The organism is Aeromonas crassostreae (assembly GCF_054052445.1).
The window spans coordinates 57672-114485 of sequence record NZ_JBSTYM010000001.1 but is presented as its reverse complement, the minus strand read 5'-3'; the positions used below and the strand labels follow the sequence as shown (position 1 = coordinate 114485).

The following is a 56814-nucleotide window of genomic DNA, read 5'->3' as shown; positions in this document are numbered from 1 at the left end:
GGCCACCACCAGGTGGCAGTCGTCATAGTAGGGGCAGTCGCGCCCCAGACAATTCTCATTGGTGCTGGTGATCTGGGGGAGGATCTCGGCGTTCTCCTGCAGCCCCGGAATGTCCCCCACATCCCCGGTCTGGGTCGCGGTGGACCAGGACTTCACCTTGACCAGATCGCTTAAGATCTCGGGCTTTTGCAGGTGGGATTCGCTCAAGAGGCGGTTCATCCGTTCGATGCACAGATAGTTGCTGCGCCCTTTGAGCAGGGCCACCGGCGGCGTGTAAGAAAGTGCCGCCGTGATGGTGGGAAGATCCCGGTAGAAGAGCTGCTCCTGCAGGTTCTTGGAGCCAGTGCTGATCACCACCCGCTTGCCGGATTCCAGCGCCGGTACCAGATAGGCATAGGTCTTGCCCGTGCCGGTCCCCGCCTCCACCAGCAGTCGGCCATGCCCCGCTATGGTGCCCGCGACCGCTTCGGCCATCGCCAGCTGGGGCGCACGGGCCAGGAAGCCATCGATGTGACGGGCGAGGGGGCCGTCAGGGGAGAACAGGGTCTGGATGGTCAAGGAGGGAGTCCCGCAAGCAAAGGGGCGATTATAGCCAAAAGCGAGGGCCAGCATAAGGCTCAGACGAACAGATCTATCCGGTGATCCGAGTCAGGCTTGCGTTCCTGGGGGGCCTCCTCCTCATGCTCGGGCCGCTCTGGCGCCGAGCCCTTGGCTGGGGGGGAGTCCCGGGGCGTGCCCTGGCCCCCATCCCGCTCCGTGCCAATCTCATGGGTCTGATGCTTGTGATCGATGGGGGTCACCTCCCGGCGAACGACATCGCTACCGGGCGTGGCGGGCGCCCGTGGCAAGATGGGAAAGAGCAGATCCTGATTGGGCATGGTAGATCCTCCGTACCGTGACTGTTCAATTATCGGCCAACCCCGCCCTTTCCTGACTTTCTTAGTGATATTTTACATTCCCTTGTTGCAATTCTCGTCAAGGTCGGTAAGGTAAATCGGGCGTCAGTTACGACATCTTATTTTGTAAAGGATTGTTTACATGCTGTTTATCTCCCTAAAGACTCATCACCACCATCATCATCCCGAATAGTCTTTCAGGAGGTTGACTGCTGGAAGACACTTAACTGGTGACTTCCAAAAGGACCGCAAGATTCATAAACCCTCGGAAGCACACACTTCCGAGGGTTTTTTCGTTTTTGACTAGAAGGAAATCGAGCAAATGGAAACACAACGCCTGCGTATCGCCATGCAAAAGTCCGGTCGTCTGAGCCAGGACTCCCAAGCCCTGTTCAAGAGCTGCGGCCTCAAGATCAACCTGCGGGAACAGCGCCTCATCGCCCACGTCGAGAACATGCCCATCGATATCCTGCGGGTACGGGATGACGATATCCCGGGCCTAGTGATGGAAGGGGTGGTCGACCTTGGCATCATAGGCGAGAACGTGCTGGAAGAGGTGCAGCTCATTCGCCAGCCCCAGGGCTTGCCCTTCGAAGTCAAAACCTTGAAACAGCTCGATTTCGGCGGCTGCCGCCTCTCCCTGGCGGTGCCGGAAGACGTGGTTTACACCGGCCCCCAGTGCCTGGCCGGCAAGCGCATCGCCACCTCCTACCCGGGGCTGCTCAAGCGCTTCTTCGACGAGCAGGGTCTGGGCTTCAAGAGCGTGATGCTGGGGGGATCCGTGGAGGTGGCCCCCCGCGCGGGGCTAGCCGATGCCATCTGCGATCTGGTCTCCACCGGCGCCACCCTGGAGGCCAACGGCCTCAAAGAGGTGGAGGTGATCTACCGCTCCAAGGCGGTGCTGGTGCAGGCCCCCAATCCCCTGAGCGAGGCCAAGCAGAAGCTCATCGACAAGCTGCTGCCCCGCATCCAGGGGATGCAACAGGCGCGCGAGAGCAAGTACATCATGCTGCACGCCCCGAAAGAGAAGCTCAACGCCATCACGGATCTGCTGCCGGGCGCCGAGCGCCCCACCATCATGCAGCTGGCCGGTGACACCAATCAGGTCGCCCTGCACGTGGTTTCCAGCGAAACCCTGTTCTGGGAAACCATGGAGCAGCTCAAGGCCCTGGGTGCCAGCTCCATCCTGGTGCTGCCCATCGAAAAGATGATGGAATAAGGAAGGGACATCATGCAGACCCTGATCTGGAATCAGCTCTCCCCCGCCCGGCAGGCCGAGGCCCTGACCCGGCCCGCCCTGGACAACGAGGCCGATGTCGGCAGCGTGGTACAGGAGATCATCAAGGCGGTGCGCAGTCGTGGCGACGACGCCTTGCGGGAATTGAGCCAGCGCTTCGAGCGCGCGCCCCGCGAACGGCTTCGCGTCGGCGAGGACGAAATCGAGGCCGCCTGCGCCCGTCTGGATGACGACATCAAGGACGCCATTGAGGCGGCGATTGGCAACATCCGCACCTTCCACGCCGCCCAGGCACAGGCGCCACTGCGCATCGAGACCCAGCCCGGCGTGGTGTGCGAGCTGCGCACCCAGCCCATCAACCGGGTCGGTCTCTATGTGCCGGGGGGCAGCGCCCCCCTCCCCTCCACCGTGATGATGCTGGCCATTCCGGCACGCCTGGCCGGCTGCCGCGAGGTGGTGCTCTGCACCCCGTCGCCGGCCAGCGACGAGATCCTGTTCGCCGCCCGCGCCTGCGGCGTCGAGAAGGTGTTCGCCATCGGCGGCGCCCAGGCCATCGCCGCCATGGCCTATGGCACCCAGACGATCCCCAAGGTGGACAAGATCTTCGGCCCGGGCAACAGCTATGTGACCGAAGCCAAGGGACAGGTCTCCCGGGACTGGCGCGGCGCCGCCATCGACATGCCGGCCGGCCCCTCCGAGGTGCTGGTGATTGCCGACGAGAGCGCCAACGCCGCCTTCGTCGCCTCGGATCTGCTCTCCCAGGCCGAGCACGGCCCCGACAGCCAGGTGGTGCTGGTCACCACCAGCGCCGCCCTGGCCGAGGCGGTCAAGGGGGAGCTGGCCAGCCAGCTGGCCCTGCTCAGCCGCCGCGACATCGCAGCCCAGGCCCTGGCCGCCAGCCTGACCATACTGTGTGACAATCTCGATGAGGCCTGCGCCATCTCCAACGCCTATGCCCCCGAGCACCTCATCGTACAGACCAAAGCGCCCCGGGCGCTGCTGGACAAGCTGGAGAATGCCGGATCCATCTTCCTGGGGGCCTGGACACCGGAATCGGTCGGCGATTACGCCAGCGGTACCAACCACACCCTGCCTACCTACGGCTATGCCCGCACCTGCTCGAGCCTGGGGCTCGCCGATTACCAGCGCCGCTACACGGTGCAGGAGCTGAGCGAGGATGGCATTCGGGGGCTAGGCCCCATCGTCCAGCGCATCGCCCAGGCCGAGGGGCTCGATGCCCACAAGCATGCCGTCACCCTCAGGTTGAACGCTTTGGCCACCGATTCACAGCAAGCAGCACAGCAGAAGGATTTGTCATGAGCATTGCCAAGCTGGCCCGCCGCGTGGTGCGGGCCCTCACCCCCTATCAATCCGCCCGTCGCATCGGCGGCCAGGGTCACGTCTGGCTCAACGCCAACGAGGCGCCGCTGGCCTACCCCTTCACCATCGAGGGCAGCCGCCTCAACCGTTATCCCGAGTGCCAGCCGGCCGAGGTGGTCGATGGCTACGCCGCCTACGCCGGGGTCAACCCGAGCCAGGTGATGGTGAGCCGCGGCGCCGACGAGGCCATCGAGCTGTTGATCCGCACCTTCTGCGAGGCGGGCCAGGATCAGATCCTCATCTGCCCGCCCACCTACGGCATGTACGCCATCAGCGCCGAGACCTGCGGCGTGGGCGTCGTCGAGCAGCCGCTCACCGCCAGCCGCCAGCCGGACTGGCCCGCCATTCGGGATGCCCTCTCTGAGGTCAAGCTGGTGTTTCTCTGCTCCCCCAACAACCCCACCGGGGATCTGGTGGGACGCGAGGGGCTGACCGCCCTGCTGGAGGCGGCCCGGGATCGCGCCATCATCGTCGTGGACGAGGCCTACATCGAATTTTGCCCCGAGGCGTCCGTGGTGGACTTGCTGGCCCAATACCCCAATCTGGTGGTGACTCGTACCCTCTCCAAGGCCTTTGCCCTGGCGGGGATCCGCTGCGGCTTCACCCTGGGGGATCCCGAGGTGATCGCCATGCTGGCCAAGGTGATCGCCCCCTACCCCATCCCCGAGCCCATCGCCCAGATTGCGGCCCAGGCCCTCTCCCCCATGGGGCTTGAGCTGATGCAGGAGCGGGTGCTGGAGCTCAACCGGCAGAAGGCGCGCTTCAAGGCCGAACTGGCCAGCCTCCCGTGCGTGCAGGAGGTGTTCGAGGACAAGGGCAACTTCATGCTGGTGCGCTTCACCGATGGCGCCGCCGTGTTCGCCGCCATGAAGGCCGCCGGCATCATATTGCGGGACTTCTCCAGCAAGCCGGGCCTGGAACACTGCATTCGCGTCACCATCGGCTATCAGAACGAAATGGATGCCGTGCTGGCGGTCCTGCGTGACCAGCCAGTCAGCTTATAAGGATGTCATTTATGAAGACCCCGTTTTTGTTTATCGACCGTGACGGCACCCTGATAGAAGAGCCGGTCACCGACAAGCAGGTGGACAGCCTCGCCAAGCTGCGCTTCGAGCCCATGGTGATCCCGGTGCTGCGCGAGCTGCAGGCCGCAGGCTACGTGCTGGTGATGGTGACCAACCAGGATGGTCTGGGTACTGCCAGCCTGCCGCTGGAGAACTTCCAGCCGCCCCAGGACCTGATGATGCACCTCTTCGAATCCCAGGGTGTCACCTGGGAAAAGGTGCTGATCTGCCCCCACTTCCCCACCGACGGCTGCAGCTGCCGCAAGCCGAACCTTGGCCTGGTCAAGGAGTACCTGGCCTCCGGTCGCATCGACTTTGCCAACTCCTTCGTGATTGGCGACAGACAGACCGACCTGCAACTGGCCGAGAACATGGGCATCCGCAGCATCCGCTATGACCAAAAAGATCACGACTGGACCGCCATCCGTGATCAGCTGCTCGCCAAGGGGCGCACCGCAGAGGTGGAGCGTTACACCAAGGAGACCCGCATCCAGGTGGCGGTGGATCTCGACAAGAGCGGCGGCAACCAGATAGCCACCGGTATCGGCTTCTTCGATCACATGCTGGATCAAATCGCCACCCACGCGGGCTTTCGCCTCAAGCTGAAAGTCAGCGGCGATCTGCACATCGACGATCACCACACGGTGGAAGATGTGGGGCTGGCCCTGGGTCAGGCCCTGCGCCAGGCCCTTGGCAACAAGCGCGGCATCGGTCGCTTCGGCTTCGTGCTGGCGATGGACGAGGTGCAGGCGGTGATCGACGGGCGTCCCCGCCAGGATGCTGACAACACCTCCCTGACCGAGCTGGACGTGGCCACGGCGCTGGACTTGAGCGGTCGCCCCTACTTCGTGTTCGACTGCCCGAGCGGCTTTGGCCGCGACAGCGTGGGCGAGATGGCCACCGAAATGGTACCCCACTTCTTCCGCTCCCTCTCGGACGCCATGGCCATCACCCTGCAGATGAAGGTGGGCAGCGGCAACACCCACCACCAGGTGGAGGCCCTGTTCAAGGGCTTTGGCCGCGCCCTGCGCCAGGCCATCCGGGTGGAGGGGAGCGAGCTTCCCTCCAGCAAGGGGGTGCTGTGATGGGGAAACAGAAGCTGGTCATCATCGACACCGCATTGATGGCGCCAACCTCGCCAATCGATATGAGTAAGGGCACATGATGAACAATCAAAAACTGGTGATCATCGACACCGGCTGCGCGAACCTCGCCTCGGTGCGCATGGCGTTCGAGCGCCTCGGCGTGCAACCCAAGGTGAGCTGCAAGGCCGCCGACATCGAGCAGGCGGACAAACTGATCCTGCCCGGCGTCGGCACCGCCGTCGCCGCCATGAAGAACCTCAATGAGCGGGAGCTGGTGCCCCTCATTCGCGCCGCCAAACAGCCGCTGCTGGGCTTTTGCCTCGGCATGCAGATGCTGGCACAGGCCTCCGAGGAGACCATGAGCGCCGATGGCAGTGAAGGTGGGCTTATCGACTGCCTCGGCATAGTGCCCGGCCGGATCCGGCTGATGGAGGTGGGCAACCTGCGCCTGCCCCACATGGGCTGGAACCAGATAGATCACGACGAGACCCACCCCCTGCTCAAGGGGATCCCGAGCGGCAGCTACTTCTACTTCGTCCACTCCTACGCCCTGGAGGTGACAGAGGCGACCCTGGCCAGCTGCGACTATGGCCAGCCCTTCACCGCCATCGTCGGTCGGGACAACTTCTTCGGCGCCCAATTCCACCCGGAGCGCTCAGGCCACGCCGGCGCCCGTTTACTGCAAAACTTTCTGGAGCTGTAACAAGGATGATCATTCCCGCAATCGACCTCATCAATGGTCAGGTAGTCCGGCTCTATCAGGGGGACTACGGCCAGAAGACCGCCTACAGCGACAACCCCCAGGCCCGCTTCGACGACTATGTGAGCCAGGGGGCGGCGCAGCTGCACCTGGTGGATCTGGACGGCGCCAAGGATGCCAAGGCGCGCCAGCTGACCCTCATCGCCCAGCTGCTGGCGACCACGGAGGCCCCGGTCCAGGTGGGCGGCGGCGTGCGCAGCGAGCAGGACGTGGCAGACCTCTTGGCCGCCGGTGCCAGCCGGGTGGTGATAGGCTCCACCGCCGTCAAGTCCCCGGATCTGGTGGCGAGCTGGATGGAGAAATACGGCCCCGAGCGCATCGTGCTGGCCCTGGACGTCAACATCGATGAAGAGGGCAACCGCCAGATCGCGGTGGCGGGCTGGCAGGAGAACAGCGGCGTGAGCCTTGAGGCGCTGATCGAACGCTTCCTGCCCGTTGGCCTGCGTCACGTGCTCTGCACCGACATCAGCCGGGACGGGACCCTCTCTGGCAGCAACGTCGAGCTCTACCGGGATCTCTGCGCCCGCTACCCCAGCGTCGGCTTCCAGGCCTCCGGCGGTATCGGCGGCATCTCGGACATAGAGGCGCTCAAGGGCACAGGAGTCAAGGGGATCATCCTCGGCCGCGCCCTGCTGGAGGGCAAGTTCTCGGTCGCCGACGCCATCGCCTGCTGGGGCGCACCGGATCCGGAACAGGCAACCAATGAGCAAGGAGGCTGCTGATGTTGTCAAAGCGTATTATCCCCTGCCTCGACGTCAAAGATGGCGTCGTGGTCAAGGGCGTGCAGTTTCGCAACCACGAGGTGATGGGGGGCATTGTCGAGCTGGCCCGCCGCTACGCCGAAGAGGGGGCCGACGAGCTGGTGTTCTATGACATCACCGCCTCGAGCGACGCCCGTGTGGTGGACAAGAGCTGGGTCACCCGGGTGGCGGAAGTCATCGACATCCCCTTCTGCGTCGCCGGCGGCATCAAGAGCGTGGAGGATGCCCGCCAGATCCTGGAATTCGGTGCGGACAAGGTCTCCATCAACTCCCCGGCCCTGGCCGATCCCACCCTGATCACCCGCCTCGCCGAGCGCTTCGGCGTGCAGTGCGTGGTGGTGGGCATCGACTCCTACTTCGACGCCGAGACGGGTCAGTATCAGGTCAAGCAGTTTACCGGCGACGAGAGCCGCACCCGCACCACCCCCTGGACCACCCTGGAGTGGGTCAAGGAGGTGCAAAAGCGCGGCGCCGGCGAAATCGTGCTCAACGTGATGAACCAGGACGGCATGCGTCAGGGCTATGATCTCGAGCAGCTCAAGCTGGTACGGGCCCTGTGCAAGGTGCCGCTGATTGCCTCAGGCGGCGCCGGTGCCATGGCACATTTTCGCGATGCCTTTACCCTGGCCGACGTGGACGGTGCCCTGGCGGCGTCCGTGTTCCACAAGGGCCTCATCCCCATTCCCGAATTGAAACGCTGGCTGAAAACCGAAGGAGTCGCCATCCGTGAATAATCAAGCAGTAGACAATGCATTGCCCCTGGCCGAGCGCCTGGACTGGGCCAAGTGTGACGGCATGATCCCCGCCATCGTCCAGCATTCGCTAAGCGGCGAGGTGCTGATGCAGGGCTTCATGACCCGCGAGGCCCTGGAAAAGACTGAAGCTACCGGCCAGGTCACCTTCTTCAGCCGCAGCAAGCAGCGCCTGTGGACCAAGGGGGAGAGCTCGGGCCATGTGCTGAGACTCGTCGCCATCAGCACCGACTGCGATCAGGACTCCCTGCTCATCGCCGCAGACCCCGTGGGCCCCACCTGCCATCTGGGCAACCCCTCCTGCTTCGACGGCCACCCGCTGCCGCCGCTTGGCTTCTTGGCGGAGCTTGAGCAGATCCTGGCGTCGCGCAAGGGGGCCGACCCCACCACCAGCTACACCGCCAGCCTCTATGGCAAGGGCACCAAGCGCATCGCCCAGAAGGTGGGGGAAGAGGGGGTAGAAGTGGCTCTGGCCGCCATGGCGAAAGACAGGGAGGAGCTCATCAACGAATCCGCCGATCTGCTCTATCACCTGACCGTCTTGCTGCAAAACGAAGGCTTGGGTTTGAAGGATGTGGTTCAGCGGCTCGCCGATCGCCACAACAAGTAATGATTGAATTCAACAAAACGGGCCCTGATGGGCCCGTTTCATTTGATGGCCGCCGACTGGCAGCACGCCGCCATCAACCGATGCGGGTCCAGAAGCTCATGTTGACCGAGTGATGGTCAAGCAGGGTCAGGTACTCCCCCGCCACCTCGTTGTGCAGCCACTGCTGGCAATAGGCTTCGACCAGCGACTGGCTGGGGGCCATCACCACATCGGCATAGAGGCCGTCGGCGCCCCGCAGCAGGCAGTGCAGGATGAGCCCGGATTGCTGGACAAGAAACTCGGACTCGACCCGCCGTGACAGGGCGAGCAAATCTTCCTCCGTCACCCCTTCCCTGAGCCTGAAGGTGGCAAACTCGACGCCCCCTGCCCCTTGCATGTCGCCATTGATGATCATCTCGTCTTCTCCGTTATGAATGGTCTGGAGAAGCCAGCATAACGAAGGGCTACTGACAGCCTTGTGTCAGTGCCCGGCCCCTTTTTCCGGCTCCGCCTCGGCCCGTCGCTGCGCGAGATAGTGCGCCAGGGTCACGCCAGGTGGCGCCCCTTCCCCCTGACGGCACGGCGCCAGGCTCTCGATGCGATCCACCCTGAAATCCCGGTAGTCCCGGCGCAGCGCGCACCAGGCGCCGAGCGTCCAGCGCCCTCCCCAGTAGAAGAGTCCCAGGGGATAGAGGCGGCGCCGGGTCTGTCTGCCCGCGCCATCCTGATAGCTCATCTCGAGCCAACGCCCCGCCCTGATGGCCTCGTGCAAGCTGTCCCAGCGGGCGTATACCGGATGCGCCGTACGATAGTCGGGCACCCGCACCACGGGGGGCGGCCCGTCCCCGCCGCGAACCGGCAGGGCCGCCTCTATCTTGGCGAGCAGGGCCCGGGCCGGATCCGCCATCCCCTTGCCGGTCAGCACGGCCACCAGATTCACCCCTGTGATGAGGGCCTCCAGCTCGGCCGCGCTCAGCTGCAATGGGGCCATCTCGAACCCCTCACTCAGCCGATAGCCCAGTCCGGCCTCACCGTAAACCGGGATGCCGGCCAAGGAGAGATCGTCCATATAGCGGTAGATGGTGCGCTCGGAGACGCACAGGCGCGCCGCCAGCTCGCGGGCGGTCAGGGGCTGATGGGCCCGCAGCAGGTTGGTCAATTGAAACAGTCGATCCGATTTTCGCACTCTCCCCTCCCGGGATGCCAGGACATGGCCCATGGTAAACGGGACAGGGGTCGATGGCATGCGCAGTTTGATTGCCGCCCCCCTGAACAGGGAGTCGCGCTCCCGTGAGCCTGGGGCGACAATGGCGGCCGTCCCCAGCCACCGCAACCGAGATGCCATGAACAAGTATCAGGTTTTTGCCACCCTAGCGGCGCCCGACGCCTTCACCTTGCTGGACATGGCTGGCGCCGATTTTTTCACAGAAAAGCAGACCCTGCTGGCCCAGGGCCTGGAGGTGATGGGGGAGCCCATACTGGCTCCCGATGCCCGGACGGCGGCCCACACCTATCAAGACTACCTGATCAACCCCAGCCTCCCCTACGGAGCCCCCGCCGCCCGCGGTACCCTGGCGTATCTGCTGCTTCATGCCCCCCGGCTGTTTGGCAAGCGGTAGCCGCCTCGCAGCTGGATCTGCCTGCTCAAGAGGAGTCAACGCCCGCTTGCCTGAAGCCAGGCTGAACAATCGACTCCATTTGACGCCGCATATGGGGCCTATCCAGAGCCCAGACCGGCGCGGACAATGTCGTCGAGCCAACCAGAGCCAGAGGGCGTATGAGCAAATATCAGTTCTTCCGTCAGGGACAAGATCCCGTTACCGTCACCTTCCTGCCGATGTCTTCCCCCTCATTCCTGTCGGAAAAAGAGCAGCTGCTCGCCCAGGGCTTCGAGGTGGTGGGGGACTATATCGACGCAGCCAACGAGACAGAGGCGCTCGACAAGTTCAAGAGCGGCATGATAGAGCCGCTCTCTGAGTACACCAAGGCCAGTGAAGCGGGCGGACTTTACCACTTCATCGAAGGGGTCGGGGAAGCGATCGGCAAGCGGCTGAAGGGGTAAGCCTGGGCTGACAACCCTGGCCCCATGGCGCCCAGCTCCCCGGTGGGCCAGGCTCGTCTCGCGGCAAGGCGCACGGGCGCCTTCCTTGACATCAACCTTCCTTGACATAAACCTTCCTTGACATAAAAAGACGGGCTGCGGCCCGTCTTGGGATGACAACCCCTCAGCGTCACGCCAGCTGCTGGCGCAGCATGAATTTTTGCACCTTGCCGGTGGAGGTCTTGGGCAGAGGGGTGAAGATGATGCGCTTGGGGGCCTTGAAGTGGGCCATCTGCTCGCGGCAAAACGCGATGAGTTCGGCCTGGCTGAGCTCCCGTCCCTCCTTGAGCTTGACGAAGGCGCAGGGCACCTCCCCCCACTTCTCGTCCGCCATGGCGATCACCGCCGCCTCCTCCACGTCCGGGTGGCGATAGAGCACGTCCTCCACCTCCAGGCTGGAGATGTTCTCCCCGCCGGAGATGATGATGTCCTTGGATCTGTCCTTGATCTCCACATAGCCATCAGGGTGCCAGACCGCCAGATCCCCGCTTCGAAACCAGCCCTCCGCCATCGCCTCTTCGCTCGCCGCCGGGTTCTTGAGGTAGCCCTTCATGACGATGTTGCCGCGCAGGAAGATCTCCCCCAGGGTCTTGCCATCCATGGGGACCGGCTCGCCGCTGACGGGGTTGGCTACCCGCATTTCTCCCTGCAATGGAGAGGCCACACCCTGGCGCGCCTTGAGCCGGGACAGCGCAGTGGCATCCTGCCCCTGCCAGCTGCGCTGGGGCTCGCACACCACGCAGGGGCCATAGGTCTCGGTGAGGCCATAGACATGGGTCACGGCGATCCCCATGGCCTCCATGCCAGCGATCACGGTGGCGGGTGGCGCCGCCCCCGCCGTCATCGCCTTGACGGGGTGGTCGAGCCCCAGTTTCAGGGCCGGATCGGCGTTGTTCAGCATGTTGAGGACGATGGGGGCAGCGCAAAAATGGCTCACCTTGTGTTCGCGCAGCGCCCCGTAGATGGCCGCCGCCTGCACATGGCGCAGGCAGACGCTCACCCCGGCGGTGGCCGCCAGGGTCCAGGGGAAGCACCAGCCGTTGCAGTGAAACATCGGCAGGGTCCACAGATAGACGGGGTGCTTGGGCAGCTCCCAGGAGAGCACATTGTTGACCGCATTGAGGTGGGCACCGCGATGGTGGTAGACCACCCCCTTGGGGTTGCCCGTGGTGCCGGAGGTGTAGTTCAGGGAAATCGCCTGCCACTCGTCCGCTGGCAGCCAGCCCGGCTCGTCGCCATCCCCCGTGGCGATGAAGGCCTCGTAACTCAGCTCGCTGATGAGCTCCCCCTCCCCATAGAGGGGATCGTCGATGGCGATCACCAGGGGCTGGCAGTCAATGAGAGAGAGCGCCTTGCGCACCAGGGCGCCGAACTCCCTGTCCACCAGCACCACCCTGCTCTGGGCATGCTGGAAGATGAAGGCCATGGACTCTGCATCCAGCCGGGTGTTGAGCACGGCGCCGCTCATGGGCACCCCGAAGTGGGCCTCGAACATGGCCGGGACATTGGGGGCGACGATGGAGACGGTGTCCCCCTCGCCGATGCCGTGCCGGCGCAGGGCCGAGGCCAGCTGGCGGCAGCGCACCTCGGTCTGGGCCCAGCTCTGACGCAGGGGGCCGTGGATCAGCGCCGGATAGTCGGGATAGACCCGGGCCGCCCGGGCCAGGAAACGCAAGGGGGTAAGGGCCTCGAAATTGGCGGGGGTCTTGCCAAGTCCTGAGTCGTACATGTTCTGCTCTGTCATCGGATCCTTCCTCACAGGGACACAAAACGGGGGCATCTCGCGGATCGCGGCGCCCCGGGCATGTTGCAGGCGGCGATCCCCATCCCGGTTGAGGGTACCAAGGGGGCACACGCCCAGGTATTAGCGAAACGTCGTAAGGGGGCGGCCTCTGCCCCAGACTCTCGCGACGCCATCAATCATCTTTTGTCGCCAATCACAGACGCTCCCTTGCCGGGGCCGTTTTTGGCGCAGCCAGCCTCTGTCGCACCCGAAGGGCCATTGCCTTGAGCCTAGGGACAAAAATGCCAAGAATGAGCCCAGGCCCCAAGGGCAATCACTGTAAGGAGAGAAGAGATGAACACATCCATGTTGGCAGGTATCGGGATCGGTGTGGCCTCTGCACTGGCATTGTCGGCCGCCGCCAGCGGATCCCTGTTTTCATCAGAGCCCCAGTTTGCCGAGGTGCTGGCCAGCACCCCGGTGACCGAGACCATCAAGACGCCGCGCCAGGAGTGCCGCAACGTCACCGTCACCCACCGCAAGCCGGTGCAGGATGAACACAAGATCCTGGGCACAGTGGTCGGTGCGGCCCTCGGCGGCGTGGTCGGCCACCAGTTCGGCGGTGGCAGCGGCAAGAAGGTGGCGACCGCCGCCGGCGCCGTGGCGGGGGGTTACACCGGCAATCAGGTGCAGGGCAACATGCAGGCGGGGGATACCTACACCACCACCGAGCAGCGCTGCAAGACGGTGCAGGAGAGCAGCACCCGCACCCTGGGCTATGACGTCAGCTACCGCCTCGCCGGTCAGGAAGGGGTGATCCGCATGAAACAAGCCCCCGGCAAGACCATACCGGTCGAGGATGGCAAGCTGGTCGTTGACGACGCGCCGGGTTGATGCTCAGCTCGAAGCGCCCTGCCATGGAGGAGGCCCACCCGACGCGGTGGGCCTTTTTCATGGCGCAGCAGGAGGACCCGGGCTGCCGTCCATGGGAAGATCCATGTGGAAAACCCCCTATAATTCAATCAAATAGGCCTCATAAGATCCCCTTTCCCCCGGTTGAGCCGCCCTTTTCCCCCTATACTCAGCCTGCTTGCGTTTTCTCTTGACCACCACAGTGGGCTGACTAAGATGTTTCCGATTGCCAGCCTGGGCCATAACGGTTTGAATATGTCAAAGATATCAAGTACATCGCCTCCATTGCATGTCTGCTTTGGCGACTTCGAACTGGATGAACGCAATGCGCGGCTGCTGCACCATGGCCACGCCGTTCCCCTCTCCCCCATCCCGTTTTGCCTGCTGTGTACCCTGATCCGCGAGCCTGGCGTGCTGCTGACCAAGGATGAGCTGCTCGATCGGGTGTGGGGCCATCGTTTCGTGAGCGCCTCCGTCCTCAAGGGAGCCATCAGCGATATCCGCACCCTGCTGGGAGACGATCCCCGCCAGCCGAGCTTCATAGAGACCGTCTCCCGCCGCGGTTATCGCTTCATCTGCCCGCTGCGCCCTCAGGAGGCCGCTTGCACCCCCGTTACACCTGTCATCACTTCGCTTGCGATGCCGCAACAAACGCCCTCTTCGGGGATCTTCGTCGGGCGAGAGCAGGCGCTGGCGCGCTTGCAAGACGCCTGGCAGCGGGCGGGCCAAGGCCTGCGCGCCATCGTCTGGGTCGCGGGTGAACCCGGGATCGGCAAGTCGACCCTGATCGCGCGTTTTTGTGCCGGTTTCCCCGATACCCTCTGGATACGGGGGCAATGCGTGCAACTGCATGGGGCGGGTGAACCCTATCTGCCGGTGCTGGAGGCCATCGCCGAGCTGTGCCGTCGTGATGAAGAGGCGGTCTCCCTGCTGCGCAGTGTGGCCCCGACCTGGCTCCTGCAACTGCCCTGGCTCTGCTCGCCGGCGCAGCGCGAGACCCTGCTGCATGAGCTGGTCGGCGCCCATCCCCAGCGCATGTTGCGGGAGATGAGCGAGTTTCTGGACTGCTACACAGCACAGCGACCCCTGCTGCTGATCACCGAAGATCTGCACTGGGGCGATCCCTCGACCCTGCAGCTCATCGACTACCTCGCCCGCCGACGCAGCCCCAGCCGTCTGATGTGGCTGGGCAGTGTCCGGCCTGATGAGCCCATTGTCCCCGACCATCCACTCCATGGGCTCAGGCAGGCGCTGCGCGGGCAGGGCCTGGGTGAGGAGATAGGCCTGGCCCCCTTCAGCGAGCAGGAGGTGGCGACCTATGTGAGCGAGCGGATGCCGGCCATGAACGGCGCCCCCGGGCTTGCCCTCGCCCTCCATGAGCGAACCGGCGGCGTCCCGCTGTTCGTCGCCGCCCTCGCCAGCGAGGTGATGAGCCGGACGGCCCATGGGGACGACACCGAGCCCGCGCGTCTGGTTCGCCGGGCGCTGCCCGAGAGCCTCAGTGCCCTGATCGATCACCATGTGGCCAGACTCCCCGAGCCGCGGCGCCGGCTGCTCGCCGCCGCCGCCGTGCTGGGCATGAGGGTCCATGTCGACACCCTGGCGCGGGTGCTGGAGTGCAGCCTGATGGAGATGGCGCAGCAGTGCGAGGCGCTGATCCGGGAGCGACTCTGGTTGATGGTGCCAGCCCCGGAGGCATCGACCGAGGGACCCAACCGCTGCGTCCAGTTTCGCCATCAGCTGTTTCGCCAGCGCCTCTATGATGGCCTCTCATCCCCCCTGCGCGGGGCGCTGCACGGCAAGACAGGGAGCATCCTGGAGGTGCTGCGGGCCGCAGGCCAGGAGGTGACCGCCGCCGAGCTGGCCATGCATTTCGACCGAGGCCACGCCCCCATGAAGGCCCTTGGCTATTATGCCGAGGCCGCCGAGGCTGCCCTGCTTCATCTTTGCCCCGCCGAGTGCATGAGCCTGACCGCCCGGGGGTTGACCCTGATCGAGCAGCTCCCCGAGAGTCCGTCGCGCCACGGCCTGGAGATCACCCTGGCCACCCTGCGCGGCGCGGCCGCCTTCCACACCCAGGGTGCCGGGGAAGAGGCCCGCCATGCCTACCAAAGGGCCGCCGACCGGCTGGCCGAGGTGCCCGCTCACCCCATGGCCGGCCTGGCGCTCCATGGTCTGGGTTTCCTCCATGCCCTGCGCGCCGAATACCCGGAGGCCCTGGCCGTCGCCGCGCGCGCGCGGACCCTCGCCAGCGCCCAGGCGGATCCCCTGCTGATCCTGGCTGCCTGTACCGTGCAGGGCCAGGCGCTCATGATGCAGGGTCACCATGGCGCGGCCAGGGAGACCCTGGAGCAGGCCCTGCCGCTGCTCGAGCAGGCACAGGCGGGGGCCGAGCACAGCTTCATCGGCTTTATCGCCGATCCCCAGGTGACGGTACTGGCCTTGCTGAGCCTCCCCCTCGCCCAGCTTGGCCTGTTTGCCCAGGCCCGGGGGCGCCTGCAACAGGCCTATGCCCGCGCCCACCAGATCGCCCAGCCGATGGCGCTGATGATCACCCTCTGGTTCGATGCCCTGTGCGGGATCCGGTGCGGCGAGGTGGCGCGGGTGGCGACCCTGGCCGGCGAGATGCGTACCCTGGTCGATGAGTTTGCCCTCGCCCAGGGCCAGGCGCCCTGTCGCTGGTTCCAGGGATGGGCTGACACCCAGTGGGGCAGGCCCCACGAAGGGGCGCGCCAGATCCGGCAGGCCTACCTGGACAACAGGGCGCTGGGGATGATATCCGGAGGCAGCGAGACCCTGGGCTACCTCGCCGAGGCCCTGATGCGGCAACGAGAGTGGCACCAGGCACGGGAAGTACTGGATCAGGCCCTCGCCCTGGTGCAGCGCCATGGTGAGCGCATCGTGCTGCCGCAACTGCTGCTGATCCAGGGCGCCATAGCACAGGCCGCTGGCGATACCCTGGCCGCCGCCACCTCGGCCCGTCAGGCGTTCGAGGAGGCCCAGGCCCAGGGCACCCCCTGGCTGGCCTTGCTGGCGCTGACCACACTGTGCGCATACCAGACCCCGACCCAGGCCGAGTGGGATGCCCTCGCCGCCCTGACAACCCGGCTCGCCGAGGCGGGGGAGACTCCCCTCCTCGCCCAGGCAAACCACCTTCTCGCAAGCGGGCCAACCGCCAGATGATCCCGGGGGCCGCCCGTAACACGCCCCCCCAGCTCCACTTTGAGCCCCGGAGCCCGCCATGCTCCATCATCTTACTGCCGGGGTTGCGAGCCACGTTCACCGACCGGCACCGGGGCAAGAGGCGCCATCAAGCCCTGGGAAGCCCCGGGCACGCCCTCTTCCAGCCAACCTCATAGCGCCTTGTCACTCCCCCCGCCCTGAGGGGCCTTCCCCCGGCGGCCTCCCCCGTGTCATGAGCCAGCGTTGGCCCCTCTGCCCACGAAAAGGGGCCCGACCCATTTCCGACCAAAGTCTGACCGTTTCCCGACCCCAGGCCGGGCGAGCCTTGTTACGCTGAGCATCCTGTTTCGCACCATGGACGACGCGAGTGTGACCCTGTCTCCAGCCCCTCCTCTCCCGGCGTCATGCCCGACGAGAAGGCGGTGCGCCGCATCCTTGCTCCGGCCTGGCGGCGTGCGAGCCCGTGTCCACCTGCCTCCCGGCGAAATGCCCCATCTCTGCCAACCAACGAGGAATTGTCGTGAAACGCTTCGTCACCGCGGCCAGCGCCGCCACGCTCATCACCCTGCTCTGCGCATGCTCAGAGCCGGCCCCCTCCACGAGTGCCTTGAGGCCGGTGAACACCATGGCGCTGCACTACGACAGCCTGCGCAACAGCCAGCGCTATTTCGCCTCGGTCGCCTCCCGCTACGAGGTCGAGCAGGCCTTTCGCATTGGCGGCAAGGTGCTGGAGCGCAAGGTCGATGTCGGCCAGGTGGTGAAAGAGGGCGATGTGCTCGCCATCCTGGATGATGCGGATTATCTGCTCGCCGAGGAGGCCGCCCGCCAGCGTCTGACGGCGGCCAAGGCCGCCGCCTGGCAGGCCGAAGCCGACTGGCTGCGCCTCAAGGCGCTCAAGAAGAACGGCTCCGTCAGCGCCTCCCACGAGGAGCAGGCCCACAGCACCCTGCGCACCGCCAGGGCGGCGGCGCAGGCCGAGGCTCGCCAATTCGAGCTGGCCCGCAACCAGGTCAATTACACCCTGCTGCGTGCCCCCATCAGTGGCGTGGTGACGGCGCTGCGCATGGAGACAGGCCAGGTGGTGGCGGCGGGTCAAGCCGTCATCACCATCGCCAACGAGGGCAAACCCGAGGTCGTGGCCGACATTCCGGAGAATCGGTTGGCCGAGTTCAAGGCGGCGCGCTACAAGGCGTCGCTGGCCACCGAACCTGACCGTTACTTTGACGTCGAATTGCGCGAGCTGTCGGCCCAGGCCTCGGCCCAGACCCGTACCTACCGCGCCCGTCTCAAGCCGGTCGAGCCGAGGCAGTTGCCCCTGGGGGCGACCGCCACCCTGATCGCCGAGCACACCGATGAGGGCACCCGGGTCGCCACCCTCCCCGCCACTGCCCTCACCCAGGAGCAGGGGACACCGGCGGTATGGACGGTGCAGCAAGATGGCAAGGGGAGGACAGGCACCGTCAACTTGGTCAAGGTGGCCATCCAGGGCTATCGCAGCGACGAGGTGCTGATCTCAGGCCCCGCCGAGGGAGCCCTCATCGTCACCGCCGGGGTGCAGAAGATGGCCCCGGGCCTGCAAGTCGCCCTGCCCGCCTCTGAGTCCCGCATTGACAGTGAGGAAGTGACCCGATGAACGCCTTCAACCTCACCCAATGGGCGCTGAACCACCGCGCCGTGGTGCTGTTCCTGCTCATCCTCATCACGGTGGCGGGCACCCTGGGCTTTGGCAAGCTGGGCCAGCTGGAGGATCCCAACTTCTCGGTGCCGTCCATGACCGCCATGGTGGCCTGGCCCGGCGCCACGGCGCAGCAGCTCCAGGATGAAGTGCTCAACCGCATGGAGAAGAAGTTCGAGCAGCTCGATCACTTCGAAAAGGTGGTGACCTTCTCCCGTCAGGGGTTCGGCGGCATGACGATCAGCGTGAAGGGGGGCACCCCCAAGGCCGATCAGCAGGAGGCCTGGTACCAGGCGCGCAAGAAGCTCGCCGATCTCGAGCTCGAACTGCCTGACGGCGTCGTGGGGCCCATCTTCAACGACGAGTTCGGTGACGTCTACGGCCTGATATACGCCGTCAAGGGGGACGGGGTCAGCCTCGCCGATCTCGCCGATCAGGCCGAGATCATCAAGCGCAACCTGCTCAAGGTGCCCATGGTCAACAAGATCGATCTGCTCGGCAAGCAGGCGGAAAAAATTTACATCGAGTTCTCCCACGAACGCCTGGCGGCGCTGGGCATCCAGCCGGCGCAGATCATGGCGGCCCTGAAGAGCCAGAACGCCATCCTGCCGGCAGGCTCCCTCGATACCGCCTCCGACCGTATCTATGTGCGGGTCAGCGGCCAGTTCCGTCACCTCGACGACATTCGCAACCTGCCCATTGCCGCAGGCGGGCGCGTCATCAAGCTCGGCGACTTCACCACAGTCCATCAGGGCTATGAGGATCCCCAGTCCTACAGCATCCGCCACAACGGCCAGCAGGTGCTGATGCTGGGGGTGGTGATGACCGACGATGGCAACATAGTCCAGCTGGGCGAGGCACTCGAGGCGAGCGTCGCCAAGATCCAGAATGAATTGCCCTACGGCCTGGATCTTGAGCTGATCGCCGACCAACCCACCACGGTCAAGGAGGCGGTCTGGGACTTCGAGCGCGCACTGATGGAAGCCCTGGTGATCGTCGTCATCGTCAGCCTGCTGAGCCTGGGCTGGCGCCCGGGCCTGGTGGTCGCCCTGTCGGTCCCCCTGGTGCTGGGCATGGTCGCCATCGTCATGCTGGGCATGGGCTGGAACCTGGAGCGGATCTCCCTGGGGTCGCTCATCATCGCCCTGGGCCTGCTGGTGGACGACGCCATCATCGCCCTGGAGATGATGATCGTGAAGATGGAAGCGGGCTGGGACAAGGTCAAGGCCGCCTCCTACTCCTATCAGGCGACCGCCATGCCCCGTCTGTCCGGCGCCCTGATCACCGTCGCCGCCTTCATGCCGGTGGGCTTTGCCCAGTCCACCACGGGCGAGTACGCCGGCGGCATCTTCTGGATCGTCGGCGCCGCCGTGGTGCTCTCCTGGATCTGCTCGGGGATGTTCACACCCTATCTTGCCGTCAAGATGCTGCCGGACAATCTGGGTCATCACCACGAAGGGGCCGATCCCTATGACACCAAGGGTTATCGCCGGCTGCGTGGCTGGATAGAGGCGGCCATCGCGCGCCGCTGGCTGGTCATCGGCGTCACCTTCGGGGCCCTGGTGCTGGCCGTGCTGGGCATGAAGCTGGTGCCTCAGCAGTTCTTTCCGGACAGCACGCGGCCTGAGCTTATCGTCGAGCTGCGCGTCAAGGAAGGCGCCTCGTTCGCCGCGACCAGCGAACAGGTCCAGCGCATGGAGCAGGTGCTGGCCAAGGACGACGACGTGCGCTTCTTCACCGCCTACACCGGGGCAGGCGCACCGCGCTTCTCCCTCTCACTCACCCCAGAGCTGCCCAATCCGGGTTATGCCCAGTTTGTGGTGATGACCAAGGATCTGGAGGCGCGCGAGCGTCTGCGTTCGCGCCTGATGGCCATGGCGGGCGAGCAGTTCCCCCAGACCTGGGTGCGCGTCACCCGTCTGGAACTCGGCCCGCCGGTGGGCTTCCCGGTACAGTTTCGCATCGTCGGTCCCGACACCCAGGTGGTACGCACCCTAGCCCGCCAGGTGGAACAGGTGGTGGCCAGCAATCCGCAAACCCGTGACGTCCAGCTCGACTGGAACGATCCGGTGCGCACCCTGGGCGTGCAGCTCGATCAGGAGAAGGTGCGAGCACTTGGTCTCTCCCCCGCCGAGGTGGCGATGGCGACCCAGTCCCTGATGCAGGGGGCAACCCTGACCCAGCTGCGCGATGGCGAGGAGTTGATCGACGTGGTCGCCCGAACCATTCCCTCGGAGCGACTGGATGTGGAGACCCTCGAGAACATCAACCTCTATACGGCCCAGGGAACAGTGGTGTCCCTGTCCCAGATTGCGACCGTGCGCCATGAGCAGGAAGAGCCTGTGCTGTGGCGGCGCAACCGCGACATGGCGATCACGGTGCGGGCCGATGTGGTCGATGGCGCCCAGGGCGTCTCCGTGACCAAGGCGATCTTGCCCATGCTCAAGGAGATCGAAGGGAACTTGCCGTCCGGTTACCGGATAGACGTGGGCGGCTCGGTGGAGGAGAGCGACAAGGCCAACGATTCGCTGGTTGCCGTGGCCCCAGTGATGCTGATCACCATCTTGCTGATCCTGATCCTGATGCTGCAGTTGCAGAGCTTCTCCCTGATGACCATGGTGCTGTTGACCGCACCGCTGGGATTGATAGGGGTCGTGGCCGCCCTGCTGCTGTTCCAGTCGCCCCTGGGTTTTGTCGCCATCCTCGGCATCATCGCCCTGTGCGGCATGATCATGCGCAACTCGGTGATCCTGATCGACCAGATCCAGATAGAGACCGCCAGTGGCCGGGATCCCTGGAGCGCCGTGGTGGAGGCGGCCGTGATGCGGGCCCGCCCTGTGATGCTGACGGCGGCGGCCACGGTGCTTGCCATGGTGCCCCTGACCCATAGCGTGTTCTGGGGCCCCATGGCCATCGCCATCATGGGGGGGCTGACCATCGCCACCCTGCTGACCATCTTCTTCGTGCCCTCCCTCTATGCGGCCTGGTTCCGGATCGCCCCGGTCGGGCACGACAGCGCCCGGGCCCCCGAGGCCCAGGCCGGGATCGCAGAGGAGCGAGCATAGTGAACAAGGGACGCACTGCCCTGGTGTTGACCGCTCTGCTGCTGAGCGGCGCCAGCCAGGCCACAGACGGTAGCCTGACCCTCACCGTGGAGAACGACGTCTTTACCGGCTCAGACAACAACTACACCAATGGCGTGGGGATCGCCTGGGTCTCTGATGCCATCGCTCGGGAGGACGATGGCCCCCTCGCTCAATGGACCCGCTTCTGGTCGTTCCTGCCGTTCGTGGCCGATGAGAGCTACACCACTTACGCCTCCTGGGCCCTGGCCCAGGAGATCAACACCCCGGACGACATCGAGCAGCCTTATCCCGACAGGGATGACCAGCCCTACTCAGGGGTGCTGGTGGTCGACAGTACCCTCTATGCCCGCAGGTGGGACTGGAGCCACGCCTGGCAGCTCAGGCTGGGGATGGTCGGCCCCGCCTCCCAGGCCGACGACACCCAGCGGGAGTTCCATCGCCTGATCGGGGCCGACAAGCCCCGAGGCTGGGATACCCAGTTGCCGAACGAACCTATCGTCAACCTCAACTACACGCTGGCCCACCTCGCGGCGGCCGGGCACACGGCCGCCGATCTGGAGTGGCGCCTGGTGCCTCTCGCCACCGCCGGGGTCGGCAACTATTTCACCGGGGCCGGGGTCGGTCTCTATGGCGAAATCGGCTGGGATCTGGTGGATGCCCTGGGGGTCACCGCCTTGCGCTCCGGGCTCAATGCCGCCTCCACGGTCGGGATAGCACCGCGGGATGTCTGGTCCCTCTCGCTCTTTGGCGGGGGCGGCGCTTACGGGGTCGTCCACTACCTGCCCCTCGATGGCACCCTGTTTCGCAGCAGTCACTCCGTCGATTCCGAGCCCGTCATCGCCATGGGATCCTTCGGGTTCTGTTTGCGGCGGGGCAAGTTGACCCTGGGGTTCGCCCACACCTTTTTCAGCGAGACCTTCGACACCCAGCGAGAGCAGACCGACTTTGGCACCCTGAGTCTGTCATGGGTGCTGTAATCACCATCACAATGGGCCGGTTCGCCGGCAACCATCATCCGGGCTGAGGCTGGCCTTGCGCCAGATGCAAAGGACGGCGGATCGCTTCACTACCCTTCAATAAAAAACGGGAGCCACTATGGCTCCCGTTTTTCTGCTCTCCTCCGGATCAGTGGCGACCGAAGGGCCACCAGGGTTTGTCGTTGTCCTCTATGTCGACCCGGGTCTGGCGCGCCTCCCCCGCCGCCGCCCCGCGCACCTGGCGCAGGCTAGCGGTAAAGCGCTCCGTGCCCTCGACGAACCAGTCATCGATGATCAGCACCTTGACCGATTTGGTGCCCCCCTCCCCGGCGGCCCAGCTCACCGAGGGGCTGAGCCAGGGCAGGAAATCCAGCCCCCAGTAGGCGCTCTGCCCCTTGAAGGCGAGCTGGGCGCGGGCTGGCTGGCTCAGATCGCCGCTGCGCACCACAGGGATCTCGGCAAACCATGCCCCTTCACCCACCCCCATCGTCGGGGTTGCCATGGCGATGAGGGCCGGGCTCGCCTTGTCCTTGATGGTGATCAGGGTCTGGCTCAGCTCCCCCAGGGTCGCGCCGCTGGCATCGAACAGCTCAAGGGTCAAGGTCTCATCCCCCTCTTGCAGGGCGTCGCTCTGCACCGGGATGCTGATGGTCTGACTCTCGCTCTGCCCCGCGGTCCAGTGCAGGGTGCCGGCAAGCGGCGCCACGTCGTTGGCATCGGCGCTGCCGTAGGCGATGCGGTAGCCGACGCTCGCCTCCCCATGGCTGCCATCGCGGCGGCTGACGGTGAGGGTGAGGGTGCTCCCCTCCTCCACGCTGGCGGCGGCGCGCTCCAGGCTCAACACCCCGGCGGGGGGCTCGGGATAGTCGATGGCAATCAGCACGGGATCGTGATCCGAGGCGCTGAAGGGCCCCTCGGATTTGGCCAGCTGGCCGCTGTACTTCTTGCCGTACTCGAAGAAGTTGCTCTCGGCGGAGTTGATGTGCCAATCCTCGATGCCGATCACCTTGGCCGCGAGGCCGGGACTGGCCAGGGCATGATCCAGGTTGCCGAGCTCCCCTTCATAGCTGTAGGAGTAGCTGTCGGTGCCGTGGAAGCGGGTGTTGAGGTTGACAAAGCCATAGCCCTTGCCGAGGGCGCTGCCGTTCTCCTCATAGGGCTGACCCGCCAATGTGGTGAAGGAGGCGCTCAGGATCTGGCGCACCTGGGCTGCGGGATCATAGTCGGTCAGCACCCGGATGGGATCCTCCATGCCATAGGCGTTCAGATCGCCGATGATGAGCAGATCCCCGCTCAGCCCCTTGAGACGCTCCCCCAGCACCCTGGCGGCGGAGACCCGCAGGGCGTTGCAGTGGCCCTGACCATCCAGGGGATCGGCGCTGGCGTAGTCGGGATAATCCTCGAAGCAGGCAGATCCCTTGGACTTGAAGTGATTGACCACCAGGGTCAGGGGCGCATCCCCCTTGGGAGAGCTGAAGCGCTGCAACAGCGACTCGCGCATCCCCTGGCGAATGCTCACTGGCTTGCCCGCGCCATCTTGGGTCTGGGCGATTTGCAAGGGAAGCGGCACCAGCTCGGCCCCTCCCTCAAGGGCGACCCGGGCGGGCCGGTAGATGAGCCCCACCGTGATGGCGTCGGTGCCGATGGGCTGGCCATCGGGGGAAGCCACCCAGGCGTAGTGATCCGCCTCGTCCGGCTGGGCGGCGTTCAAGGCCGCCACCAGATTGGCGATGGCGGAGTTGTCGCCGTAGCCGTTGTTTTCTATCTCCATGAGCCCCACCACGTCCGCATTGAGGCGGGTGATGGCGCTGACTATCTTGGTGCGCTGCAACTCGAACTCCGCCACCGTCAGGGCGCCTCTGTTGCTGCCGGTGGGGTTGGCATCGCCGCCCACGACAGTGGTGAAGAAGTTGAGCACGTTGAAACTGGCGACCCGCAGATCCCCCGCCTCGGCGAGCTCCGGGGTCTGTACCCTGTCCCAGCCGCCGTGATCAATCTGGCTTGCGTCGATGCGGTTGTCCGCCACCAGCCGGAACAGGTTGTAGGAGTAGCCGAGCGCCCCCTCCAGCCCGTTGAGCTTGTCGCCGATACGCAGGTAGCCATCCTCGGCGTTGAAGCCGGGATACCAGGGCAGCACGCCGTCCGGCGCCTTGGCGTCGGTCTCCACCACCAGCTGGTTTTGCTGGTTGCGCAGGGCCCAGTCGCTCGCCTCCTGGCTCAGGGCGGCAAACTTCTGGGTCGACTTGATGAGGGGCGCGCCATAGGCCAGCACCAGGTTGTTGCGCTTGCCATCGTAGTCGAAGCTGAAGTTGCGGGTCACCACCAGGCTGGACTCCGGCACCAGCCGCACCCGCATCCCCTCGTGGCGCTCCAGCAGCTGACTCAGGCTCTCGCCTCCCACAGGCACCAGATCCACCGCCGGCAGCAAGGCCCCCACCGGCTGGGTCACCACCAGCTGATCGGCACTGAGCTGGGTCTGGTTGAAATACTCTTTGACCTTGCCCGAGACGCATACTTCGGCCCCCGGCACCAGGGCGCCGTTGGCCTGGGTGCTGTGGATGAAGAGGCCGTCGGAGCTGGCCGGATCCCCGTCCCCCTGCGCGTCCTGAATGAAGAAGCCCTTGTAGAGGCCGGATACCACCTGGGTCACCACGCCGCGGGTGGCATAGGCCTGCTCGGATTCAAACTTGCCGGCCGGCACCAGCGGGCTGCTGGCGCCATCCCCCTGGATGGCCGGGATGGGGATCAGGGCGTCGACCGGACAGACGAAGGCGCTGGGCGGCGTGCCGTCGCAGGGGGCCTCGCCGTTGCAACCAAGGCCGCTGGCATCATCTTTCGGGGCAGCCAGGTATTCGAGCGCCGGATCGAAGGGGCCGGTCGCATCAGTTCGGCCCGTGGTGATGGTGGCCTTGCGCCGCAGCGTCATGTCCAGGGTGCTGACCGAGCCAGACTGCCAGGCCGCGCCGGGATCCACCCCGATCTGGCCCAGACTGTCTGCCACCTCATCGCCACGGTAGAGCACCAGGCCGTCGTCACCGTTGAAGGTGAGGTTGCCACTGGTCTGATTGGCCTTGGCGAGAATGTCGGCGCTGGCGCTGGGATGGGCCAGCACCAGGCTGGCGCCCGGGGCGAGCTGGCCTTGCAGCGCCAGGCTGTTGGTGGGGCCCTGGGCCAGGGTGCGGCCATTGGCATAGAGGGCGAGTCGGTAGTCGGCGAGGTTCAGCGCCGTGGTGCCCAGGTTGCTCAGCTCCACCGCCTTGTTGTTGCCGGATCCTTCCAGGTACTCGGTGATGAGCAATTGGGCATGGGTTTGCCCTGACAGGGCCAGGCCAATGGCCGCCGCTATCAGTGAATGTCGTCCAGACATAAGCCAGTATTCCTTGTTATTAACAATGTTATTTATGACCCGCCAGGCGGGCAGCACCTTTTCTCATGACGCACGGCTTTTCATGAGGTAGTTGGCCGAGCCAAATACCGCGCTAATGTGCCAGTTCGGTTCCATTCGCGCCGCGAGCTGGTTAACATTTACAGACATTTGTTGCGCGCCGGTGACAGGCATTATCCCAAAGGGATGAAAACTGGACGGGAAATAAGCGGCGTCTCGATGCGCAGTGCCCGCACCCCCAGGCAAGCGACGCGGCACCTATGTGTGCGCAAGGATGAAATATCCCATATTAACAATATGTTGCCATCTATTATGGCGTGCCCACCTCGGGTGGTCGCCGCTTGCCTCGCCCTATTCTGGGTCCAAAGTCAGTCCCGGAAATAGGGTCAGAAGCTGACGCAAGCCAATGAGACCCGGGCCAAGGCTGGGCGGCCCAATATATATTGGTCGCGGCAGGACCGGGCCCGCTGCGTTATTTTTTGCTCGCCCGAGCAGCCGGGCAGAAAATAAGCAAGAGAGGGAACTCACACTCAGCAGCGGCCGGCTCGCAGTGCCTCTTCATTTATTTTTTTCATTTATCTCCCCCCTATAGGGGGCCGCCCATCCCCTCGTTTCACCCTGACAACAGCAGGGACTTTGTGCTATATTCCCGCCCCTGTTATGGCGGGCGGCCCATGGGCCGCCCCCTCGAATCCTCAGCCAGGCCCGCTGGCCTGCTACAATCCGGACCCTTGCTATGACCATCAATGCCATCTTGCTGGCGCGTGCAGACGCCAAATGTGAACTGTGCGGCGCCCAGCAGCCCCTGACCGTCTACCCGGTTCCCCACTCCGCATCCCAGGATGATGACCACAGCGCCGCCCTGTGTGACACCTGCCGCGGCCAGCTGGAACAGCCGCAGACCATGGTCGTCAACCACTGGCGCTGCCTGGGTGACAGCATGTGGAGCCAGGTGCCTGCGGTGCAGGTGCTGGCCTGGCGCCAGCTGAAATCCCTGGTCGGTCAGGGAGAGGTCTGGGCCCAGGACTTGCTCGACATGATGTACATGGAAGAGGAGACCAAGGCGTGGGCCGAGGCGGGCAGCGCCAGCGAGGATGACGACAGCGTGCCCACAGTAGACTCCAACGGCGCCGTGCTGGTGGAGGGGGACTCCGTCACCCTGATCAAGGATCTCGAGGTCAAGGGGGGCGGCTTCACCGCCAAGCGTGGCACCCTGGTCAAGGGCATTCGCCTGACCAACAACCCGCTCCATATCGAGGGCAAGGTCAACGGCGTGCAAATCGTGCTGGTCGCCGCCTACCTGAAAAAAGCCTGACAGGCTTCGCCATATCAAGCGCCCCACGGGGCGCTTTTTTCATGGGGCGCCAGCCCATTACCTGCCCGGGATCCCCCTTTGGGGATCCCGGGCAGTTTCTCTGCTTGCGTTTCGAGCAAATTGCACTACAGTGTATATACGTTGGCGATACGCGAGAAACCCGATGGAACAGGTGCCACGCAAACGGGCCAGCAAGCCCAAGAAGGACGCCCAGTTGATCATCCGCCTCTCGAGCGAGGAGCGGGACCAGTTTATCGACCTGTGTGAGCAGCAAGACAGCACGGCCTCCCGAGAGATCCGCCGCTTCATTCGCCAGTACCTTCGCTCACAGCAGGACGATAAGTAACCCTTGCCATCAGTCAGTCGTCGATGGAGAGACAATCCAGGGGCCCAGCCCCCCAAAACAGGAAGAGCAACACATGGCCAAGGTATCCAAGAAAGAGATCAAGAAGAAGATTGAATCCCGCCAGGCGAAGATCGCCAAGCACGAGGGCAAGATCAAGAAGTTGAAGAAAGCCCTGAAATAACCGCTTGTCTGCCTGATACAAACCGCCTTCCCCTGAAGGCGGTTTTTTATGTTGCTCTCATGCCGGCATCTCATCGAGCGGCCATGACTGCCAAGCCCCGGCCGTCACCATCACCTCTTGTTCAACCCATAGCTTGTCGACGGCCAGGTGGGTGAACACCTCGGCCAGCCTAGCGTCGGGCCAAGATGCCACCGGGTTATGGCGCCAGGGGATCTTTCCTCTGCCGCCCTGCTCCCCCGGCAGTCGGCGCGTCAGAGGCTTGCCATAGTGACGAACATAGTCCGTCACCTGGGTGGGCAACCAAAGGGCTGGAGGACGGCTGATGGCCCTGGCCAGTTCAGTGGCAATATCGAGGCCACGCTGATCCAAGTCCCCCGCATGGGCCCAAGGTACGGCAGAGGGCAGCCTTGGGAGCACCTGCTTCGCCAACCGGGTGTTACGCCCGGGCACGTAGATAAGCAACATTCCCGGCAGCAAGGGGAGATCCACGAACGCCCCCTTGTTTTCCACCGTCACTATCTGCGCCCCTTGCCACTCGATCTCCTGCAACCCGGCCAAGCTTCGCTCCGGCAAGGCCAGCTCCCCCAGCATCGTCATGCTCTCATCCCCGCAGTAACGGCGGCCATTCTGCCATCGCAGGGAGAGGGTGCCCTCACAGCGCAGCCGGATCAGCTCATCCCCCCACACCCGGATCCCCAGCTCATTGGCTCTGGTCAGGTGTGCCTGGGTCAAGGCCGCCTTGCAGTCCCGCAGCCAGAGGCCGCTCAGGGTGGCGCCATTGATGGCGCTGGGCAAATGGCCTCCCAGGGAAGCCAGCACGGTTTCGCCCGACCAGTCCTCGGTGTGAGTCTCCCGCAGGCGAGTCGTCAGAAAATCACGGCCACGCTCGGTCAGCTGGCGATTGGCGCCTCGTCCGACCGGCCGCACACCGCCGATATCCGTCAAAAACTCATCCAACTCCCGGCCTGCACGGCTGGTGAGCGGGATCCCCTGCCCCTCAGCCAACCCCAGCAGTCGCTTGCTCAGGGCGCGGATCTCGGCCCGTTCAAACAGTGTCATGGTGCACCTCTCCTTGCGTGCGACGTTTCCCCTCAGGCCGGCATCAGCCGCGCCCCGCCGGACACCCGGATTGAGCTGCCAGATTGCGCCGGGATCTCGGCGCGCAGCCGCGACGGCATGCCCATGTCTTCCCCCTGCACTATGTCGATGGCGCCGCCGTGGGGCCAGTGCAGATCGCGCAGATAGCCGGCGAAGGCCGCGGTGGCGGCGCCGGTGGCCGAGTCCTCATAGACGCCGCCGTAGGCGAAGGCATTGCGGGTATGGAACAGCCGATCCCCCGCTATGTGCACCAGCAAGAGGGTGACCAGGCCCTCGCGGCGCATCAGGGTGCGCCCCTCGGCCAGCTCGTATGCCATGGCCGAGAGCGCGGCCCGGCTGTGCAGGGCCAGCACCAGATGATCGGCGCCGCCATGAATGAGGGCTGGGGGGATGCGGGGATCCAGGCTGGCCGCGTTGTAGCCAAACAGCGCCAGCGCCTCGGCCACCAGACTGGCGGGGGCCGGTTTGCTGCGGGTCGGCGGGGATTGCAGCGCCGCCTGCCACTGCCCGGTCTCATCCTGCCAGCCCGAGACCCGGATCCGGGTCTGACTGAGGCTCAATTCATACTCCCCTGCCCCGAAGCGGCGCGCCAGCGCCACCCCGAGGGCGATGGTGGCATGGCCGCAAAACGGCACCTCCGCCTCGGGGGAGAAGTAACGCACCCGCCATTGCCGCACCTCTGCGTCTTGCGCCTCGCTGTGCAGCGGCGCGGCGAAGGCGGTTTCCGAGAATCCGACCTCGGCGGCGATCCGCTGCATCTCGGCCGCCTCTGGCAAGGCGGGCCCTATCCAGACACCGGCGGGGTTGCCCCCTTGCCTGCCATCGGAAAAGGCGGCGATGCGCACCAACTCGGGGATGATTGCCATGTGAGAGCTCCTTGCATGCAAATAAAGTGGACGTCCTGATACCGGGCCTGCGCCCATCGGCTGAACGGACCCAGCTTACCCGTTAAATTAAATGGCGCACAGGTGCCGCTTGGGCGCCGCGGATCCGGGGGATGGCGGCTAGCCTTGTGGTGCGTGTCTGTATACGGTCCTGCAGTGGAGCGCCCTATGTATTCTTACACCCTCAACTTTCGGGAGGAGGTCGACAAGCTGACCGCCCCCGAGCAGGAGATCAGCCTGCAAAGTCCGGCCCAGGCCGGGGATTTCGTCATCCTCTCCGACGGCAGTCGCCACCAGGTGATGTTCGTCACCCATCGCGCCCACTACAGCAGCCTCTACCTCGACAAGGGAATGAGAGTCCCCCAGAGCTAATCGCTACGCTTCCCAGAGCGCGCGACGGCGCCCTCCCTGATGACGACTCGCCAACCGGTTCACCATGACGACAGGAGAACCACGCACGCTTATCCAGCCCAGCCCCCGTCAGAGCCAAGCGTAAAATAAGGCGCGATGTGACATCCGGATGATTGGCTGGTGCGAGAAGCGGGCAAGCGGGCGGACCATGGCGCGGCCTTGCTGCCTGCCAGATGAGATGGCGGGGCAAGTGACCGACCGGTATGACAGGAACCGCGATGCACAGGATAGAGGGGGGGAATAAGGCAGGAGTGGAGACAGGCAGCCACAGCATTGGCTAAAAGGAACAACCTGAAAATACGGTATGTTCCAATAACATCCATGGTCAGCCTGGGTCTTGCAAGGTCAGATTGATGATCAATACCGACAGGGCAGACTTGCTCTCATCTATCCGGATCCTTGATGGGCAATCATACCCGATCCATGATGTGAGCCGCGCCTGAGAGGCCTCAAAAAACCGTCAGTCTTGAACACTGTTTAATGTGATGGTCAGCCTGACCACACACATTAAACAGGACCCTGACGGCCGCGCATAATAAGCGGCCCCTCGGGTCCTGTGCAGATATCCCTATGGTTTCCTGCCCTGTGCAGGAGACCGGGAAGGATTATTTAAGCGGGAACTCGGGATCGGGTTCATTGGTGATCCGGCTGCGCAAGTCACGACGAATGATCTCGATGGACCAGAACCACACCAGGTGACCGGCAATCTCCGAGACATGCTCGTACCAAGGCAGATCGACGAGGGGTGGCGTCAGTCCCATCAGCGGGAACGAGATCATGTGGACAAACAGTTGAGCCAAGGCCCCGGCCAACAGACCTTGCCACAGCTTGACTTTTGGAAACTGTTCAGCCACCACACAGTAACCTACCGCAAACACAATCGAGAAAACGATGTGCGTCACACCCACCCAGTTGAAGGCATGCCCGGCAAAGGTGTAAATCGCTTCATTAGGATCAATCACCCCCAACCAGTCCCGTAGAAATACGTAAGGAGGGTTGAGAAAGTTTCTGGAACAATCGATCTGATCTGCGGCCCGGAGCAATGACTCAGGCGAACATGCTGCATTGAATAGGTCGCTTGGGCTGCGAGGAGGCAACACATGTTCAGCCCCCCACTTTACAAAAGCAGAGACAATCCCTGCCACCAATCCAATAAAGGCCGCCAACCCATATCGCCTGCGCGAAGGGTCTGTCTGTTCAAATATATTCATATTATCCCCTGCTGAATATTTATAATAAAAAACGTCGAGCAAAAAATTATCCTGCCAAGCACCCTCCGCATGCAAGGAATTTATCGGCGACTATTAATAGAGAGGCGAAATTGTTTAATTATGCCTCTCGGCACGACAGTCACATTGACCATGGCGTATTTTCTTGTCGGTCGGCAAGCAGGATGCGCGCTGTCCCAGAGGCTGATGAATGATCGACGTAACCTGGGTAATGGATTAAAAGGGTGGTTAATAAATTATTTACCGCCCAGTTGCAACAGACGTAGATGAAAACCCGCTTTCGGAAATACGCTCTTCAGCTGGAAAATTAACCCCTTGGATATCCCCATGCAAACGATTCCGAGCAGGGCATCGGCTATGTCTGCTCGGCGAAAGACCTCCATCAGCGCAGAGGGCGCACCTGCCTGGGAACCAATGCCATGGTGCATTTCGCTCATCTCTAGCATGTCAGGCGCCCACGCCTCCTTGCCCCCGTTGAGCGACAGCCCTGTGCTCTACCCCTTTTTCGGATAGTCGAACACGGCCGTCAGCGGCGGTTGCGACACGGCAACCGACCAGGAGGGAGCATTAAAAGTGAAGCGGGCGACGGCGCAGGTCGGCATCCGGGTGATCTTGCCGGAAAAGCGGTGGGCAAGCTCGGTGAACTCGGGATCGTGACCGAAGAGCATGACGCACCTGAACCCGTCACCCAGCTCACCCATCACCGCCAGCAGGGCCCCGGCATCGCTGCCATAGAGCCGCTCGTCCGTGACTATCTCCCCTGGCGGGTAACCGAGCACCTCGGCCATGATATGGGCCGTCGACAAGGCCCGGCAGGCGGGGCTCGATAGTATGAGATCGGGCCTCACCTTATCGTGCGCCAGCCGGGCGCCCATCAGGGGCGCGTCGCGCAGGCCCCGCTCGGCGAGCGGCCGCGCCCTGTCAGGCAGCCCCTGCTCTTCCCAGCTCGACTTGCCGTGACGCACCAGGATCAGGGTTCTCTTCATGACGCCTCCCATGACGGCCGACTATCGGCCCCGTGTCACTTGTGGCTAGTGACTGCCAGGGTCTGCATGCCCTGCCCTCAGGCTCTGTCACTGCGCCGTCTCAATCATAGCGAAGCCGCACCGTTCGGGAACATGGGGCAAACGAACGGGCAGGCTCTCAGCCCTGCCCCCTGGCCGATAGCGGGCTCACTTCCTCCATGAAGACCCGTCGCAGGGGCTATGCCAGCAAGTCGTCCGCCTGGCGGGCGAAGCCTTGGAAATAATCCGTCGCGCAGTGGGCATCCAGGGCGGCCTGATTGACGAAGGTTTCCCGCATGTAGAAGGTGCCGGGTTCGTCTTTGAGCTCGAACAGCACATCATCGAGGTTGCCGGGCTCCCGGCGGGTGGACGCTATCAGCGCGAGCAACTCGTGGCGCAGGCGCTCTCTCATGCCGGCTTTGGCCTTGAGCACGGCGATCGACACTATCTTGTCCGACTCTCTCTTCATCCCGACTTCTCCACAGTCACATCATCAACACGCAGGAAAGTGCCTGTCCTCTCATGGCAGCCATCCACAATGGCAGAGCCTTATATCAGGCAAGGCTGCCGCGACTGAACGCCGCTGCGCTGAAGAGAGCATGATGCTGCCCTCGCCCGTCAGACGCCTGCGGATAGCGCACCGTCCTCTTGCCCAAACACCTCACATCACACCTAGCCATAGGCGCTTGTTGGCGATCCGGCCTGGGGCGTTCAGATCAAGGATTCAGAAATGTTCAGCTCACCCAGCACGGCCAACAGCGCATCCACCTTGGGTAGCCGTTGTTTGCGCCGTGGCCAGACGAGCGTCAATGCCAGGCCCGCGGGTTGCAACTCGGGTAAAATAATCTCGAGTTCACCGCACTTCAGTGGTTCATGTATCAACCAAGTCGGCATCTGCGCCACCCCCAGGCCGGCGCGCACTGCCTGCACCTGCGCATCCACATCCCCCAGGGAGACGCGATAGGGCACAGAACGCCAGTTTGAATGGCCATCTTCAGCCATGAATTGCCAGGGTTTAGTGGTGCCATCAACGCGCTCGTAGAGGATGGCCCTGTGTTGCAGCAGCGCCTCCACACTCTGTGGCTTGCCTTCTCTGGCAAGGTAAGCGGGGGACGCACAGAACACCATGCTCTCACGGCCAAGGTGGCGACAACCAAGGGATGCGGGCAGATCCCCCGTGTCACCGATCCGCACGGCGACATCAATCCCCTCTTCAAACAAGTCAACAAAGCGGTCTGAAAACGTCAGGCTTAACGCGACCTCGGGGTGCTGTTGGCAGAAAGGGAGCAAGTGTGGCATGACACACAAACGCCCATAGGTGCTTGGCAATGCCAGACGTAAACGCCCGGAAGGGATGGTGCGGTGCGCGGCCAGCACGGATTCCGCCTCGGCCAGTTCTTCCAGGATGCGTATGCACGTCTGGTAGTACGCATGTCCGGCATCGGTCAGGGTCAAACGCCGCGTGGTTCGTTCCAGCAAGAGTGAACCCAGTCTTGCCTCCAGCCGACTGACGCTCTTGCTGATAGCGGAGCCCGTCACATGGAGGTGCTCCGAGGCGGCGGTAAAACTGCCCCTCTCGACGCTCGTGACGAAGGGGATGATGTCTTTCAGTCGTTGATCATGCACTTATTGATGAACTCAGGTTATGAATCATGTGAATTAATGCCAGAGATGAGATTTAAATTCTTTATTAGTCTAATCACTACGCCAACCTGAGGAAACGAATATGCAGAAGACAGCGTTGATTGTCGGTGTGAGTGGGGTCATCGGACGTGCACTGGCAGAGAAACTGATGGATGAGGGTTGGGCCGTGTCTGGCTTGTCCCGAGGGCGCACAGACGCGCCAGATGGCTGCGCCACTCTGCTGGCGGATCTGACGGATGCCGCCGCCGTGAACGAGGTGTTGAAAACGATCACGCCGGACGCCCTGTTCTTTAGCGTCTGGGCCCGTCAGGAGACGGAGAGCGAAAACATTCGGGTCAACGGCGAGATGATCAGGAATGTCATCGAGGCCCTTGGCGACAGACTCGCGAATGCTCACGTCTCGCTGGTAACCGGCCTGAAGCATTATCTTGGCCCCTTTGATGCGTATGGCAAAGGGACTGTGCCGGTCACCCCTTTTCGGGAGGAGCAGGGCCGCCAGCCAGTCGAGAATTTCTATTATGCACAGGAAGACGAGCTGTTTTCCGGCGCAGAAAAATATGGCTATCGCTGGAGCGTACATCGCCCGCACACCATCATCGGCTACGCATTGGGCAACGCGATGAACATGGGGCAGACGCTGGCGGTGTACGCCACCCTGTGCCGCGAGAAAGGGTGGCCCTTTATGTTTCCTGGCTCTCGCGCGCAATGGCATGGCGTGTCCGACGTGACCAGTGCCACTCTCTTGGCCGAGCAGTTGGCTTGGGCGGCAGGCAGCCCGGCAGCAGCGAACGAGGATTTCAACATTGCCAACGGCGATGTTTTCCGTTGGAGCTGGCTGTGGCCTCGCTTGGCAGCGTATTTTGGCATCGAATCCCAGGGGGGCATGGACCCTATGATGCCGCTGGAGAGCCGGATGCAAGGTGCGCAGGAAGCCTGGGCAGAGATTGCCAGCCAGCATCGGCTCCGGGAGCCGGATATCAACAAGCTGGTCTCCTGGTGGCATACCGATGCGGACCTGGGGCGACCCATGGAGGTATTCACCGACATGAGCAAAAGTCGCCGAGCGGGATTTACGGGCTATTGCAGCACGCTCGATTCATTTATCCAGCTGTTTGACAGGCTGAAAGAGGAAAGGATCATTCCTGGTTAAGCCGGTGAGAGTGAGGCCGGTCCATCACGTTGGCCCCATGGGTGAAGACCTTTCCCCTGGTGAACCCTTCTTGCTTGGCTTCGCAGACACCCCGGCCGATTCGAAGCATGCCCCCGCATGGCCAGCATGACAACTTGCGCCGTGCAATGGGTGACGCCTACCTGTGGCAGACCCGATAACGGCCCCTACAACACCTCGACCTTGACCTTGATAAGACCGGATCGGGTGTTGCCTATGCTGCTGAAGGCCGCCCTTGAGAGATCGATGATCCGGCCTCTGGCGAAGTTGCCCCTGTCATTGACCCGCACCACCACGCTCTTGCCGTTGGCAAGGTTGGTCACCCGCACCATGGCGCCGAAGGGCAGCGTCATATGGGCGGCGGTGTTGGCGCTCTTCTGGTAGAGCTCGCCGCTTGCGGTGCGCTTGTTGTGGTAGCGATCGGCATAGTAGGAGGCCAGCCCAGTCTGGGTATAACCCCGCAAGTTGCCAGCACTGCCCGCATCAGGTTGGCTGCTGCAGGCCGCGAGCAGCAGGCACAGGGAGGCCAGCAGCCCTTTTTGTAATTTCCACGTCATGCTTTATTCCCTCGATGCGATGTCAGGTTGATGCGCCCTGGCCGTTACCCTGCATCGCCAGTCTGGATCCCGCGAACAGGCGCCTACTCTCTCATATTTCCCATGGAAAACGGGAGGCCCAAGCCTCCCGTTTGTGTGTTCACCCGTCAGCCCCTGTCAGGGGAAGAGGTCAGGCGATCAGCTTGTCATCGGCGAAACCGAAGCCCCGCAGCCCCACCACGTGCACGTGCTCGTGCTTGCCCTGCACCTTGCGGATGAGCTTGTAGGTGGTGCCCTTCTCGGGGCTGATGTTCTCCGGCGCCGCGATGAGCAGCTGCATGTCCTGGCGCTCGCACAACTCGAACAGGGTGGCGATGGACTTGCCATCCAGGCGCGCCGCTTCGTCGAGGAACAAGAGACGGCAGGGAGCGATATCCTTGCCGCGCAGACGGCGGGACTCCTCCTCCCAGCTGATCAGCACCATCAGCAGGATGGCCTGACCTGTGCCTATCGCCTCGCCGGTGGAGAGGGCGCCGCTCTCGGCCCGAAGCCAGCCATCGGCACCACGTTGCACCTCGATTTCGAGCTCCAGGTAGTTGCGATAGTCCAGCAGCACATCCCCCATCACCTGATAGTTGCGCTCCCCCTGCTCTATCTGCGGGTTCAGGCGCTGGAACAGCTTGGCCATGGCCTCGGAGAAGCTGAGCTCCTTGTCGGCGAACAGATCGTTGTGCATGGCGCTCTGATCGGCGAGCGCGGTCAAGAGACGGGTGTGGGCCTCGCGGATGTTGACGTTGAGGCGCACCCCGCGCACCAGACCGAAGGCGATGTTCTGCAGGCCCTGGTTGAGCACCCGGATGCGGTTCTGCTCACGGCGTATGATGTTCGTTATCTTGGCCGCCACCTCGTGGGAGGAGAGGGACAGGTGGTTCTCCCGCTGCTTGAGCTCGTCGGCAAGGCGCGCCAGCTCGATCTCCATCTCCTCGATGGCCTCCACAGGATCGTCCGAGCGGATGATGTCGTTGCGGATGCGATCTTTGAGGTAACGGTAGACCTGCACGTAGAAGGCGACCTTCTGCTCCGTGCTGCGGTTGCCTTCAGAGAGGCGCAGCGCATCGCGCAGGGCCTCGTCGTGGGCCACCGCCACCCGCAGGGCGCCGAGGGCCTTGTCCGACATGGAGCGCAGCTCGTCGCTGTTTAGATAGGCCAGCTCGCGCTTGTTGAGGCGCTTCTCGACGTCTGTCTCCCGCGCCAGCCGCACTACCCGAGACCAGTTCGCCTTGTGGCCCACCAGGGATTTGCGGGCACCGAAGTAATCCTTGCCCTCCAGCTTGAGACGTTCGATAAGACTCTCGATGTCCTTCTTACTGAAGCCCAACTGCTGCTCTGCTTGGCTGCGTCGGCTGCGGGTACGAGTCAGCAGCTCTTCGATCTCCTTCTTGTGGGCGCGGGATTTCTCCTCCATGTCGTCCGACAGGGTGAGCCCCATGGCCCCCAGCTCCTGCTCGAACTCCGCCAGGGTCTGGCCCTTGGCCGAGGCGCTGGAATCGAGCGCGGTGCGCAGTTGCAACGCTTCGGTGTGGCGCTGGGCAATCTGCTTGTGCTGTTCACCGGCGGTGCGGGCGGCAAGCTCCGCCGCCTTGAGCTTCTCTTTGAGTCGCTCGCTCATCTCCGAGGCCTTGCCGAGCAGGTCTTGCGCATCCTGATAGGAAAAGTGCGGCAGACGGGCCACCAGCTGATCCAGCGCGTAGCAACGGCGCTTCTGCTCGGCCAGCAAGTCGCTCGCCTCGTCAAAAGCCGCCTGCAGGGCGGCGAGATCCTGGGGATCCTGACGCAGCACCTGCACCTGGGTCTCGAGTTTTTCCAGCGACTTGCCGTGTTTGGCGATAAAGGCTTCGGCTGTTTTAAGGGCCTCCACGTCGGCGTGGGCCGCCTCGAGGCGGGCCGCCAGGTCTGTCTCGGCAAACAGGTGAGCAAAGGGCAGCATCCCCTGCACCAGCTGGATATATCGGGTCAGCTGGGCGGCGGCCGCCTTGGCCTCACTCAGCTGCTTGTCGCACTCGGCTATGGTTTCTTGCAGCTTACGCTGCTCGTGCTGTTTGGCCTGCACTTCGGCTTCGGGGTCCGGGCGGAAGGCGATATCCAGATGCTGGCCGATAAAGTCGCGAAAATGGCCGTAGAGGCGGTGATACTTCTGCTGCTCGAAGGCGGCCTTGGCGTAGCCCTCGATAAGATTTTCCCGCTCGAGATCGAGCTGCTCGATGCGTTTTTCCCGGGCGGCGCGGCCAAAGAGCGGCAGCTCGGGGTAGCGAGAGAAGCGCACCTGACGCTTGCTGGTGCGCACCAGCACGGCGTCCCCCAGCTCGTCCGCTTCCACCAGATCCTCGTCAAAGGAGTCGGGGTTGCCCTGGATGAGGTAGATATCTTCCGGGCAATCTTCCAGCTTTTTCAGCCGCTCGATGGCACCTTCGAGGTCGAGCACCACCAGGGCGCTGCGAGCCGGGCCGTAGAGCGCCGAGTAGTAAGGGGCATCATCGATGGAGATGTCGTCGTAGACATCGGAGAGCAGCACCCCACCCACCTGCTCGGCGATGCGGGCCAGGCGCGGATCCGCCTCGCCGGCCCCCAGCTGCAGGTTGCGAATTTGCAGCTCCAGGGCCTGTTTCTGGCCCTGAATGCGGTTGCTCTCCTGCTCGAACTCCCGCTCCTTGTCGAGCACGCTCTGCATGCCGGAAGAAAGTTCTTCGGCGGTGGCCAAGGCCAAGCCACTCTGCTCGCGCAGCTGCTCGAGCTTCTCGAAGGATTTCAACCAGCGCGGCGCCAGCTTGGTCAGCTCCGCGATATCGCGACCCAGCTGGGTGCCCTGATGCTCCAGGCTGGCGCGGCGCTGGTTCGCCTCCGCCTGCTGCTCGGAGAGCTCCTCCTGACGGGTGCGCTGGGCTTCCAGAAACAACTCCAGCTCGTCCTGGCTGGCAATAAGCTGGCCAGAGGCCTGCTGCAGCTCGTCACGCAGCTTGAAGAGATTTTTCTGGCTTTCGCTCTCTTTCTCGAGGCGAGCCAGGGCGGCGCGCAGCCCCTGCCCCTGCGCAATGCGGGCTTTGTCTTCGATGTGACGCTTGAGCAGCGCCTGCGCCGTGGGCCAAGCGGCCTCGCGGGCGGTCTCGGGGGCGATGCTGAGCAGCAGCGCCAGGGCCGCTTCGTGTTCGGCCACCGCGGCTTTCGCCAGCGCCAACTGCTGCTCGGCCCCCAGCACCCGGCTGGTGAGACTCTGCTCTGCGCTACGGAACTGATGCAGGGTGTCGCTTGCCTGTTCGGCAGTCAGCCCCGGCAGCTCGCACTGCTCGCGGGCAGCCTCCAGCGCCTGCACCGCCTGGCGGTACTGGATGGCGCGGGTCTGCTGGATATCCAGCGCCTGCTGGTAGTCGGCAAGCTGGGTCTTGAGGCTGTCTACTTCTGCCTGGGCCAGCTCCTTGCGCTCTTCCACCTCCAGCAGCTGGCCGTGGATCTCTTCCACCACTGCCTGCTGCTGCTCCAGCTTGTCGTTGAGCTCCGCCAGATCGGCGCGATAGAGGGCAATCTTCTTTTGCAAACTGACGGCCGCCATCACCTTCGAGAGGTACTCGGCGGCAGATTCCAGCTCGTCGGTCAGCAGCTTCTCGCGGTTGGTGAGCTGATCCACCTCGTCGGCCAGATAGATGGCGCGCTGTTTCTCCTCGGCCAGCAGACGGCGTTTGCCGGCGAGCTCAGCGCGCGCCTTCAGGGCCAGCTCGGAGAGCCGGCTCTTCTCGGCGGCGCCCCGCACATACTCCGCCGCCACGTAGTGGGTGGTCTCGGTGATCAGGTTCTTGAACAGATCCCGCTGTCCCTGGGTCTCCTTGATGGCCTCCAGGGTGCGGCGGTTCTCGTAGATGGCCGCCTCCATGTCCTGGAACGCCTTGCGCACCCCGGAGTTCTCCGGCAGCAGGTATTCCCGCAAGGAGCGGCTGATGGATGAGGAGATGCCGCCGTAGAGGGAGGCCTCGATCAGGCGATAGAACTTGCCGCGATCTTTTTGATCCCTCAGCTTCTTCGGGGTGATGCCGAACTCGAACATGAAGTTGTGATAGTCGGTCACCGTATTGAACTTGGCGACCTTGATGGCGCCGAGCTCCGCTGCCGCCCCCTTCAGATCGGCGAAGGCGCGCACCCGGCCCTTGCCGTCATCGAGCTTCTCCAGCAGCAGATCCGTGGGTTGCAGCTGCTCAGGCACGTCCACCAGGGCAAAGGGGGTGATGTTGACCTTGTTGTCCCGGTTGGCGACCTGCTCCAGGTGAACGCCGACCCAGATCCGCTGCTCGCGGCTGTTCATCACCTCCAGCAGCGAATAGCAGTGACCGCGCTGCAGCTTGCCGTAGAGCCCCTTGTCACGGGAGGCGCTGCTGGAGCCCGCTTCCGTGGTGTTGCGAAAATGCAGCAGGGACTGATCCGGGATCAGGGCCGCGATAAAGGCCGCCATGGTGGTGGACTTGCCCGCGCCGTTGCCGCCGGACAATGTGGTGACCAGCTGGTCGAGATCGAAGGTGCGGGCGAAGAAGCCGTTCCAGTTGACCATGGTCAGGGATTTGAATTTGCCTCTCACGCCGCACTCTCCATCAAACCGGCAGACACCATAAGTGCCGGCACATTAACGTTGCAGATCATCTTCCACCTCCAGCTCCAGCTGCTCTTCATCCAAATCTCCCTCGATGTCGTCAAACAGCGAATCGCTGCTCGGCATCTCGTCGTCGTGGAAGATGGCCTCCCCTTCCTGGATCATCCGCAGTTGCACGGCGCGGGGATCCTCGTCGGAGCGCACGTCGGCGGCAAAACGGAACACGGATTCGTTGACCCGGAATTTGTCGCTGTTGCCAAGGGCGGTGATCATCCCGAGGCGCTTGAGGCGACGCATGGAGGTGCGGATCTTCTCGAGGAGTTTCTTCTTGTCCAGATCCGTGCCGCCGGAGCGACTGTTGACCATGCGCAGCAGTTGCTTCTCGTCCGCCAGACCCAGCACCTCTTCTTGCAGCTCGCCCATGGCGAACACCCCTTCAGAGGCGAGACGGTCCGGGCTCAGGAACAGGTAGCAGAGCACTTTGCCCACCAGCATGTCGAGCTCGGATAAAACTGTTGTGCCGATGTCGGCGCTGGGGCGCGGGCGCAGGTAGAAGAAGCCCTCCGGCGCCTTGATGAGTTCCACCTGATAGCGGCCGTAGAAGATCTCGAGCTCGCCATGGAACTCCACCAGGGCCGAGTGCTGCTCGAACTCGTCGGCACTGATGTGACGCCCCGAGCGCAGGGCGGTATCGATGCGCGGAAACAAGGGGTTGGCGATGGCCTCTGCGAGACGCAGGGGCAAGGGGAATTCAGTATTGATCGATGACATAGGCCTGAACCTTGGATCCAGCTTGGTTGATGGGTTTCCATGCGGGTTGGCGGTGGTGCTCGCGCTCACCGCTGGCATGGCCGAGACGCACGGCCTGATCGATCAGGAGGCGCGCCACGTCGAAGTGGGCATGGGCCGGGTAGTCCAGCAGGTATTCCCGCAGCACGTCGGCAAGATCCAGCTGATGGCCCTGCTCGGGGTAGCGGGCCAGATAGCGCTCGATGCGCTCCGCCAGCTCCTGGTTGATGTCCACCATCTCCACGTACTCCATCTCGAGGGGCACCTCGCCGGTCACCTCCTCGTCGTGGATGGCGATGGTTTCATCCCGCAGCTCCAGCAGGCGGGGCTCCTCGGCCACTCGAAGCAGCCAGTTATGCTGCTCGAAGTTGCGGATGGATTCCCGCAGCCGCTGGCTGAAGGCGCGGTTCTTGTCCATGTCGATGGCGTTGCGGATGAACTTGTGGACGTGCCTGTCGTAGCGGGACCAGAGCTCGATGCACTGCTGGCCCCAGGCGGTGATGACGTCCAGACGCCCCTGCAGGGCGTGGGTTAGCTCCTCCACGTGGAACAGATCCTCACGCCCCTGGGCCGCCTCCTGAATGTTGAGCAGCCCCGCCTGCAGGCGGTGGCCGGCGGCGTCCAGGGTGTCCTGCAATTCGCGCAGGGTCTGGCCTGTCTCGTGCAGGAGCTTCTCGCAGCTGTGGATGGCATCGACCCAGTTCTGGGTCAGCAGAGCCGCGATCTCGCTCTTGACCTGATTCTGCTGCTCGTCCATGGCGCGCTGGGTGAGATCGATGCGCCCGAGCGTCTCTTCCAGGGAGAAGGAGAGGCGCGGCAGCACCTCGGCGTCCCACTGCTCCCGGGTGTTGGTCTCGAGCGCCGCCTTGCGGGCGGTGTCGAGCTCGGCGGCCAGGTGCTCGAGCAGGATGGAGAGCTTGATGGAGTCCACCTGGCGCTGATCCATGAAGAAGTCGACGATGCTCATGCCAAGGCGCGACAGGCGGTAGAGGCTTTCGCCGGCCACCATGTCGGTGGTAAAACGCGACAGCAGCTGCTGGCGGACGAGATCGTTGATGGCGTTGTTGGCGCGACCGGTGAGGGTCTCGTCCATCTGGCCGAAGGCACTGCTCACATAGCCAAAGGCGTCGTGCAGCGCGGCCTCCGAGAGATCAGACTCGTCCTCGGACAGCGTCTTGACTGCTATCAGAAAGGCCAGCCTGTCGGTGGGAAGGTTCAGCGCCAACCCCTCCTGTCTGACCCATCCCACCGTCTCTGGCAGGGTACGGGATGTACTCATCATGACGTTATCATCTCGTTGTTATAGTCGGCAGATCTTCGCCCGCCGTGGTGATATGGGCCGGGGGCGGTGGCGCCCCGGCGGCTGGATCCCGCATCGCATTCACGTCTGTGTGTCTCAACCGGCCGGTTTCTGGGCCATCACATGGATGTAGCGCCCCAGGGAAACAAAGGGCTCCTGGCGGCAATAGTGCTGCTCCATGGCCAGCAGGTCCTCGAACTTCTCGACCTGATCCTGCTTGTGGCGCATGTAGTCGTGGATGACGCGCACCCCGGTCTTGCCGATGATCCGCAATCCCCCCCGGCCTATCCAGTCATAGACCTGCTCCGGCAACTGGGGATTGGTGGGGGTCAGGGCGGTCTGGCGTTTCTTGCGAAGGCCCAGGCGCACATAGTCGAAATTGCCCACCACCAGGCTCTGGAACAGGAGGCCGTGACGATTGTAAAAAAGCAGCGACAGTATGCCCCCTGCCTTGACGAAAGGGAACAGACCCAGCAAGGTCTGGCGCGGCTCGGCGAGCCACTCCAGTACCGCGTGACAGAGCACCAGATCGAAGGTGCCGGTCACCTGGTGCTTGAGATCCTGAATGGGGCAATGGATGAGACGAATTCTGTCTTCCAGCCCCTTCTGGGCGATCTGCTCCCGGGCCAGATCCAGCATCTCTGCCGACAAATCGCACAGCTCCACCTGATGGCCCATGGCCGCCAGTTTCTGGGCGAAGTAGCCAAAGCCGCCGCCGGCATCCAGGATGCGAAGGGGCCGGTTGCCCAGGCGCGCCAGGCAGGCTTCGATGTCGCCCCAGACAATGGTGGTGCGAATGCGCCCCTTGGTGGAGTCGTAAATGTTGCGAGCGAACTTGTCCGCGCGCCCGTCAAAACTCTGATCTTGCTTCAAGACACACTCATCTTCGACCGCCCCGCCATGAGGGCCGCAGGAGGAACCACACAGGATTGGGCCACAGGAAAAAAGAGGGGTATTCTGTCACATCCCGAATTTGCTGAAAACTCAAGGACGTGTCTGTCGTGTTCGAGCTCAACTTCTTTGTCATCAAGAAATGGCTGGGCCAGCTGCTGATGCCACTGCCCTTCTCTCTCTCCTTGTTGCTGCTGGCGCTCGTGCTGCTCTGGTTCACCCGCTTTCAAAAAAGCGGCAGGCTGCTTGCGACCCTCTCCTTGGTGATCATCGCCCTGATGGGGACGCGGCCGGTGAGCTATGAGCTGGCCCGCAGCCTGGAGCAGAGCTATCCCCCCTTCGAGGTGAGCCAGCATCCGGACATCCAGGCCATAGTGGTGCTCGGCAACGGCCATGTGAGCGATCCTGCGGTGCCCGAACGCAGCTGGCAGAACAACATCTCCCTCGCGAGAACGCTGGAAGGGGTGCGCCTGGCCCTGGCCTATCCGCAGGCCGAGCTGGTCTTCTCCGGCGCCGTGGCCGGGGATCCGCTGTCCAATGCCGAGGTCAACGCCCGCATGGCGCAGAGCTTAGGGGTAGACAGATCTCGAATGACGTTGTTTGAAAACAACAAAGACACCCATGACGAGGCGGTCAGCATCAGCGCCCACCTCAAGGGCAAGCGGGTGGCACTGGTGAGTTCGGCCACCCATTTGCCCAGGGCCATGGCCCTCTATCGCAGTCAGGGACTCGATGCGGTGCCGGCCCCCACAGACTACACCGCCAAGCAGAGTCAGGTGGCGCAGCCCCTCTACAGCTACCTGCCCAAGGGGCGTTACCTGATGTATTCCGAGGCTGCCATTCACGAGTGGATTGGGGTATGGTGGGCCCGTTTGCGTGGGCAGGTCACCGAGTGAGCAATCGCGCCTTGCATTCCTGATTTGGATCAGGAAAGCGAAAAAAAATTACGTCATTTGCCGCCGGGTCAGCTATCTTGGGCTCGGTTCAATTCATATAATGTTGCGCAATCAAATGCCTAGGAGATATAGAAGATGAGACAGCACCTGGTAATGGGTAACTGGAAACTGAACGGCACCAAAGCTTCCGTCGAAGCTCTGATCAAAGGACTGACCCCGGCCGCTGCCGCTCATCCTTCCGTGCAAGTGGCCGTCTGCCCGCCGGTTATCTTTTTGGGTCTGGTTGAACAGCTGACCGCTGGCAGCAAGATTGCTTACGGTGCCCAGAACGCCGACGTTCACGAGTCCGGCGCCTTCACCGGCGAGAACGCCCCCTCCATGCTCAAAGCCTTCGGTTGCACCTACTCCCTGGTCGGCCACAGCGAGCGTCGTACCCTGCACGCAGAGACCGACGACGTGGTGGCTGCCAAGTACGAAGCCATCCAGAAAGGCGGCCTGGTGCCGGTTCTGTGCATCGGTGAGACCCTGGAGCAGTTCGAAGCCGGCGTGACCAAGAACGTGGTTGAGACCCAACTCAAGGCCGTCATCGACCGTTGCGGCATCGCCTCCTTCGAGAACGCCGTGGTGGCTTACGAGCCGGTATGGGCCATCGGCACCGGCAAGACTGCCACCCCGGAGATCGCGCAATCCGTTCATGCTCACATCCGTCAGTACCTGGCCGGTTTCGACGCCGCCGTAGCTGCCAAGGTACAGATCCTGTACGGTGGTTCCGTCACTGGCGCGACCGCAGCCGATCTGTTCGGTCAGCCGGACATCGACGGTGGCCTGGTGGGTGGTGCGTCCCTGAAAGTGGACGACTTCTCCCAGATCATCGCTGGCGCCGCCCAGTAATGAGCCAGGAGGGGGCCCCACGCCCCCTCCGTTACCGGCTTTCGTATGGCGTCAGCCGATACGAAAGCCGATATAGTAAGAACTGGCTTACCTATTCGACAACTTGAGATCCAGAGGCACTCATGACCAAAAAAATCAAACGTATTGGTGTATTGACCAGTGGTGGCGATGCGCCGGGTATGAACGCAGCCATCCGCGCCGTGGTGCGCGCCGGCCTGCATTACGGCCTGGAAGTCTATGGCATCAAGGATGGCTACCTGGGTCTGCATCAGAACAAGATCGCCAAGCTCGAGCGTCACAGCGTCTCCGACGTGGTGAACCGCGGCGGCACCTTCCTCGGCTCTGCCCGTTTCCCCGAGTTCAAGGATCCCAAGGTGCGCGCCGAGGCGATCGAGAACCTGAAAAAACACGGCATCGATGCCCTGGTGGTGATCGGCGGTGACGGCTCCTACATGGGTGCCAAGAAGCTGACCGAAGAGGGTTTCCCCTGCATCGGCCTGCCGGGCACCATCGACAACGACATCGCCGGTACCGATTTTACCATCGGCTTTGACACCGCCCTGAACGTGGTGGTGGACGCCATCGACCGCCTGCGCGACACCTGCAGCTCCCACCACCGCATCTCGGTGGTCGAGGTCATGGGCCGCCACTGCGGCGATCTGGCCATGTCTGCCGCGGTCGCCGGCGGCGCCGAGTACGTGATCGTGCCGGAAGTGGCCTTCGACAAGGAAGCCTTGATCCGCCAGATCGAAGAGGGTGAGGCCAAGGGCAAGCGTCACGCCATCGTCGCCATCTGCGAGCACGTCACCGACGTCAACGCCCTGGCCAGGGACATCGAGGAGCGCACCGGTCGCGACACCCGCGCCACCATCCTCGGTCACATCCAGCGCGGCGGTTCGCCCAGTGCCCGTGACCGCATCATGTCCAGCCGCATGGGTGCCTACGCGGTCGAGCAGCTGCTGGCCGGCCACGGTGGCCGCTGCGTCGGCATCCAGAACAACCAGATGGTGCACCACGACATCATCGACTGCATCGAGAACCTGCAGCGCCCCTTCAACCAGGAGCTGTACGACCTCTCCTCCACCCTGTTCTGATCCCCCTTGCCATGAAAAAACCCTCCCTGCGGAGGGTAATGCCAGTCAGTTAAGGCTGACTGGCATTGTTTTTATTGGCTTTTTTCACACTGTACTTCTGTGGTCTTGGCTTCACGCAGCGGGGGTAACTTCGCTCTCTTCGTGCCGGCAGCACAAACTGCCCCGCCTGCTTCTCCAGCTCCGCCACCCGCCCTGGGATATTCCCCGGTGACACATACGGCATGCAGCTCAGTTCATGGATGAGGTACACCGACGCCATGTGAAAACTCAGCTGACTCGCCGTGTATCCCTTCAGGCTCGCCGCCATCTTCACCATCTGGCTACGCAGCAGGTTATAGGCCAGCAGCACGCCCCACAGCTCTTGCCGTATCCCCGTCGCCTTCTTGCTGCGCAGGGTCAGTCTGTGCTGCTGCAGGCTGTGTTTCATCTCCCGATACCCCAGCTCGATTTCCCAGCGATGGCCATACAGCTCCACGATGTCAGCCCCCGGGAAGCGCATCGGGTCGACCATCGAGGTCAGCACTTGGCGCTCCTTGCCGTTGATAGTGCGCGTCAGCAAGCGGGCTTCTATTGCCTCTGGCAACTGCGGCCACTTCTTCCTCGCCTGCGGACTGGTCTTGAGCTGCACCAGCGCATCCTGGCGCCCCAGCTTGCGCACCACCTCGTATTGGGTGCCCTTCTTGAGCGGCAGCAGCCAGTGCCGCTCACTGCCGGTGGTGTGCCAGGCGTGGAGCAGGCCAAGGGAGTAAAAGCCTTTGTCGAACAGGGTCAGCGAGTGGTCCGGTGTGCGCTCGATGAGCTGCTCGGCCAGCACCATCTCGTTGACGGCACAACTCTCCATCACGGCCTGAACCAGCAGATGGCTGGTCAGCTCCATCTGACAGAGCATGCGCACCTGGGGATAGGCGGTCTCGCCATGCTGGGTGCCGGGCTTGGCAAAGGCGGCGGCATTGTCCGGAGTATCGGGCGTGCGCCACATCACGCCATCGACGGCAAGCAGTTGCAGCCCGGCCCAACCGGGATGATTGGCCTGCAGGTGCCAACCTGTGGCAGTCTCGTGAAACAGCCGCGCAATGCTCTTGTGGCCGAGCTTTTGGCGAGCTTGCAGGAAGGCGCTGGGGGCGACGAAGGGGCGGTCGCCGGGCAGCAGGATATCGAGTTGATTGACCAGCTGGGTCATGGGGACGTTGCGGAAGATGGCCATGCCGATGATGGCCCAGACCAGACGTTCCATGGGCATGCGGCGACGGCGCAGAGTGGCGACGCCCTCTTCGCCGAGCAGGGAGGTGATGAGCGCGGGGGGAATGAGGTCAGAGAGTGACTCAAACTGGGCCATATTGCTGGCGTGGAGGAAGTCGAGAGCCTGTTCGATACGCATAAAAAATCCGAAACCAAATCAATAGGTTTCGGATTTTTACACATCAGGAGGATCGGTCAATGGATCCTTAACTGATCGGCATTACCCTGCGGAGGGTTTTTTATTGTCCGCGGCTTGCTGGCGCCCGCTGAGCCCTCTGCTCAGGGCGCCGCCCGCCTCAGGGTGAGGTTGAAACGCACCTCCCCCTCCGCCCCCGCCTTGAGGGGCGCCACCCCGTGAAAACGCAGGCGCGCCTCGCCCCCCAGCACCAGCAGATCGCCGCCGCGCAGGATCAAGCGCTGCACCGGATCCCGCCGACTGAGGCCCCCCAGCAGAAACTCGGCCCCCAGCCCCAGGGAGAGGGAGACGATGAGGTGGCGCAAGTCCGCCTCATCCCTGTCCTGATGCAGGGACATGCGGGCCCCGGGCTCGTAGCGATTGATGAGGCAGGCATCGGGCACGAAACCGGCAAACCCGGCCGCCTCGGCCCCGCGGCGAGCCAGTTCAAGCAGCTCAGCCGGCAGCGGGGGCCAAGGGGCGTGGCTGAGGGGATCCAGGGGGCTGTAGCGATAGCCCTGCCTGTCCGACACCCAGCCAAAGGGGCCGGCATTGGTCATGGCCACCGACATGGTCTGGCCTCCCGGGGTCTGCATATGGCGAAAGGGCGCCTGGGCGCTCACGGCGTGGATCCAGGCATGCAACCAGCGCAAACCCGGGCCGAGGCGCGCCACCCCGCCCGGCAGATGCAAGGCGCCGGGGGCGAGCCAGCGGGCGGGCTCCTCTTCCCGGGAGAAGAGATCCCCCATGGCGTTGTCCAGCGCCGTCAACCTGGCCATGGCGCCTCCCCTCGTCTCATGATCTACTCCAGCGGCTTGATGTCGCCACACTCATCCCCCAGCCAGCGGCTCTCGCTGCTGCCCTGGATCCGCTCCTGCCTGCCCTCGTATTCCATCTCCAGGGTAAAGCGGCTGGTGTAGGCGCCGGGGTTGACGAAATGCACCTCCCCCTCCCCTCTGGCGGGTGGCTCGCGGCAGCTGAGGGTGAAACGGATCTGGCTGTCGCTGCGCGAGACCAGGGTTCGCTCGCATCCCTCCCCCTGGCGCTCGAAGGGCAGCTTCTCTTCGGCCACCATCTGCGGGCTGAGGCAGTGGCGCATCCGCACCCCGTCCGCCCCCAGGCCCGTGATGCCAACCCCCTGCTTGGCCAGCATCTCTTCCATCATCTTGCGCTGCCCCTCGGGCAGGGCCGCCAGCTGTTTCTCCATGGCGGCCATGGCCTGCGCCAGCGCGCCGTCATCCGCCTCCATTCTGGTCTGCATTTCCCACAGGCCGGGTTTGAGGGGATATGCCCAGGCCGCACCGCCGAGCATGACGGCGACCGCCAGGGTCGCCAGACGAAGGGATAGGGCCATGGGGCCTCCTGCATTGTTTGATGTGTCAGCTGCCATTGCCGGCAGCCCTCTTTGCCGCTTCTTTGCCATTGCGCCCCATCCGGGCGGGACTGATGACCCGCTCGCGGGGCGATCGCATCGCGCCGCTGAGATGGTAAGAACAGGCAGATCAAGGATGGCACATGGGCCTTAGAAGAGATCCAGCTGGCGGCCGCAGATCCGCTCGAAGGACTCGCCGATGAAGGGCAGTATGGCGTCGGCGATGGGCCTGAGCTGCTTGTCGATGTAGTGCTCGTAATCGATGGCGCTGCGTCGGTATTCCACCGGCTCGGGCCCCGCCAGGGTCATCAGGTAGCTGATGGTGCCCCTGTGCTGGTAGCGCTGGGGCAGCCCGCGGCGCAGGTTTTCCTCGTCCGCGAGACGCGCGGCCCGCACATGGGGCGGCACATTTTTCTGGTACTCCTCCAGCTTCTGGCGCAGCCGCTTGCGGTAGACCAGCAGCTGGTCGTGGCCACCGGCGCGGGTCTCGTCCACCATGGTGCGCACATAGTCGCAGGGATCTTCATCGTGGAACACCAGCTCGTAGAGCCGGGTCTGGAACTGCTTGGCCAGCATGGTCCAGTCGGTGCGCACCGTCTCCAGCCCCTTGAACACCAGGTGCTCCGACTCCCCCTGCCCCACCAGACCGGCGTAACGCTTCTTGCTGCCCTTCTCCAGCCCCCGGATGGTGGGCATCAGGAAGCGGCGATAGTGGGTCTCGTACTCTATCTCCAGATAGCTCGGCAGGCCGAACTCGGCCTCGACCAGCCGGGTCCAGCGTTCATTGATCTCCCGGGCGAGCGCCTTGCCTACCTCGTCCGCCTGGGCCGGGCTCATCTCGTCTGGCAGGTGGACGAAGGTGGAGTCCGTGTCGCCGTAGATGACCTGGTAGCCCCGCGCCTCTATCCACTCCCGGGTCTGCTGCATGATGCTGTGGCCGCGCAGGGTGATGGATGACGCTAGCCTGGGATCGTAGAAACGGCAACCCCCCGAGCCCAGCACCCCGTAGAAGGAGTTCATGATGATCTTGATGGCCTGGGAGAGCGGCTGGTTGCGGGCGGCCTTCGCCCTGTCCCGCGCCGCCCACAGGGTGGCGATAAGCCCGGGCAGGAAGTGCTTGTCCCGGGAGAAGAGGGCGCCACGAAAGCCGGGGATGGCGTCATCGGGAGCCTTGAGTCCCTCCACCAGCCCCATGGGATCGATGCAGAAGGTGCGGATGATGCTGGGGTAGAGGCTCTTGAAGTCGAGCACCAGCACCTGACGATAGAGGCCGGGCCTGGAGTCCATCACATAGCCTCCCGGGCTCGCCAGGCCGCCATCGGCAGGCAGGTTGGGAGCCACATAGCCGCCGCGGTGGAGCCGTGGCAGATAGAGGTTGGTGAAGGCCGCCACCGAGCCGCCGACCCTGTCCAGCTCCAGGCCGGTGAGGTTGGCCCGCTCGATGGCGAAGGGGATCAGGGCGCAGTGATCGACTATCTCCCACACCAGCTTGCAATCTTCCAGGTTGTAGCGGGCCAGGGCCTCCTTGTCGGAGTGAAACAGCTCGGTGATCTTCTCCCCCCGGTTCGCCACGTCCTCTATGTCCTTGCCGCGACCGAGCAGCTCGCTCGCCACCGCATCCAGGCTGTAGCTGGCAAACTGCCAGGTGGCGCTCTTGAGGGTATCTATGCCGTCCAGCACCATGCGCCCCGGCAGGATGACGCTGCCGCTCTGGGGATCGCTGCGGGAGGCGCGCCAGAACGCCAGCTCCCGGCCACGGCCGAGGCGCAGCCGCCGCTTGTACAGCTCGGCCCGGCGCAGCAGCAGGCGAAAGTCGAAATTGACCACGTTCCAGCCGAGCACCAGATCCGGATCCTGGCGCTGGAACCAGGCCTCGAGGGCCGCCAGCAAGGCGGGCTCGTCCGCCACCCATTGCACCCGGGTCTCCCACCCCTCGGCCCCCGGGGGCGCCTCCCCTATCATGATGACCCGCGCATCCTGCTCGCTGAAGAGGCCGACACTGAAGAGGGCGCCGTCCATGGCGCACTCCACGTCCAGGGAGACCCAGGAGAGGGTCGGCGTCACCGCCTGGGGCGCGCAGCGCGCCTCGTTCACCTGCCAGTGGTCGCCCCGTCTGACGGCCTGACCGTCAAAGCGCAGCCCGGCGGTGATGAAGCGCTCCATCAGGAAGCGCTCGGGCAGGCGGATATCCGCCTCGAAGTGTTCCAGGCCGCGGATCAGCAGCAGCTCTATCGCCCGGTGATAGGCGCTCAGGGTGGTGAAATAGCAGGCCACCACGGCCCTGTCGTCGAAGGTGTGCAGGGGCAGGCGGCGAAAGCGGCCGCGCACCCCGGCCCCCTTGAACAGGGCGGCCGCCTCCTCCATGTGGGCCAGGGGCAGGAAGAAGAGGGGCTCCTGGCCCCTCACCACCAGCCGCACCGGTCCCTGCGCGCTCCAGAGCCACAGCAGGATCTCGGTGCCGCTCTCCCCGTTGCGGCCGCGTACATCCCGGCTGTGGCGGGTCAGGATAAAGCCGTCGGTGGGCGCTGGGGTCGGGGTCATGGCACGGGCGTCTGGCAGCGGTTGAGGATGGCCTATTGTACGTTCATACAGTGTTTGCGAGCAATCCTGGGGCGCACCGGGGTCAGCCGGGGCTGGCCTCGGCGGCGATTTGCCCTATAGTGGTGACGGTGTCGCCCTCACCCCGACAAGGAGTCGCCATGCGTCTGACCCTGATCCTCGCCCTGGCCGCCCTCGGCCTTGGCGGTTGCAGCACCGCCTCTTCCAGCGTGTCCGCCGGCATGGGTTATGGCAGTGGTTATGGCGCCGCGCCCTACCCCTGGTGGTATGACGACTATTTCTACTATTGGGATCGCTACTATCCCTGGTGTTGCAACAGCGATGGCGAGTTCGACGAGCTGATCCGCCACTGGTGGCAGGATCTCGACCAGGGCAGGCGCGATGACATCAAGAACAGGTTCGAGCAGTGGCACCAAGGGACGGACCAGCCGGACATAGAGGCGCTGCGCGGCGACTTCTCCGCCCGCTGGAATGCCCTGAGCCCGGAGCAGAAAGAGGGGCTGCGTGAACGCCAGCAGGTGCTGCGCCATCTGAGTCCGGCGGCGAGCCCGCGCCTCTCCCTGTCAGAGGCCAACGAGGCGGCGCGACGCATCCATCTCGACGGTCGGGACGCAGGGCGCGCCGTCACGCCCCCCGCCAGCCGGCCCGCGCCCCGTCCGGTGACCATGCCGGTCAATCGTCCTGCCCACATGATGAACATGCCGGTGATCCGGCGCCGTTAACCAGGTGACCCCAGGGGTCAAGGAGAGAGCCATGACAGACAAGTTGCAACTCATCGACTCGCGCACCACGGACGTGGGCGGCATCCCGGTCGCCCGCGCCCTGCCGGTCAAGGAGCGACGCACCATAGGGCCCTGGTGCTTCCTCGATCACATAGGCCCGGCCCGCTTCGCCCCGGGGGAGCCTGGGCTGGACGTGGGACCCCACCCCCACATAGGTCTGCAGACCTTCACCTGGATGCTGGAGGGGGAGATATTGCACCGCGACAGCCTGGGCAGCGAGCAGGTGATCCGCCCGGGCCAGGTCAACCTGATGACCGCAGGTCAGGGCATCGCCCACACCGAGGAGTCGGTGACGGGCCACCCGAGCGTCCATGCGGCCCAGCTCTGGATAGCCCTGCCCGAGGCCCAGCAAGGGACTCGCCCCCGTTTCGATCACTACCCTGAGCTGCCCCGCTGGCAGCAACAGGGGATCACCTTCACCCTGCTGATCGGCCAGCATCAGGACAGGCAGGCGCCGACCCTCAGCTTCGCCCCCATACTGGGGCTGGATCTGCTGGCCGAGCGTGACTGCACCCTGACCCTGCCCCTGGCCCCCGAGTTCGAGCACGGCCTGTTTGCCCTGGCCGGTGAGGTGACCCTGGCCGACCAGCCCCTGGCTGCCGAACAGCTCGCCTACCTGGCGCCGGGCAACCGGGAGCTGACCCTCACCCTGCAGGCGGGGGCACGCCTGCTGGTCATCGGCGGTGAGCCCCTGCCAAGGCCCCTGCAGATCTGGTGGAACTTCGTGAGCTTCGACAAGGAGGCCATCCGCCACGCCGCCGAAGATTGGCAGTCGGGGGCGCCACGCTTTGGTGACGTGGTCGGCTATCAGGGGCCCAGGCTCTCGGCCCCGCCCCTGGCCGGGCTCTGAGCCCCGGGCCGGGGGCGAAGAGCAAAAACAGACAGGGCGCCCGAAGGCGCCCTGTCTCATGGCATATCACGGGGATCAGTACTGATCTTCCTGCTCGGCGCGGGCCCGGGCCCGGCGCGCCATCACCTCTTCCTCGGCGCTCTCTATCTCCTGCAGCACACCGTCGAGATCGATGGTGGCCGTGCTCTCGGTGAACTGGCCGCTGAGGCGGGTCTCCGGGGTCAGCTCCCCCTCCTCGTACAGGGCCCACATCTCCTGGGCGTAGCGGGTCGCCAGCAGATCGGGGGCATACATGCCGTAGTAGTTGCGCATGTTCTCCACATCGCGCACCAGCATGGCCCTGGCCTGGTTGTTGGCGGCGGCATCGACCACCTGGGGCAGGTCGATGATGACGGGTCCCTGCTCGTCCACCAGCACGTTGAACTCGGATAGATCCCCGTGGATGAGACCGGCACACAGCATGCGCACCACGTAGCCTATCACCTTGTCGTGATCCGCCCGCGCCTGCTCCGGGCTCAGAGCCACGTCGTTGAGGCGGGGGGCCACATTGCCCTCCCCGTCGGTGATGAGCTCCATCAGCAGCACGCCATCGAGGCAGACATAGGGGGTGGGCACCCGCACGCCGGCGGCGGCCAGCTTGAACAGGGCGTCCACCTCTGTGTTCTGCCACACCTCTTCATGCTGGCGGCGGCCGTAGCGCGAGCCCTTCTCCATGGCACGCTGGCTGCGGCTGTTGCGCACCTTGCGCCCCTCCTGATAGACCACGGCCTGTTTGAAGCTGCGTTTGGCCGCCTCCTTGTAGACTTTGGCGCAGCGAATGTCCTCGCCGCAGCGCACCACATAGACGTCGGCCTCTTTGCCGCTCATCAGCCGGCTGATGACCTCGTCGACGAGGCCGTCGTCCACCAGGGGCTGGATTCGATTTGGTATTTTCATGGCCGAACTTTTACCCTATTTGCGCGCGCGGCGCCAGTGGTGCCGCGCATTCCTGTCCGTTTTGGCGAGTCCGGCACCCCGGCTGCTCACGCCGTCGCCAACCCGGGTTCGGCTCGCCGGGAAACCGGGCGCCATCAGGCTCCAGCATCACCAGCGGGGGATCAGGGCTCGGGGGGCAGCCCCTGGCGGATCCGGCGGATCCCCTCCTCGTAGAGCCCCTGGCGGCTGTCCGATTCGGCCTGGGTCTCGAAGATCTTGAGAAACCACATGTATTGCTCCGGACGGCGGCCGAGTTGCTGCTCGACCATGGCGTTCATTCGCACCACATCCTGCTCCAGATTGTCGGTGGGATAGGGATCGAAGGGGGGGGCTATCTCGAGGCGGTAGCAGCCCTCGTCCTCGTCATAGCTGCCGAAGATGGGCACCGCCTTGGCGCCGGTCAGCTTCACCAGCTTGGGCAGGGCCGGTAGGGTCGCCTTGGGATGACCGAAGAAGGGCACGAAGATGCTGGCCTCGCGACCATGGTCCTGATCCGGCAGATAGAAGAAGCTGTCGCCGCCGCGGATCGCCTTGATGGCGGGCTTGATGCCGACGCTGCGCTCGTAGACCCGCCCCCCCTTGGCCCGCTCGCGGTTGATGTACCAGTCAAAGAGCGCGTCTTTCGGGCTCTTCATCATGGTGCACATGGGCAGGCCTCGCAGGGCGAACAGGCGCCCTATCACGTCCACCGCCCAGGTGTGCGGCACCACCAGAATCACGGGGCGTCCCTGGGCCCGCTCCGCCTCTATGTGCTCCCAGCCGTCGACCCGGATCCGTCCGGCCAGATAGGCATCGCTGCGCCAGGTCAGCTCGCCGAAGGCCATGAAGGTCTTGAGGCCGACCCGGATCGACTTGAGCAGCAGCGCCTGGCGTCCCGCCTCATCCTGGTCGGGAAAACAGATGTCGAGATTGGTGTTGGCGATATAGGCCTGTTTCTTGGAACAAGAGAGAATGAGCGGCGCCAGACCGTTGGCCAGGGCGTCCCGCAGCCGGGCCGGAACGAAGGCGAGCAGGCTGAGCAGGGCGAGGGCCAGCCAGCTGCCCCAGAGCCTGGGATGCAGCAGTGCGGGGCGAAATGAGGTATCGAACACAGGATCGTGAGGGGCCATGTTGCGGCTCTTGTCGTCTAAACAAGGAGGTTATTGTAGTTATCCCGCTACATTTTTCTAGCCCGTAACCGGGCCGAACCTGAACCTGAGCTGCCCCGGGCGGCAAGAACTCACCACTTGCCATGAAAAACAGCCCCTATTGGGGCTGTTTTGCATGACGGTAGCGCATCAGGGGTGGGGCGAGAGGCCACGGCGGATGCGTTTGATCCCCGCCTCGTAGAGTCCGTGCTTGTCCACCGGGTGTTCCAGGGTCTCGAAGATCTTGAGAAACCACATGTACTGGCCCGGATGCTGCCTCAGCTGCTGCTCCACCATCTGGTTCATGCGCCCGGTATCGGCCACCAGATCCTCGCTCGGATAGTCGGCGAAGGGGGCCTCTATCTCGAGGCGATAACAGTGCTGCGCCTCGTCATAGCAGGCGAGCAGGGGCACGGCCCTGGCCCCGGTCAGCTTCACCAGCCGCGGCAGGGCCGGCAGGGTCGCCTTGGCCCGTCCGAAGAAGGGCACAAAGATGCTGGCCTCGCGGCCATGGTCCTGATCCGGCAGATAGAAGAAGCTGCGCCCCCCCTTGACCGCCTTGATCACCGGCTTGATGCCTGCCTTGCGCTCATATACCTGGCAGCCGCTCCTGGCCCGTTCACGGTTGATGTGCCAGTCAAACACCGGGTTGCGGGCGCTCTTCATCATGGTGCACATGGCGATGTCCCGCTGGGCGAAGAAATAACCGGCGGCGTCCACCGGCCAGCTGTGAGGCACCACCAGGATGACGGGGCGTCCCGCCGCCTGCTCTGTCTCTATGTGTTGCCAGCCGATCACCTGGATGCGCTTCATCAGGTAGGCGGGGCTGCGCACCGTGAACTCGCCAAAACCGAGCAGGCTTTTGAGGCCGATGCGTACCGACTTGAGCAAGATGGCCTGGCGCTCGGCCTCGCTTCGCTCGGGAAAGCAGATATCCAGGTTGGTATTGGCGATATAGACTTGCTTCTTGGAAAAACGCAACACCAGGGGGGCCAGCCAGTCGGCCAGCTTGTCGCGGATGCGCGGCGGCACGAAGGCGAGCACACACAGCAGGCCGAGGGCCAGCCAGCTCGGCCAGTAACGGGGACGCAGCAGACGGGTTTGAAAGGCGCTATCGAAAACAGGGTCGGACACGGGCATGAAACGGATCAAACAGTGAAAGGAAACTCATTGTAGAGGGACTGACAGGTTATACCAGTTAATTCATCAACATCCCCTCGAAGTTGCGACAAATCTCACCCATTAGCTACATTTGGGCACATTTTCGCTCGTCGCCCTCGCCGATGGCGGGCTCGGCGGCGCCCCGGATCAGCGCGGCTCTCGCCCCCCGCAGCGGCCGGATGGCCCCGGGTTGGCGCGGCCCGGGTTTCCCCGTAAGATGGCGCCATCTCATGATCACCCCTGGACACGCCATGCCCCGTCGCCCATTACGTACCCTGTTACTGCTTCCCCTGACTCTGCTGCTCGCGGCCTGCTCCCTGACCCAGTACAACGTCAGCGAGCGGGAGATCAACGATTACCTGAAACAGCAGGTCGCCTTCGAGAAGCAGATCGGCATCCCCGGCATCATGTCGAGCAAGATCCGCCTGGACGAGATGCAAAGCCGCATCGGCCGCAGCCGCAGCGACCGGATAGAACTCGATGCCGCCGGCGATCTGCAGGTGGCAAGCCCCCTTGGCAGCCAGCAGATGAAGATCCGCCTCTCCCTGAGCGCCCGCCCCGACTACGTGGCAGAGCAGGGGGCCATCTACCTGCGCGACCTCGAGCTGCTCTCGGTCAAGACCGAGCCCGCCGACATAGGCACGGCCCTCTCCCCCCTGCTGCCCACCTTCAATCAATCCCTCGGTCTCTTCCTCAACCAG

General features: G+C 63.9%; 50 protein-coding genes and 1 other annotated feature (2 of these 51 running past the window's edge). Of the genes, 25 read left to right on the top strand and 25 right to left on the bottom strand.

The genetic code is table 11. The annotated features are described in order from the left end of the window. Window positions 1-558: the 5' portion of an ATP-dependent DNA helicase gene (locus ACW5W4_RS00495; protein WP_456688032.1), read on the bottom strand. Its footprint begins 1395 nt before the window's first position; 558 of the gene's 1953 nt are visible here — the first part of the coding sequence; its start codon is at window positions 556-558; its stop codon lies beyond the left edge, outside the window. Between the two features lie 59 nt (window positions 559-617). Beyond that, window positions 618-878, bottom strand: coding sequence for a hypothetical protein (locus ACW5W4_RS00490; protein WP_456688031.1), 261 nt, complete (start codon window positions 876-878; stop codon window positions 618-620). Window positions 879-1064: 186 nt separating this feature from the next. Beyond that, window positions 1065-1193 (top strand) — a sequence feature (His leader region). Between the two features lie 25 nt (window positions 1194-1218). Here ACW5W4_RS00490 and hisG point away from each other — a divergent pair. The 8 genes from hisG (at window position 1219) to hisIE (ending at window position 8545) form a co-directional block, all read left to right on the top strand. Continuing rightward, the gene (gene hisG, locus ACW5W4_RS00485; protein ID WP_427263026.1) at window positions 1219-2115 is read left to right on the top strand and encodes an ATP phosphoribosyltransferase; all 897 of its coding nucleotides are present in this window, start codon (window positions 1219-1221) and stop codon (window positions 2113-2115) included. Window positions 2116-2127: 12 nt separating this feature from the next. After that, on the top strand, window positions 2128-3453 hold the full coding sequence (gene hisD, locus ACW5W4_RS00480) for a histidinol dehydrogenase (protein ID WP_456688030.1): 1326 nt from the start codon (window positions 2128-2130) through the stop codon (window positions 3451-3453). Next, complete coding sequence (gene hisC / locus ACW5W4_RS00475) at window positions 3450-4517, top strand: histidinol-phosphate transaminase (RefSeq protein ID WP_456688029.1); 1068 nt, start codon at window positions 3450-3452, stop codon at window positions 4515-4517. The genes hisD and hisC overlap by 4 nt, the downstream gene beginning before the upstream one ends. 11 nt (window positions 4518-4528) lie before the next feature. Continuing rightward, the gene (gene hisB / locus ACW5W4_RS00470; protein ID WP_456688028.1) at window positions 4529-5662 is read left to right on the top strand and encodes a bifunctional histidinol-phosphatase/imidazoleglycerol-phosphate dehydratase HisB; all 1134 of its coding nucleotides are present in this window, start codon (window positions 4529-4531) and stop codon (window positions 5660-5662) included. 79 nt (window positions 5663-5741) lie between these two features. Next, complete coding sequence (hisH, locus tag ACW5W4_RS00465) at window positions 5742-6365, top strand: imidazole glycerol phosphate synthase subunit HisH (RefSeq protein WP_456688175.1); 624 nt, start codon at window positions 5742-5744, stop codon at window positions 6363-6365. A 5-nt stretch (window positions 6366-6370) separates the two neighbouring features. Then, a complete protein-coding gene (gene hisA, locus ACW5W4_RS00460) occupies window positions 6371-7144 on the top strand; it encodes a 1-(5-phosphoribosyl)-5-[(5-phosphoribosylamino)methylideneamino]imidazole-4-carboxamide isomerase (RefSeq protein WP_456688027.1) in 774 nt (257 codons plus the stop codon). Then, entirely contained in the window at window positions 7144-7917 is a 774-nt protein-coding gene (hisF, locus tag ACW5W4_RS00455) for an imidazole glycerol phosphate synthase subunit HisF (protein WP_456688026.1), read from the top strand. The genes hisA and hisF overlap by 1 nt, the downstream gene beginning before the upstream one ends. After that, entirely contained in the window at window positions 7910-8545 is a 636-nt protein-coding gene (gene hisIE / locus ACW5W4_RS00450) for a bifunctional phosphoribosyl-AMP cyclohydrolase/phosphoribosyl-ATP diphosphatase HisIE (protein ID WP_456688025.1), read from the top strand. The genes hisF and hisIE overlap by 8 nt, the downstream gene beginning before the upstream one ends. A gap of 73 nt (window positions 8546-8618) precedes the next feature. Here the strand turns inward: hisIE and ACW5W4_RS00445 are convergent, their stop codons facing one another. Together ACW5W4_RS00445 and ACW5W4_RS00440 are read right to left on the bottom strand one after the other, a co-directional pair. Next, a complete protein-coding gene (locus ACW5W4_RS00445) occupies window positions 8619-8939 on the bottom strand; it encodes a hypothetical protein (protein ID WP_456688024.1) in 321 nt (106 codons plus the stop codon). A 66-nt stretch (window positions 8940-9005) separates the two neighbouring features. Next, entirely contained in the window at window positions 9006-9683 is a 678-nt protein-coding gene (locus ACW5W4_RS00440) for a helix-turn-helix transcriptional regulator (RefSeq protein ID WP_456688174.1), read from the bottom strand. Window positions 9684-9867: 184 nt separating this feature from the next. Between ACW5W4_RS00440 and ACW5W4_RS00435 the strand changes: the two genes are divergently transcribed. Both ACW5W4_RS00435 and ACW5W4_RS00430 read left to right on the top strand, forming a co-directional pair. Next, the gene (locus tag ACW5W4_RS00435) at window positions 9868-10143 is read left to right on the top strand and encodes a hypothetical protein (protein ID WP_111872656.1); all 276 of its coding nucleotides are present in this window, start codon (window positions 9868-9870) and stop codon (window positions 10141-10143) included. Between the two features lie 158 nt (window positions 10144-10301). Then, a complete protein-coding gene (locus ACW5W4_RS00430) occupies window positions 10302-10586 on the top strand; it encodes a hypothetical protein (protein ID WP_427263016.1) in 285 nt (94 codons plus the stop codon). Window positions 10587-10755: 169 nt separating this feature from the next. Here ACW5W4_RS00430 and ACW5W4_RS00425 read toward each other — a convergent pair whose 3' ends face one another. Then, a complete protein-coding gene (locus tag ACW5W4_RS00425; RefSeq protein WP_456688023.1) occupies window positions 10756-12369 on the bottom strand; it encodes an acyl-CoA synthetase in 1614 nt (537 codons plus the stop codon). Between the two features lie 333 nt (window positions 12370-12702). Between ACW5W4_RS00425 and ACW5W4_RS00420 the strand changes: the two genes are divergently transcribed. From ACW5W4_RS00420 to ACW5W4_RS00400, 5 genes are all read left to right on the top strand, one after another. After that, window positions 12703-13242, top strand: coding sequence for a glycine zipper 2TM domain-containing protein (locus ACW5W4_RS00420; RefSeq protein ID WP_456688022.1), 540 nt, complete (start codon window positions 12703-12705; stop codon window positions 13240-13242). A 273-nt stretch (window positions 13243-13515) separates the two neighbouring features. Next, window positions 13516-16443 (top strand): AAA family ATPase, encoded by a 2928-nt coding sequence (locus ACW5W4_RS00415; protein WP_456688021.1) that lies wholly within the window; start codon window positions 13516-13518, stop codon window positions 16441-16443. A 520-nt stretch (window positions 16444-16963) separates the two neighbouring features. After that, window positions 16964-18076, top strand: coding sequence for an efflux RND transporter periplasmic adaptor subunit (locus tag ACW5W4_RS00410; RefSeq protein ID WP_456688020.1), 1113 nt, complete (start codon window positions 16964-16966; stop codon window positions 18074-18076). Then, window positions 18073-21183 carry an efflux RND transporter permease subunit gene (locus ACW5W4_RS00405; protein WP_456688019.1) on the top strand — a complete coding sequence of 1037 codons (3111 nt, stop codon included), beginning with the start codon at window positions 18073-18075 and terminating at the stop codon, window positions 21181-21183. Before ACW5W4_RS00410 ends, ACW5W4_RS00405 begins: the two co-directional genes overlap by 4 nt. Then, entirely contained in the window at window positions 21183-22181 is a 999-nt protein-coding gene (locus ACW5W4_RS00400; protein ID WP_456688018.1) for a lipid A deacylase LpxR family protein, read from the top strand. The genes ACW5W4_RS00405 and ACW5W4_RS00400 overlap by 1 nt, the downstream gene beginning before the upstream one ends. Before the next feature lie 148 nt (window positions 22182-22329). Here ACW5W4_RS00400 and ACW5W4_RS00395 read toward each other — a convergent pair whose 3' ends face one another. Continuing rightward, window positions 22330-25548: an ExeM/NucH family extracellular endonuclease gene (locus ACW5W4_RS00395; RefSeq protein WP_456688017.1), complete on the bottom strand. Its 3219-nt coding sequence runs from the start codon at window positions 25546-25548 to the stop codon at window positions 22330-22332. A gap of 754 nt (window positions 25549-26302) precedes the next feature. Between ACW5W4_RS00395 and ACW5W4_RS00390 the strand changes: the two genes are divergently transcribed. Together ACW5W4_RS00390 and ACW5W4_RS00385 are read left to right on the top strand one after the other, a co-directional pair. Next, entirely contained in the window at window positions 26303-26881 is a 579-nt protein-coding gene (locus ACW5W4_RS00390; RefSeq protein ID WP_456688016.1) for a PhnA domain-containing protein, read from the top strand. 163 nt (window positions 26882-27044) lie between these two features. Then, window positions 27045-27227, top strand: a complete 183-nt coding sequence (locus tag ACW5W4_RS00385; protein ID WP_041997058.1) for a hypothetical protein — start codon at window positions 27045-27047, stop codon at window positions 27225-27227. Between the two features lie 238 nt (window positions 27228-27465). Here ACW5W4_RS00385 and ACW5W4_RS00380 read toward each other — a convergent pair whose 3' ends face one another. Further along, window positions 27466-28467, bottom strand: a complete 1002-nt coding sequence (locus ACW5W4_RS00380) for a Wadjet anti-phage system protein JetD domain-containing protein (protein ID WP_456688015.1) — start codon at window positions 28465-28467, stop codon at window positions 27466-27468. A gap of 32 nt (window positions 28468-28499) precedes the next feature. Beyond that, window positions 28500-29372 (bottom strand): PhzF family phenazine biosynthesis protein, encoded by an 873-nt coding sequence (locus ACW5W4_RS00375; protein WP_456688014.1) that lies wholly within the window; start codon window positions 29370-29372, stop codon window positions 28500-28502. A gap of 186 nt (window positions 29373-29558) precedes the next feature. On the opposite strand from ACW5W4_RS00375, the gene ACW5W4_RS00370 reads away from it, so the two are divergent. Then, entirely contained in the window at window positions 29559-29762 is a 204-nt protein-coding gene (locus ACW5W4_RS00370; RefSeq protein ID WP_427263006.1) for a hypothetical protein, read from the top strand. Between the two features lie 644 nt (window positions 29763-30406). Here ACW5W4_RS00370 and ACW5W4_RS00365 read toward each other — a convergent pair. The 5 genes from ACW5W4_RS00365 to ACW5W4_RS00345 all read right to left on the bottom strand — a co-directional run bounded on the left by ACW5W4_RS00365 (window position 30407) and on the right by ACW5W4_RS00345 (window position 33660). Then, window positions 30407-31012 (bottom strand): YagU family protein, encoded by a 606-nt coding sequence (locus ACW5W4_RS00365; RefSeq protein WP_456688013.1) that lies wholly within the window; start codon window positions 31010-31012, stop codon window positions 30407-30409. Window positions 31013-31266: 254 nt separating this feature from the next. Beyond that, window positions 31267-31476 carry a hypothetical protein gene (locus ACW5W4_RS00360; RefSeq protein ID WP_456688012.1) on the bottom strand — a complete coding sequence of 70 codons (210 nt, stop codon included), beginning with the start codon at window positions 31474-31476 and terminating at the stop codon, window positions 31267-31269. Window positions 31477-31524: 48 nt separating this feature from the next. Then, window positions 31525-32016 (bottom strand): SixA phosphatase family protein, encoded by a 492-nt coding sequence (locus ACW5W4_RS00355; RefSeq protein WP_456688011.1) that lies wholly within the window; start codon window positions 32014-32016, stop codon window positions 31525-31527. Between the two features lie 217 nt (window positions 32017-32233). Continuing rightward, the gene (locus ACW5W4_RS00350; protein ID WP_456688010.1) at window positions 32234-32503 is read right to left on the bottom strand and encodes a putative quinol monooxygenase; all 270 of its coding nucleotides are present in this window, start codon (window positions 32501-32503) and stop codon (window positions 32234-32236) included. A gap of 242 nt (window positions 32504-32745) precedes the next feature. Next, window positions 32746-33660 (bottom strand): LysR family transcriptional regulator, encoded by a 915-nt coding sequence (locus ACW5W4_RS00345; protein WP_456688009.1) that lies wholly within the window; start codon window positions 33658-33660, stop codon window positions 32746-32748. Window positions 33661-33760: 100 nt separating this feature from the next. On the opposite strand from ACW5W4_RS00345, the gene ACW5W4_RS00340 reads away from it, so the two are divergent. Further along, window positions 33761-34828, top strand: a complete 1068-nt coding sequence (locus ACW5W4_RS00340) for an SDR family oxidoreductase (protein ID WP_456688008.1) — start codon at window positions 33761-33763, stop codon at window positions 34826-34828. A gap of 185 nt (window positions 34829-35013) precedes the next feature. Here ACW5W4_RS00340 and ACW5W4_RS00335 read toward each other — a convergent pair whose 3' ends face one another. The 5 genes from ACW5W4_RS00335 to cmoM form a co-directional block, all read right to left on the bottom strand. Beyond that, window positions 35014-35403: a septal ring lytic transglycosylase RlpA family protein gene (locus ACW5W4_RS00335; RefSeq protein ID WP_456688007.1), complete on the bottom strand. Its 390-nt coding sequence runs from the start codon at window positions 35401-35403 to the stop codon at window positions 35014-35016. A gap of 169 nt (window positions 35404-35572) precedes the next feature. Next, window positions 35573-40000: a chromosome partition protein MukB gene (mukB, locus tag ACW5W4_RS00330; protein WP_456688006.1), complete on the bottom strand. Its 4428-nt coding sequence runs from the start codon at window positions 39998-40000 to the stop codon at window positions 35573-35575. A gap of 45 nt (window positions 40001-40045) precedes the next feature. Continuing rightward, window positions 40046-40783: a chromosome partition protein MukE gene (mukE, locus tag ACW5W4_RS00325; protein WP_456688005.1), complete on the bottom strand. Its 738-nt coding sequence runs from the start codon at window positions 40781-40783 to the stop codon at window positions 40046-40048. After that, on the bottom strand, window positions 40764-42083 hold the full coding sequence (gene mukF / locus ACW5W4_RS00320; protein ID WP_456688004.1) for a chromosome partition protein MukF: 1320 nt from the start codon (window positions 42081-42083) through the stop codon (window positions 40764-40766). Before mukF ends, mukE begins: the two co-directional genes overlap by 20 nt. 114 nt (window positions 42084-42197) lie before the next feature. Beyond that, window positions 42198-42974 (bottom strand): tRNA uridine 5-oxyacetic acid(34) methyltransferase CmoM, encoded by a 777-nt coding sequence (gene cmoM / locus ACW5W4_RS00315; RefSeq protein ID WP_456688003.1) that lies wholly within the window; start codon window positions 42972-42974, stop codon window positions 42198-42200. A gap of 128 nt (window positions 42975-43102) precedes the next feature. Between cmoM and elyC the strand changes: the two genes are divergently transcribed. The 3 genes from elyC to pfkA all read left to right on the top strand — a co-directional run bounded on the left by elyC (window position 43103) and on the right by pfkA (window position 45873). Then, window positions 43103-43888 carry an envelope biogenesis factor ElyC gene (gene elyC / locus ACW5W4_RS00310; protein WP_456688002.1) on the top strand — a complete coding sequence of 262 codons (786 nt, stop codon included), beginning with the start codon at window positions 43103-43105 and terminating at the stop codon, window positions 43886-43888. A 135-nt stretch (window positions 43889-44023) separates the two neighbouring features. Next, window positions 44024-44779, top strand: a complete 756-nt coding sequence (tpiA, locus tag ACW5W4_RS00305; RefSeq protein WP_111911896.1) for a triose-phosphate isomerase — start codon at window positions 44024-44026, stop codon at window positions 44777-44779. A 122-nt stretch (window positions 44780-44901) separates the two neighbouring features. After that, complete coding sequence (gene pfkA / locus ACW5W4_RS00300; protein WP_427261719.1) at window positions 44902-45873, top strand: 6-phosphofructokinase; 972 nt, start codon at window positions 44902-44904, stop codon at window positions 45871-45873. A 49-nt stretch (window positions 45874-45922) separates the two neighbouring features. Here pfkA and ACW5W4_RS00295 read toward each other — a convergent pair whose 3' ends face one another. The 4 genes from ACW5W4_RS00295 to ACW5W4_RS00280 form a co-directional block, all read right to left on the bottom strand. Then, window positions 45923-47251, bottom strand: a complete 1329-nt coding sequence (locus tag ACW5W4_RS00295) for an IS4-like element ISAeme12 family transposase (protein WP_456688001.1) — start codon at window positions 47249-47251, stop codon at window positions 45923-45925. A 140-nt stretch (window positions 47252-47391) separates the two neighbouring features. Then, window positions 47392-48066 carry a DNA oxidative demethylase AlkB gene (gene alkB, locus ACW5W4_RS00290; protein ID WP_456688000.1) on the bottom strand — a complete coding sequence of 225 codons (675 nt, stop codon included), beginning with the start codon at window positions 48064-48066 and terminating at the stop codon, window positions 47392-47394. 23 nt (window positions 48067-48089) lie between these two features. Then, window positions 48090-48641, bottom strand: a complete 552-nt coding sequence (locus ACW5W4_RS00285) for a DUF3617 domain-containing protein (protein WP_456687999.1) — start codon at window positions 48639-48641, stop codon at window positions 48090-48092. Between the two features lie 168 nt (window positions 48642-48809). Then, window positions 48810-51200 (bottom strand): DNA polymerase II, encoded by a 2391-nt coding sequence (locus ACW5W4_RS00280; protein ID WP_456687998.1) that lies wholly within the window; start codon window positions 51198-51200, stop codon window positions 48810-48812. A 158-nt stretch (window positions 51201-51358) separates the two neighbouring features. Between ACW5W4_RS00280 and ACW5W4_RS00275 the strand changes: the two genes are divergently transcribed. Together ACW5W4_RS00275 and ACW5W4_RS00270 are read left to right on the top strand one after the other, a co-directional pair. Continuing rightward, complete coding sequence (locus tag ACW5W4_RS00275; protein WP_456687997.1) at window positions 51359-51940, top strand: hypothetical protein; 582 nt, start codon at window positions 51359-51361, stop codon at window positions 51938-51940. Between the two features lie 31 nt (window positions 51941-51971). Next, window positions 51972-52850 (top strand): pirin family protein, encoded by an 879-nt coding sequence (locus ACW5W4_RS00270; RefSeq protein ID WP_456687996.1) that lies wholly within the window; start codon window positions 51972-51974, stop codon window positions 52848-52850. Between the two features lie 75 nt (window positions 52851-52925). Here ACW5W4_RS00270 and ACW5W4_RS00265 read toward each other — a convergent pair whose 3' ends face one another. The 3 genes from ACW5W4_RS00265 to lpxM all read right to left on the bottom strand — a co-directional run bounded on the left by ACW5W4_RS00265 (window position 52926) and on the right by lpxM (window position 56092). Beyond that, a complete protein-coding gene (locus ACW5W4_RS00265; RefSeq protein WP_456687995.1) occupies window positions 52926-53786 on the bottom strand; it encodes a PA4780 family RIO1-like protein kinase in 861 nt (286 codons plus the stop codon). Between the two features lie 161 nt (window positions 53787-53947). Then, window positions 53948-54934, bottom strand: coding sequence for an LpxL/LpxP family acyltransferase (locus ACW5W4_RS00260; protein WP_456687994.1), 987 nt, complete (start codon window positions 54932-54934; stop codon window positions 53948-53950). Window positions 54935-55102: 168 nt separating this feature from the next. Continuing rightward, window positions 55103-56092: a lauroyl-Kdo(2)-lipid IV(A) myristoyltransferase gene (lpxM, locus tag ACW5W4_RS00255; protein ID WP_427261711.1), complete on the bottom strand. Its 990-nt coding sequence runs from the start codon at window positions 56090-56092 to the stop codon at window positions 55103-55105. Between the two features lie 251 nt (window positions 56093-56343). Here lpxM and ACW5W4_RS00250 point away from each other — a divergent pair, with 251 nt between their 5' ends. Next, window positions 56344-56814: the 5' portion of a lipoprotein gene (locus ACW5W4_RS00250; RefSeq protein ID WP_456687993.1), read on the top strand. 114 nt of this gene lie beyond the right edge of the window; the window shows 471 of its 585 coding nt (coding positions 1-471); it begins with the start codon at window positions 56344-56346; its stop codon lies off the right edge, out of view.

What these genes read in the sequence shown, in the direction of transcription:
- ACW5W4_RS00370 (WP_427263006.1), top strand. Translation starts at nt 29,559, where the DNA reads ATGTATTCTTACACCCTCAACTTTCGGGAGGAGGTCGACAAGCTGACC.
- hisD (WP_456688030.1), top strand. Translation starts at nt 2,128, where the DNA reads ATGCAGACCCTGATCTGGAATCAGCTCTCCCCCGCCCGGCAGGCCGAG.
- ACW5W4_RS00425 (WP_456688023.1), bottom strand. Translation starts at nt 12,369, where the DNA reads ATGACAGAGCAGAACATGTACGACTCAGGACTTGGCAAGACCCCCGCC.
- ACW5W4_RS00340 (WP_456688008.1), top strand. Translation starts at nt 33,761, where the DNA reads ATGCAGAAGACAGCGTTGATTGTCGGTGTGAGTGGGGTCATCGGACGT.
- ACW5W4_RS00275 (WP_456687997.1), top strand. Translation starts at nt 51,359, where the DNA reads ATGCGTCTGACCCTGATCCTCGCCCTGGCCGCCCTCGGCCTTGGCGGT.
- hisG (WP_427263026.1), top strand. Translation starts at nt 1,219, where the DNA reads ATGGAAACACAACGCCTGCGTATCGCCATGCAAAAGTCCGGTCGTCTG.
- ACW5W4_RS00295 (WP_456688001.1), bottom strand. Translation starts at nt 47,251, where the DNA reads ATGCGTATCGAACAGGCTCTCGACTTCCTCCACGCCAGCAATATGGCC.
- hisB (WP_456688028.1), top strand. Translation starts at nt 4,529, where the DNA reads ATGAAGACCCCGTTTTTGTTTATCGACCGTGACGGCACCCTGATAGAA.
- ACW5W4_RS00420 (WP_456688022.1), top strand. Translation starts at nt 12,703, where the DNA reads ATGAACACATCCATGTTGGCAGGTATCGGGATCGGTGTGGCCTCTGCA.
- ACW5W4_RS00445 (WP_456688024.1), bottom strand. Translation starts at nt 8,939, where the DNA reads ATGATCATCAATGGCGACATGCAAGGGGCAGGGGGCGTCGAGTTTGCC.
- ACW5W4_RS00490 (WP_456688031.1), bottom strand. Translation starts at nt 878, where the DNA reads ATGCCCAATCAGGATCTGCTCTTTCCCATCTTGCCACGGGCGCCCGCC.
- ACW5W4_RS00365 (WP_456688013.1), bottom strand. Translation starts at nt 31,012, where the DNA reads ATGAATATATTTGAACAGACAGACCCTTCGCGCAGGCGATATGGGTTG.
- ACW5W4_RS00270 (WP_456687996.1), top strand. Translation starts at nt 51,972, where the DNA reads ATGACAGACAAGTTGCAACTCATCGACTCGCGCACCACGGACGTGGGC.
- tpiA (WP_111911896.1), top strand. Translation starts at nt 44,024, where the DNA reads ATGAGACAGCACCTGGTAATGGGTAACTGGAAACTGAACGGCACCAAA.
- alkB (WP_456688000.1), bottom strand. Translation starts at nt 48,066, where the DNA reads ATGGCCAGGTTGACGGCGCTGGACAACGCCATGGGGGATCTCTTCTCC.
- pfkA (WP_427261719.1), top strand. Translation starts at nt 44,902, where the DNA reads ATGACCAAAAAAATCAAACGTATTGGTGTATTGACCAGTGGTGGCGAT.
- ACW5W4_RS00260 (WP_456687994.1), bottom strand. Translation starts at nt 54,934, where the DNA reads ATGGCCCCTCACGATCCTGTGTTCGATACCTCATTTCGCCCCGCACTG.
- ACW5W4_RS00265 (WP_456687995.1), bottom strand. Translation starts at nt 53,786, where the DNA reads ATGAAAATACCAAATCGAATCCAGCCCCTGGTGGACGACGGCCTCGTC.
- hisC (WP_456688029.1), top strand. Translation starts at nt 3,450, where the DNA reads ATGAGCATTGCCAAGCTGGCCCGCCGCGTGGTGCGGGCCCTCACCCCC.
- hisF (WP_456688026.1), top strand. Translation starts at nt 7,144, where the DNA reads ATGTTGTCAAAGCGTATTATCCCCTGCCTCGACGTCAAAGATGGCGTC.
- ACW5W4_RS00280 (WP_456687998.1), bottom strand. Translation starts at nt 51,200, where the DNA reads ATGACCCCGACCCCAGCGCCCACCGACGGCTTTATCCTGACCCGCCAC.
- ACW5W4_RS00375 (WP_456688014.1), bottom strand. Translation starts at nt 29,372, where the DNA reads ATGGCAATCATCCCCGAGTTGGTGCGCATCGCCGCCTTTTCCGATGGC.
- ACW5W4_RS00350 (WP_456688010.1), bottom strand. Translation starts at nt 32,503, where the DNA reads ATGAAGAGAGAGTCGGACAAGATAGTGTCGATCGCCGTGCTCAAGGCC.
- hisH (WP_456688175.1), top strand. Translation starts at nt 5,742, where the DNA reads ATGAACAATCAAAAACTGGTGATCATCGACACCGGCTGCGCGAACCTC.
- lpxM (WP_427261711.1), bottom strand. Translation starts at nt 56,092, where the DNA reads ATGCCCGTGTCCGACCCTGTTTTCGATAGCGCCTTTCAAACCCGTCTG.
- ACW5W4_RS00335 (WP_456688007.1), bottom strand. Translation starts at nt 35,403, where the DNA reads ATGACGTGGAAATTACAAAAAGGGCTGCTGGCCTCCCTGTGCCTGCTG.
- ACW5W4_RS00385 (WP_041997058.1), top strand. Translation starts at nt 27,045, where the DNA reads ATGGAACAGGTGCCACGCAAACGGGCCAGCAAGCCCAAGAAGGACGCC.
- mukF (WP_456688004.1), bottom strand. Translation starts at nt 42,083, where the DNA reads ATGATGAGTACATCCCGTACCCTGCCAGAGACGGTGGGATGGGTCAGA.
- ACW5W4_RS00395 (WP_456688017.1), bottom strand. Translation starts at nt 25,548, where the DNA reads ATGTCTGGACGACATTCACTGATAGCGGCGGCCATTGGCCTGGCCCTG.
- ACW5W4_RS00405 (WP_456688019.1), top strand. Translation starts at nt 18,073, where the DNA reads ATGAACGCCTTCAACCTCACCCAATGGGCGCTGAACCACCGCGCCGTG.
- mukE (WP_456688005.1), bottom strand. Translation starts at nt 40,783, where the DNA reads ATGTCATCGATCAATACTGAATTCCCCTTGCCCCTGCGTCTCGCAGAG.
- ACW5W4_RS00360 (WP_456688012.1), bottom strand. Translation starts at nt 31,476, where the DNA reads ATGCTAGAGATGAGCGAAATGCACCATGGCATTGGTTCCCAGGCAGGT.
- ACW5W4_RS00435 (WP_111872656.1), top strand. Translation starts at nt 9,868, where the DNA reads ATGAACAAGTATCAGGTTTTTGCCACCCTAGCGGCGCCCGACGCCTTC.
- ACW5W4_RS00415 (WP_456688021.1), top strand. Translation starts at nt 13,516, where the DNA reads ATGTCAAAGATATCAAGTACATCGCCTCCATTGCATGTCTGCTTTGGC.
- ACW5W4_RS00285 (WP_456687999.1), bottom strand. Translation starts at nt 48,641, where the DNA reads ATGGCCCTATCCCTTCGTCTGGCGACCCTGGCGGTCGCCGTCATGCTC.
- hisA (WP_456688027.1), top strand. Translation starts at nt 6,371, where the DNA reads ATGATCATTCCCGCAATCGACCTCATCAATGGTCAGGTAGTCCGGCTC.
- ACW5W4_RS00430 (WP_427263016.1), top strand. Translation starts at nt 10,302, where the DNA reads ATGAGCAAATATCAGTTCTTCCGTCAGGGACAAGATCCCGTTACCGTC.
- ACW5W4_RS00390 (WP_456688016.1), top strand. Translation starts at nt 26,303, where the DNA reads ATGACCATCAATGCCATCTTGCTGGCGCGTGCAGACGCCAAATGTGAA.
- ACW5W4_RS00355 (WP_456688011.1), bottom strand. Translation starts at nt 32,016, where the DNA reads ATGAAGAGAACCCTGATCCTGGTGCGTCACGGCAAGTCGAGCTGGGAA.
- ACW5W4_RS00380 (WP_456688015.1), bottom strand. Translation starts at nt 28,467, where the DNA reads ATGACACTGTTTGAACGGGCCGAGATCCGCGCCCTGAGCAAGCGACTG.